The following is a 43,731-nucleotide window of genomic DNA, read 5'->3' as shown; positions in this document are numbered from 1 at the left end:
CTTATTGGTATATCCTGCTTATTTGGATGGTGGCAATTTTCAGTTAGCCCAGGAATTAAAGGTTTCATCGGAGACACCACCTACAATGATTGTCCAGGCTGAAGATGACAAGTCTTATATTAATAGTAGTCTTTTTTATTATTATGCATTGAAGGAAGCTGGGGTTCCTGCACGGATGCATTTATATAGTAATGGTGGTCATGGGTTTGGGTTACGTGATACAGGAGCCTCTGTTAATGAGTGGCCTGACAGAGCAGAAGATTGGTTTCACGAAATTAATATAATAGAATAGGGTTTATAGATGATATAATATGGAGATTTTTTGTATCTTTGTATTTGCAAACTAAGGGGCTGACCGGTTTTGACAGCGGGCAGAAGTGGTTTGTAAGCATGTAGTGCGTGGTTGGCTTGCACTTAAATCTCAGACAACGAACAATTAACTGGCGAAAACAATTACGCTCTCGCTGCTTAATCGAAGTATAGTAGATTAAAGCTTAATCCCTGCAATAGTTGCGGGGACGTGACATCACCCGGATGCTGTTGCTCCGAAGCGTTCCGATAAGGTGGTGCAGCAATATCGGAGATAGCGAGAAATAAGTCTCGGGTTTCTTGTGAAAGTTTAGAGAATAAGAATTAAGTGGGTGGCTTCGGTCTTGCTTAGTTCCGACAATGAAGGCGAAGATAAACATGTAGAAAGCAAATTAGTTCCTCGTTTGGACGAGAGTTCGAATCTCTCCAGCTCCACAAAGACTACTGATTATCAGTAGTCTTTGTTGTTTAGGGACTATTTCGGGGATTAAGCGTTTGTTTTAGCTGATTTTTTGTTGAATAATTTCATGGCTTCTCGCTTTGCCGAATCTGCAATGTCAATGTATGGCTTCATTGATTTGTAGTCGCTATGCCCAGTCCATTTCATAACAACCTCAGGTGAGATGCCAAGCATTAGTGCATTACATATGAACGTACGTCTCCCTGAATGTGTTCCGAGTAATTTGTATTTTGGATAAACTTCGTCTATTCGTTTTTTCCATATATAATAGGGATGGCACTATTGCTCAAGAAATAGGAAACGGAAGAATTGTCTTTGGTAATTTATATACCATAGATCCTCATGTTAAAGGGGAACTGTGGGTAGATGGAGATGTAGTAAAGAGATCAAATGGTTAAACAATAAATAATTAAAATCATGGCAAAGTAGTAAAAATCTGATTACGTCCAACCGACAAAGAGGAATCACCGATTAAGGTTTACCGGTTAGTTATTAATGCTTTGATGTATCAACCATCGATGCCTATTATAATCTGGTAAAATTTGTAATTATATGAAATGTCATTAAAATGTCATTATTTTTTTTGCTTTAAAAATCACTTAATCAGTTAATTTTGTTTAAAATTAAAAGTTTAAAAGCTTAAAACCCAATAATTGCAAAATAATATATTTCCTAACAATCATATTAATAAAATAGTAATTATGAAGAAAAAAATCGTAGGTTTAGTTTCCGTAAGTGCGATAACAATCGCGGGCTGGTATTTCAGCCAAAATAGTGAAGTTAAACTATCTGATTTGACATTGGATAATATTGAAGCATTAGCAGGTGGAGAAAGCGGGAGTGAATACCATTCGGCTTTTAAATATAATCCCATTTTAGATAGGAATATATGTAACGGACCAGGTAATGCTTGTTAAAGAAAAAAGAAATATTTCAGTTTAAACGTGAAGTTTATTTATATAAACGATAAAAAACATAAAGAGAGAGGTAAAATATCACCTCTCTTTTTTGTATTTCACGTATTATTGAAACATTATATTACAAAAAGATTAACTCATTTTCCCTTTTTACGAAGAATTATAAAAATAAGATACGAAATTAGCAATGACTTTTACAATTTAAAATGAATGTATATGAGTGAAATAAAAATGAATATGTGTAAATTACTAATTGTAATAGGATTAGTAATAGTTATAAATTCATGCCAAAAAGATACAGATAAAAAAAATATGGCAAATATTGATAATATAACTATATCAAATAATGATCCTCATATTTGCCTAGACAGTATAATAAAAGACATATCTTTTATTCCACTTCAAACTATTGATGATAATCTAATCGGATTTATATCCAATCTGGTATTTGCTGAAAACAGAATTATTGTAGGAGACAACATATCTTCAAAAGGCATATATTTGTTTGATTGTAAAGGGAACTTTCTCAATAAAGTTGGTAATATTGGGAATGGACCAGGTGAATATAATAATTTTACCTATATAACATTAACTCCTGACAAAAAATCAATTATTGTAATAGATGGAAATAATGGGAAAGCCTTATACTATGATCTTAATGGAAAGTATATTAAAGATCGTAATCTTCCTTTTAGAAGTGAAATTGTAGAACAATTTGGAGGGGATAAATGGATATTTACTAATACAGCTGGAGTTTACGATGGTAGTAAATCATTAGACAATACATTAGTTATAACTGATTCAAAAGGAGAAATTCTTAGTAGCAATTTTCCTAGTACATATAGAAAAGATTTTAATTTGGTAACTCATCCAAATCATTTAATGATAAATAATAAAGTCGTTTACTATAATCCAAATCTTTCAGATACTATTTACCAATTAGATAAGCACATTGTACCTCGTTATGCGATATCAGTAAAAGGTACAAACAGGCCATCACTTGAAGGAAACAATGCCATGCGAAATTATATTGATTATATTCAAAATTCAAAATGTTTCAATGGTGATTTTGTTGAACTAGACAAATATATATTTATCGGTCTTTTCCCAAATGGTACATATCCCTCTGTTTATACTAAATCAATGAAAAATTGTTATCAGATAAACGATGAATATGATCATACACAATATGCTTTCTTTAAAAATTATGATATTCTTAAAAGTATAGATTCAAAACATTTGGCAATTGGGACAAGTTCCGCCAATTATATTAGTCTATTGGAACAAATCGGCGTTTCTTCCATTGATTTTCCCGAAATCAATAAAGAAGACAATCCAATAATAATTGTGTATTCATTTTTCTAATATAATTATCAAAAAACTTATATTTTCATTCACATTGAATTAATATATAAGTTTTTTGATTTTACAACCATAAGCAAAAATGATTTGTCGGCTAAGAAATGTTGTTGACGAACTGGCCGATCTATTTTGGAAAAAAGTAGTCAGGTTATTGTTAACAAGTAGAAGTTTGACGTTTAAGTACCATTTAATGACTACTTAAACGTCAAACTATTTTTTTACTTTTCGTTCTGAAAAACTGTACTGGTGGTTTTGCCAATTATAGTCTAGGTGATTTTTATAAGATGATTCTGAATTTAGTTCTTATATATTTAATGTATGAGATAGATTGGTCCCCACGTTATAAAAATAAGGACTAAAAACGGTTCTTCCTTGTTCTTTTTATAGTATTTATTTTCATGCTTGCTCGCTGTATTTTTTGTATAATCAATGCGTTACTCTACTCCTTTCTGTTCCTTTCTTATTTTGTGGTTTTTTTATAGGCTTTTGCCAGTTGATGTGGCAAAACATCTGAGGTTTTAACATTGACAGTATTCCCTCTTTTCATGCAAATAATATTTTTTCGTTTTAGGGTTCTTTGCTCCATATCAAAAATAATGTTCGGATTAAAATGCTCTCCGTTGATACGGGTTTCAAAATGCAGATGTTCTGTTGTGGCTCTGCCTGTACGACCGGTTAATCCGATGGGATCACCTGCTTTTACATAGTCTCCGGACTGAACAAGATTTTTTGAGTTGTGACTATAAACTGTTTCCAACCCGTTAAAGTGTCGGATGACAATTACATTTCCATAAGCTGCAAATGGTTTTGCCATACGTACGACTCCGTCGAATGCTGCAACAATAGTGTCATTAGGGCAGGTTTTTATATCTGTACCCGAATGGCCTTTCCGCCGACCTCCATATGGCGATATCACTTTTCCATTTGGAAGAGGAAATGCGTATGCACCTTCAGGAATGATACTAAGATCGATGATTTCAGTATTGCTGTTTTTGAATAATTGAGGATCTTTTATGGCTATATAGCTTTTCTCCCGGAGAGAAAATGTTTCTGAAACTTTTCTTTGAGGTGGATGTATTTTAAGTATTTCAGGAGCCGGAGGCAGAACAATACTGAAATCTTTTATAGGTAAAGGGATGTTCTGTTCGGGAAAGTTAACCGATACGGGTATTTCTTTTTTTTGTTTTTTTTTGTTTGGTGTTGCACCATAAGTTGCTGTTGCAATCAGTAATGCTAATGCGAGTTTATATAGTATTTTTGCCATTTACAACTTTGTTAATAAAACAAAAGTAATAAAAAGCCGGCAGAGAATAGGCCTCTGCTAACTATTTTATAACTTATTTGGAATAATTATGGCCTTAAAAGTATGGAGAGAAAAAGAATCCGGATTTCTTCCGAGAGGAATTTTAAATTCTTTCGGAAGAAATCCGGATAGTATTATTTGGAAGAGAAAAGCGAACATGCAATCCCCATTTCTAGTCCACGTAACTCGGCCAGTCCGCGTAAGCGTCCAATGCAAGAGTAGCCAGGATTTGTTTTCTTTTTTAAGTCATCAATCATTTGATGACCATGATCCGGCCTCATTGCTATACTGCATTGGCGGCGTTGCTGGATGGTAAGTAGCGCTTTCATCACCTTATACATATCTACATCTCCTTCCAGATGATTCGCTTCATAGAAATTACCTTCCGGGTCACGTTTAGTACTACGGAAATGAACGAAATTGATCCGTTCGGCATATCGTTCTATCATGCCTGCCAAATCATTGTCACTTCGTACGCCAAATGACCCGGTGCATAAACATAGCCCATTGCTTGGATTAGGGACGGCTTCAATGAGTTTTTGAAAATCATCTTCAGTGCTTAAAATTCTAGGTAACCCTAAAATAGAAAAAGGAGGATCGTCTGGATGGATTACCAGACTTACGTTTGCTTCATCGGCTACCGGTGCAATTTCTTTTAGGAAATAGATTAAATTGGAACGGAGTTTTTCTGCAGTCACATTTTTATAACGGGATAATTCTTCGCGGAATTGCTCGATAGTGAAACTCTCTTCTGATCCGGGTAACCCGGCAATCATGTTACGGGTAAGAAGATGACGTTCGTCCTCACTCATGGACTCATATCGTATCCTGGCTATTTCTATTTCTTCGGAGGTATATTCTTGTTCTGCTTCGGGACGTTTAAGAATAAACAAGTCAAAAGCCATGAATGCTGCCCGTTCAAAACGAAGAGCTTTTGATCCATCTGGCATTGTATAAGCCAAGTCTGTACGTGTCCAGTCAAGGACGGGCATAAAGTTGTATGTAACTACTTTAATACCACATGCACCTAAATTTTTGACGCTTTGTTTGTAATTTTCTATGTAATGCTGAAAGTTCCCTGTTTGCGTTTTGATATGTTCGTGTACAGGAACACTTTCCACAACATCCCATTTTAACCCTGCTTCTTCAATGATCGCTTTCCGTTTTTTTATTTCTTCAATTGTCCATATTTCTCCGTTTGGGATATGATGGAGTGCGTTGACAATTCCGGAGGCACCCGCCTGACGAATGTCCCAGAGGCTGACCGGATCCTGAGGTCCGTACCAGCGCCAAGTTTGATTGCATAAATACATGAATTTCTTTTTTAGTGGTTTGAATTTACTCTTTTTTATTCTTTTCGTGGTTTATGATCGTATTTGTGGTTTATATGGAGAAGGCATCAAAACCTCCATCGACAATAGCAACAGTTCCGGTTACAAATTTAGAAGCTTCGCTGATAAGATACTGAATTGTTCCATAAAGTTCTTCAGGTTTACCCAAGCGACGGAAAGGCGTATGAGCAACTACCGACTCGGCACGCGAAGTGTAAGAACCATCCGGATTTGTCATCAACGTTCTGTTTTGTTCTGTTAGAAAAAAACCTGGAGCTATGGCGTTTACACGTATTCCTTCACCAAATTTTGAAGCTAATTCACCTGCCATGTATTTAGTCAGGTTCGTGATTGCAGCTTTAGCAGCTCCGTATCCAACTACACGAGTTAATGGGCGTAAAGCAGATTCGGAAGAGAAATTTACAATAGCTCCTTCTTTCTGTTTTGCCATAACTTCTGCAAAAACCATTGTCGGAAGTACGGTACCGAACAGGTTTAAATCAATAACTTTTCTGAAAGCTTCTATATCCAGATCGAAAATGGTTTTGTCTGGTGCAATAGTAGCTCCTGCCATATTACCTCCTGCTGCATTGAGCAAAACATCGATGCGTCCGTATTTGGATAGGATGTCTTTTTTGTTTTGTTCCAATACTTCTTTTTTCAGTACATCTGTCAGGAGGAAAGATGCTTCTCCTCCTTTTGCTTTGATTTCTGCAACAATTTGTTCGCCTACTTCTGCAGCACGATCCAAAATAATAATTTTAGCACCTTCTTCTGCTAAATGTCCGGCTATACCTCGTCCCAGGATACCGGCTCCTCCTGTAATAATAATGACTTTGTCTTTAATACAAAATAAATTTGCCATGTCCTTTTAATTTAAAGTGTGATAATCTCATATGTTTGTAATTTTAGTGGTTTCTATGTTTTTATGACTCCGTAGTGGTTCCTGTTAGTGTATTTAATTTGCGGAACGTATAACAATACATCATATATATCAATGGCATTGCGAAAAGAATCCCGATACCAAACAACAATATTCCAACGATCATAATACCGAGCATTGCCAACATTAACATAAATAATTGTCCTACTTGTCCCTGGGTTATTTCCCAACTTCGTTTTATCGAATCCATAAAACTTGCATCTTCTTCAACGATGAATGCTGCAAAAAATTGCAGACGCAAAGCTAAATAAATACCAGGAATAAGAAATACGAGACATCCGATAAATACAGCAATACCAACAATAATGCTGGCTGTGAAGTAAGTGAATATTTTACGGGCCTGTTGTCCGTATGCAGAAAACTGCGGTTCGATACCATCCAAAGTCTGGAATAAGTTTTTAATATATCCCATTGAAAAAATCAGAGAAATAATAATGCTGATGAAATTTACAATAATTTGTCCTGTTATTGATCCGCTGCTTGGCAATGCAAATATGCCTAACGTAAATGATAATATAAACATGCCAATAAGTAATCCAACTAATACCCAAATCTGGGATTTGGTGTATTTCCATGAAGTACTGAATACTTCGGAAATCATAAATTTTGCTTCCATAGATTATCTAGTTTTTATCTGTTTAAATGCAAATTTAAAATATATTATTGAATAAAGCAATTTTATATTTTATTTCGTAGATCAATTTGAACGAATAGATTTTCGATTTGTCAAAATGTGATATATGACTGATATCTAAATATAAAATAAAGCTATTTTTAAGAATAAAAGAATGTATAAACAATAAAAGATTCTACATTTGTACGTTTTTCTGAAAAATAGATGTCTAGTATATAACCAGAACCGATAAATTATGAAGTAATATGATTAAGGCAAGTTGATCAATTGAAATCTTATTTCATAGGTGTTTATTTAGGAATGAGCTTACATAGATAATCATAAAAAAGAGGGTAACTTCAATTTGAAGTTACCCTCTTTGGCTATATAATCAACGAGTTTGTTAATCGATTATAATGCACCAACTTCTTTTAAAGCTGCGTTTGTTGCGCGAACAGCAGCAGCGCTCTTTTCGAACAATGCTTTTTCGTCTGCAGTCAGGTCAAGTTCAACGATCTTTTCAACACCGTTGCGACCAATGATTGCCGGAACACCGATGCAAATATCGCTTTGTCCATATTCGCCATCCAAAGCAACGCAAGAAGGAATCATTTTCTTTTGGTTGTGAAGGATTGATTCTACTACAAAAGCTCCTGCAGCACCTGGTGCATACCATGCAGAAGTACCTAATAATTTAGTTAATGTAGCACCACCTACCATAGTAGAAGAAACTACTTCCTGTAATTTTTCAGCGCTCAATAATTTGCTAACAGGAATACCTTTGTATGTAGCCAGACGAGCTAATGGAATCATAGTTGTATCGCCATGACCACCGATTACCATACCTTCTACTTCGTTGGCATTGCAACCTAGAGCCTGAGACAGGAAATATTTGAAACGTGAGCTATCCAGAGCACCACCCATACCAATGATGCGGTTTTTAGCAACACCTAAAGATTTCAGTGACAAATAAGTCATTGTATCCATCGGGTTAGAGATAACAACCAAGATAGCATTTGGAGAATATTTCAGAATGTTCTGTGCAACGCTCTTAACGATACCAGCGTTAACACCGATCAGTTCTTCACGAGTCATACCCGGTTTACGAGGAATACCTGAAGTGATAACAACAACGTCAGAGTTTGCTGTTTTTTCGTAATCGTTTGTGCAACCTACAACTGTAGAATCGAAACCTAGTAGTTGAGCTGTCTGCATCATATCCATAGCTTTGCCTTCGGATACGCCTTCCTTAACATCAAGCATTACAACTTCGTCTGCCACTTCATTAAAGGCGAGAACATTTGCACAAGTAGCACCTACATTACCGGCGCCAACAACTGTTACTTTAGACATAATAATAAGTTTTATATGTTTTACTTATATAATAATACTTCCATCTCTCTTAAAAGCGAGACAAAGGTACAACCTATTACGAAATGAAGAAATATTTCCGTATATATTTTGCGGGGGCAGATTATTAATTATCGCTAAATGGGAAGGCGGATGGGCGGACTAAGCTATTTGCCCGATCCTCACCATCCGCCTATTGGTTTCTATACCGTCTTTAAGACGATCCCCGTCCGATCTATTGGATTTCGAGAACCGGGAAGTCTTTGCCGTAGACATACACCCACCTGATGCCTGTGTCTGCGCCTGCATTGGCGTTCAGGGCTTCGAGCAGGGTTGTTTCAGCCTCGCTTATCTGTGTGCTGAATTTTCCACTCTTATCAAATTGTGTTGATTTGTCAAAAGAAGAAAAAGAAACCTCTTTCCAATAATATCCGATAACCGCATTCGCTTCCGTTGTTTCTGTCGTTTTGATTACGGAATAACTGTTCTTGATCGTACCGCTGCCAGTGCCGCTTCCTGCGATGTTGACCGGGGTAGTTGCATCTCCCGTTTCCGAAACAAAGCAGTTGCTGATTGCGGCTCCTGCAAAACTTCCTGCAATACCGCCGATCGTGTTACCGGAAATTGTTCCGGTGAAGGAACATTGCGATATGGTTGTACCTGCGCCTGCTACGCCGACCAGGCCGCCGATTGTGCTGCCGGTGGATGTGACGGAACTTGTCCCTGCCACATGGCAGTTGGTCACGACCGCATTCGTGACGGTGTCGGCAAGAAGGGCGATGCCGTCTGCCGTCCCGTTTATCGAGCCGGAGAGGCGGAGGTTGCGGATGGTGTCGGAAGGGGTAGTTTCGTTTCCTACCGTCCCGAACAAACCGGCCGTTCCACTGATCCCGCTGATCGTATAACCCTGGCCGTCGAAAGTGCCGGTGAAGGGATAGCCGGCATTGCCGATGGAACCGAAGTCGGCAGGTACGGATATATTGTTGTATAACCGGATCGCCCTGACACCATCTACTGTTGTGCAGAGAGAGTCAGGTATCTCTCCGCCGTTGTTTATGGCATCCCTGAATATCTCTAATCCTTTTAGCGTATAGATACCTGCATGCGGCTGTCCGTAAACTGTTGTTTCGCCGTCCGGCCCGCTCCAGTTAGCAATCCAAGGGCCTACGCCTACACCGAAGTTTTCGGACAGGTCCATGGTGATGCGCATGTGTTCACCGGCTTGGAGTTCACCGTTGGTAAGATCGATATCCTTCAAAGTCCCATAATATTTATTGCCACTGTAGGTAATACAAAAATCACCGGCTGTAGCAAAGTCTGTACCCAAAGCCGATGTCAGCGGGGGCAGATAGATGAGCGAATAGGTTGCGCCACTGACTGTTTGCTTATCCAGATTACCGAATGAAACTGTCAGGGCATCTGTCACACCTTCAGCCTTCTTTGTTATACGCAAGGCGTTATCCCTGTCTTGCTCAGCCGTCCATTTCTGTGGGATAGCATAGAAAGTGATGGATATGGATTCCTGTGTGATGTCCTCATTGTTCCAATTACGTACGCGTATGCTTAATTTGCTTACTATATGCTTGAAAGGCAGGGTGACGGATGGGCTTTCCTCATATTTGGCCGTAGCTCTTGCGCTGATAAAAACTTCCAGCGGGGTAACGGATTTATCGTTCAGTTTGTCTTTCGCGGGATTAGTGTCACTCTTCTTATTACCCTCAACGAAATCGACCGTTCCCGAAGCAGGATTGTCGTCGTTGCCGCTACCCTCCATCGTTACCCCTGTCGGAGTCGTGTAGGCAATAAAGGGTATCTCGTTTTCTTTGTCCCCCCATTTCAGCTCTTCTGTGCCTTCAGCCGGAGTTCCGCTTTCTCCTATTTCCAATGTCCCTTTGTTACCGTTTTTGACGTGGTAAACAAGTGTTTTTACCTCTCCCTTATCATGTTTACGTACATAGATCCCGTTGATATAGGGGAGCGGGACGATTTCGCCTTTCTCGGCTCCTAACGCTTTGGAGGAAAGAACGGCGGATTCTTGCAGGGTGGAGGAGAACCGTATTTCGTTTTCCTCTCCTGTCACTGTTTGCTTACTCCACTCTTCCTGGCTGCACGCAGTGAGGAAGGTGATTGTACTGAATAAGCCGATTTTTGTTATGATGTTCATTTCTGTCTTTCTGTTTATAGTTTAACGAATATGATAAGGGAAACCATCTCCGTAGATGGCGGGGGTGGCGGTCCATTTGAGCCAGTCATTTTCTTCGTTACAATTGCTGTTTAATCCTTCAGCGGTAACCTTTCCTGTCTCTCCGATTTTGCCTCCGTTATTATGGCAGTTGGTTACTGTAACACTTGTCGTCGGCGCGAAGCTGCTATCTGTATTCTTGCAAAAACTGTTATTTACAGCATGTGAAGTACCACTTTCCACATAGCCGACAAAACCTCCGGTGAGGGTAGCCGATGTTTCTGCCTGGCTAAGCGTAAAGCTGTTCGTGATCGTAACGCCTTTGCCTGCATTCTCGAGGATGCCGACAAATCCTCCTGCCGTACCTGTCGCCGTTATTTTTCCTGTGGAAGAGCAGATGTCCAGTTTGCAATTTTTCGCCTTCCCGGCAAAACCGCCGGCAGTGCAGGAACCGGCATCTATAGCGCCGGTAGCCGTCGAATAAGAGATATTCTTTTCCACAAAGCCGATAAAACCGCCAATGGAAGATTCTGTCGCCGTGCTGCCGGACACTTCCACTGCTGTGTTGCACGAGCAGTGTTCGATTGTGCCATTGTCGCCGTTGGCTCCGGTAAACCCGCCGACATTGGCGGTTGCTGCCTCATTGACGGTTGCTTTAGCCGTGATGCCGCCTATTTCGCAGTGGGATGTCGCTCCTGCTATTTCTCCTGCAAATCCGCCGACAAAGGCTTTTGGTGTGCTTGTTGTAGCCGTGCTTGTCCCGGAGATCGTAGTAGCAGTTCCGGATACCCGGCAGTTTCTGATGGTGCCGGTGCTATAGCCGACCAGCGCACCAATATACAGTTTTTCGCTTTCGGTAGTAACTGCTATATTGTTATCGCTCCCGGCAAACATGATTTTGACATTGTCTATTGTCCCGTTGATGTTTTTGCCGACTAAAGCACCTGCATAGCTGAGCTTTTCATTAGTAGAAGTACAGCTTGCTTTTACTCCGTCCAGGACAATGTTCTTGATCGTCCCCTGGTTCTTGCCGAAGATGGCGAGGCAGATATCGCCATCGGAAGGAGCAGTGTTTTTATCTGTCACGTTATCATTGATCGTATTTGTGATATTTACATTCTTGATACGATGGTTGTTCCCCTGGAAGATAATGTTATCACTGATGTTGACCGGGGTAAACGCTTCGTTATCGAAATCTACATCTCTGATCTGGGCGACGACCCGGTTATTCCCTTCTTGGATTTGGATGAGTATTTGAGTTCCGTCGTTTAAAGTATAAGCTTTTCCGTCGCGAATGGCCGTCAGGTAGGCATTAATACCATCCGTACCTAATGTGACAGCCCCTTCACCCGTATTCCAGTCTTCCTCTTTCAGGCTTTCGTCTATGTAGTTGTCGGCAAGTTTTTTGATGTCCAGGTAGTAATGTTTTCCGGCCTCCAATGCTTGCGGGAGCGTGAAGGAGTGGTAAAGGGAGTTGTCCTGATGCAGCATGCGTAACTCGGTCTCTGTAGCCAGAGGGGGCAACAGGAATGTGAGTGTCTTGTTACCATCATTGCTTTCTACGATACCTTCGACAGGAGATGCCGTGTTGGAAAAAGCGGCTGTCAGCGTACTGTCTTCATTCAACGTGAATGTCAGATCTTTCGTTACTTTTCCTCCGGATATCTGGATTTTCTGCCCCTTCATGACATCCGTTTCGATACTCGTAAAGGTCAGCTTGCTGCAGATATGGTTGAACTGCAAGTGTATGGCACTGCCTACGGCTATATCGGTGTAGGTGGCTTTCAGCGGGTCTTTGCCATCCGTGATTACGCTTTTGCTCAATGTGGAAAGATCGAGCGGGCTATCACCTGTTTTCAGGGCGCTTGTCGTGCCCGGAATGTAGTAAGCCGTAAAAGTACCGGTCTTCGCGTTCCAAGGCCAGACAAGCGAGGTGTTGTCTGTCGCTTTCCAATCATTGCCGTCAAACTTCATGCAGGCATATTGGTTGGGAATGGAGACACTGGATTGGCTTGCTATCGGGGTGAAGGCAGCCGTGACATGGATGATATCCCCGTTATTGAAGTTCTCTTTTGTTTTGTCCGGCGCTTTGGTGGACGGACTGTCATCGGGTTTGTAGGCAAACAGTTGGATTTCTGTTCCGGTTGTTGCCGGTTGCCATTCTTCCTGGTCCGTACAGCTCTGGACGGACAACATGGCTGCTAACGTGAGCAGCCAAAAGCAATAGGAGTGGATTGTATGTTTCATTGTTGTTTTCTTAATTTTAGTTTGTTATTACCTGGCCGGTGGAAATGCCATCGTTTGTGGATGCTGTTCCGCTTCCGACTAAGATGCCGGCATTCGATCCCCCTTTCACCATTGCTGATGAGGAGCATTTCTCGACAGTCCCGCTGTTGCTCCCGGCAATGCCTCCGGCATTGGATGTGCCAACCACATAGGAAGCGCCTTCCACGTGGCAGTTGCTTATCTTTCCTCCGCTTTCAACGGTTCCGGCTATGGCACCGGTGTTCTTACTACCGTTTACACTGATGTTTTCAAGGCGAAGGTTCTCGACTGTGCCGCTTAGCGTACCGAAGAAGCCGGAATTATTGGCAGCACTGTTAATCCCTAACTTTATCCCTGTGATCGTATGTCCCTGTCCATCGAGTGTGTCTCCTGCTGCAAAGGCCGTGATGACAACGTCTTTTTCCCCCCACGTATTTTGGTCGATTGTTATATCTTTTAAAAGGCGGAAAGTCCAGTTGTTCTTGTCCTCGACTTGTGTGCCGTATTTGGATAATGTCTGTCCGTTTTTATCAGTTTCAGTGCCATTTCTGTAATCATTATATGCAGCCAGCCATGCTTCAAGATCGTCTAAGTTACTGATCCCTGCCGGTATTTCGATGTTGATTTCATCCTTGTCCCAAACCCGTATCTCTTCGGTTTCTATCACGGCCTTGTCGTCGCGCATCTTGGCGGTGACAAGATATTTGGTATTGCCTTTGTTGGGGCAGGTGTAAGGGATGGTGACCGTTACGCCTGCATTATTCGTTAATGTGATGGATTGGGTGGTACAACTGGTGTCTTCTTCTTTGTATTTCCCAACGGGGATTATGACATACCAGCAGGCTGCCTCTTTATACGTTCTATTTATTACATCCATGCTTTACCTGCCTCCGGCATACAGCCAACAAGCTGCAGTCAAAACGAATCTGCTTTACGATGCCACCTCCACAATCAGCTTGGGCGTGGAAGTCGGACTGGCCGAAAAATGGACGTTAGACATACTGGGGAATTACAATCCCTGGGAGTTTTCCAACGACCGCCAGTTAAAACATTATCTCATCCAGCCTGAAGCCCGCTACTGGCTGTGTGAAAAGTTCAACAAGCACTTTTTCGGCGTGCACGGCCATTTTGCACAATACAATGCCGGAGGGATCAAACTGCCTTTCGACATCGGCGAAAACGGATTCCAGAAATACCGCTACAAAGGCTGGTTGGCAGGCGCAGGCATATCCTACGGCTACCATTGGATACTGGACAAGCGGTGGAGCCTGGAAGCGTCCATCGGAGTGGGCTATGCTTATCTCGACTACGACAAGTACGAGATGTGCGAAACCTGCAAAAAAAAGAAACGCGACGAAGTGAAGCATTACTTCGGCCCCACACGTGCGGCAATCTCTGTAATATACATTATTAAATAGGAAAGGGAAAGACTATGACAACGATAAAATACTTACATATGGCAGCCCTGCTCCTGGGAAGTACATGTATTTGCGCCCAGCAAAAGCAGGTATACAACAACGGCATACTTGTCACGCAGCATGCCTTCCGGCAGCAGGGCGACTCCCTGCTGATAGACATCGAACTGGATCTGAACAACCTCGAACTCTCTTCAGGGCGTGCATTGACGCTCACGCCTGTCCTGAACGGAAAGGAAACCGGACAGCCGTTGCCGGGCATCCTCCTGAACGGGCGCAACCGCCACAAGGTATTCGTCCGCAACGTTTCGCTTGGAAAAGCGGATCCCGGCTCCTACTATACCGTTGTCAGGATGACCGGCAAGCAAGACAAGACAGTCCGCTACCGCCAGAGCCTCCCGTACGCCCCCTGGATGGCTGAAAGTCGCCTGACACTGAACGAAGACCTGTGCGGATGTGGCGGACATACGGCAGAGGCCGCACAAGACGAACTGTTTGCGATAGTCCCGCCCGTACAGGAGAAGGAGTACAGCGTACAGCCTATGTACTGCTACGTTGTTCCCGCACCCGAAAACATAAAGAAAAGAACTGAGCTGCGGGATGTTTTTCTGCATTTCCCGGTAAACAAGGTCGTGATCTATCCGGACTATTTCGACAACAAGGCCGAACTGGACCGGACCGAAGAAATGATCGGTAAAATCAATTCCGACGGCAACCTCCATATCCAAAAGGTCGTCATACGCGGTTATGCCTCTCCGGAAGGCAGCGTGCCGTCTAACTGCCGCCTGTCCGAAGGACGCGCCGCCGCACTGAAAAACTACCTCGCCCCCCGTATCAAAGGCGACAAACTGCCGATGAGTTCCGAAAGCGGATGCGAAGACTGGGAAGGCACCATCAAGCTGCTTGCCGCATCCGACTTGCCGGGGCGCGACGCCTTGCTGGAAGCGATTCGCCGGGGTGACCGCTCGGACCGGGCCGAACAAGCGCTCCGCACCATCGACGGCGGCGTTCCTTATGCCCGGATGCTGAAAGAGATATATCCGAAAGTACGCCGGGTGGTCTGCTCGGTCGACTATACCGTACGCGAATTTACCGTAGAAGAAGGACGCAAGCTGATCAAAAGCCGGCCGGAACTGCTGAGTCTGAACGAAATGTACCAGGTAGCCGACTCGTATCCAGAAAACAGCCCGGAATTTGCCGAAGCCATACAGACAGCCGTCCGGGTCTACCCGCGGGAAGAAGCAGCCCTGATCAACGCCGCCACCGTTGCTTTGCAACAGGGAGAGCACGACCGTGCAGAGGGATACCTCAGACAAGCCGGGACTACCGGCCAGGCTTACCTGAACACATACGGTGTATGGCTCATGCTGAACGGAGACTGCACGGAAGCGGAAACCTGTTTCCGGAAAGCCGCCGAAGCCGGTTCGGAAGCTGCCGCCCACAACCTGGAAGAATTAGCAAAGAAATGCGCGAAAACCAACAATAGCAACAAATAAGCAAAATATGAATAAAATACGCATCTATACGGCGACCCTCCTCCTTGCCCTCACCGGGTTTATGAGTTCATGCATCATGCACGACGAACTGGAGGATTGCCCGCAGAACAAACAACTGAGAGTGAAAGCGACCATCGAAGCGGATGGAAGCGGTGGAAGCAACATCGCCTGGCCGGCAGGAAGCATAATCGGCGTTACGGTATTCAATGCCGGGACAAACGATTGCTTCGGAGACAATTTCGACAAGAGATACGACGTCTCCGACACGAATACCGGCGATTGCGATCCGGGCAAGGCAGACGACCCGATCTACCTGCCCGACGATGGCAGCATGAGCGACGCCATCGCCTATTATCCTTACTCCACGCCGTTCGACCGCACCCTCATGACCTCCCTGTCGATTGCCGACCAGTCCGTCCCCGACTCGCTGGATCTGATCACTTCCGACCGGGAATGCAGCATCCGGCCGGATGCCGAGCTGGTCCACCTGAAGTTTTACCGCCGCCTGACAAAGGTGATATTCAACATCACCCTGATAGCGGTTGCAGCCGACGGCACGGAAACAATCATCAATGAAAGGCTTCCGGGAACACGCCTCGACATCAACGGCCTGCCCGTCGATGCCAGCTATTTCCTGCCCGACAACCAGTTGACGACCGGCAACGCGACGCAACTCATCCACACCGCCATTAACAAAGAGGGGACCAAAGCAGCCGCTATCGTCTTTCCCCGCACACCGGACGAAGGCGTCAGCTTCATCGTCACCCTCCCCGACGGCACCCAAAAGACCTTCTACATGGATCCCGAACTGGAATTGACTGCAGGCATGGAGAACGTGTTCGACCTGGTGATCAAGATAAAGGGAGGAGAAAACCCCGATCCGGCACCCGATCCCAAACCGGAAATACACAAAGTGACATACGAACTGCAAGGCATACCAAGCAGGGACATACATGTAGGACGCGGCGAACCTGAACAAAAATGGCTTTCAAGCTCTGCCATCGACGCGGAAGAAGGTTCGGACTTCGTCTTCCGTATCTCGGACATAGATCCCGGCAAGTACGACCTGACCACCCTCCGCGTGACGGTCAACAACGTAAACGTCAAGCTGACAAATGGCTCCTACACCATCCGAAACATCACGGAAAACAAGCATATCGTGATCCGGATAGAAGAAATAGATATCCCCGTCCCGCCCGCCCCTGTCTATACCGTGACATACGAACTGATAGGGACTTTCAATGAAGGCGATATCCTGCTGACCAACACGGCGGATGCGGACGATCAGGCAGCGTGGTTACCGACCGAAGCGGTCCGCGTAAGAAGCGGCAACAGCAACACATTCGGAATGACACTGAGAGAAGGCATCACCGCCGAATGGACATCCAACGTAACCACCGGAAACCAGGCGGACACGGAACATACATTCGCAAACATCCGGCAGAACATACATATCAAGATATACCGTGTCTTCAAAGTCACGCTGGAATACAGCGACGGCCTGAGTGTCAACAAAGACGATGTAACCACTGTCGAAGAGGGCAAGGATTACACCGGCCTGAAGCCGATGTTCGACAAGACGGTCTATGACGAAACGACTCTTACCGTTACGGTAGACGGAACACCGGTTGCGGCCGAAACTGACGAGACTTACCAAATCCCGAGCATCACATCCGACAAGCACATCGTGGTCAGCATCAAGCCATTGACACCGACAGACGCAGATCAACCTGATGAAATAATCTCTGCCAGCGTACATGTCTGGGACGACTATTACACGATCGACGGCGGAACAATCACCCCGAATAAAAAATAACGACACATGAAAAGAAAATATCTGTATATAAGCCTGACAGTAGCGAGCCTGATGACGGCTTGCTCTGCCGAGAGTTTCACCGATCCGGGAATCCAGCCGGGCGAAGACGCTCTCCTGCAAATGAACCTCAAGTCGGAAACGGCAGCCGACGGGTATGTCCCATTCGCAACGGGGGACAAAATCCGCCTCCACTTCGCATACAGCAACCTGCACGAAACTCCCTGGTGGCATCAGGGCGTGTACACGTTCCTGGAAAGCGGCACTGTCGATACCAAATGGACACCGACAGCGCCCCAAAAGGACGCTGACGAAACAAAACTAAAAGACGCGTCCATCTACCTGAAGCATATCAAAAAGGGGAACGACGGGAAACAATATTATTTCACAGCCACCTCGTGTCCCGAACCTTATGTCGGTACGGACTCAACCCGCTACCAAGTATCGGCAGACCAGACAAAAACTGACAGCATTAAAAAAAGCGATTTCCTTATCGCCCGTGCTGTACGCATTGGCGATGCCTGGAAAACAGAGGGCCTGCACCTTCACTTCCGGCATGTCCTGAGCCAGCTGGTGGTCAAAATCATCCTGCCGAAGGGTAATACGAATGATGGTTTCTTTCCGGATCCTAAAAATATAGCGTGCACAGCAACTATCAATGACAGGCAGATCGGCTATAAAGTCACCTATAATAAGGAAAAAGGAGAGCAAGCGATTTTGGATATCAGCCAAGAAACTGGTGATAAGACTACCGGATCCATTCAAATGTATAAATGGAGCGAGGTAAAAGACACCACCACCGCGAGCGGGGGCACAGCCGCCTGCCATACCTTCCAGGCAATCCTTCCGAGCCAGTCCATGCAACAGAGCGGTACAGCACCTTTGTTATCGTTTAATATAGGTGGCAAGGATTATTCATACAACCCGGCAGAACTCAACACGATCACGCTTGCCCAGGAAAAGATCACGACGGTTATCCTAACCGTATTATCAGGAGCCGGCGCATCCAAAGTCGAGCTAAGCGCAGTGAATATAGAAGATTGGAAAACGGACAAGGCCCACATCGGCGAACTGATAGAGCAATAATAAAAAGAAGATCGATATGAAAATAAAGAATTACATAACAGGAGGAATCGTTTCGATGCTGCTGCTTCCGGGATGCACGAACGAAATAGCCGTCACCCCGGATACAAGCAACGGCGAAGTGCTGTTCACGGCTACGCTGGACGACGGTGCATTCGCAACAAAGGCAACCCCCACTGCCGCACCTGCCGGCACCTACTACTTAGGATATACAACAAGCAAGGACACCGTTAGCGCGGTAACGGTAACCGGAAGTGAAGGTGCGGTTTCCGGCACCGGCATCTACTGGATGAATGTAGCCCTCACGAATAATAATAAATCTGCATTCTCATTATCCAATGTGAAAAGGGAAAATGACCAGGATATCATTCCGGAAGACAGGGATATCCTTTGGGCTAAAAGCGAAAAGAAAAAAGGCGAGAAACTCGATTTCACCCTGAAACACCTGATGGCACAAACCAAGGTTACGATCAAGGTTCCGGATAATTGGGAAGATAACATCACCGAGGTTTCGTTGGTAAACATGCAGAACGACATCAAATTCGACCGCAAGGCAGGTAAAGCCGACGCCGCAGGCGATAAGACAACCATAACACTTTCTCCTCTTGCTGACGGAAAATACGGTTCGATACTTCCACCGCAAGACCGCCAGGACAAAATGGTACTGAAAGTGGAAACTGAACAAGGGAAAATTTACCAACGTCCACTGCCAGGGTCTATGGATGAATTGACAGAAGGTGGCACATGGGCCGGAATCACCTTGAGATTCCGTGCAGGCTACATACTGGAAATTACCGCCGAGATCAAAGAAAGTCTGGACTTCACCATCTTCTTCACCGGCGCAACATTGCAGGACTGGAACTACATCGGCACTTCCACCATCCCGGCACGCCCCGTAGGCATCTATACGCCAGGCGACCTGAAACAGTGGATCGAGGACTATAATGCGGTGAAAAAAGGCACAAAGGAATCGTATGTATTAAACAAGTACGGAGCACTTTCAGAAGGGAAGTGGACATTTTACCTGAGAAGAAATATCGATGCAAGCAGCATTGACGGGACTGTTAAAATCGCTGATTTTACAGATACGTTGACGCAACAGAGTTCCGGTACTTACAAAATCAGCGGTAAATCACAAAGTGACCTGTTAACAATTGGAACAAACGGCACAGTCGCTGATAATATATTTGCTACAAATAATAATCCATAATATTTATGTACACATTCATTAAAAACAACATATTTCCCGCCCTGCTGCTGCTCGCAATAAGCACGGCATGCACCCAGGACGAAAACTATCCGGTTAACAGCGGTGCTCCGGCGGAAATTGTCGGCACGATAGGAGATGTACCGGCAGAAACAAAAGCGACACTACGGACGGATGATAACATCTCTTATTCAGGATTCGAGAGTGACGATGCAGTCGGCTTCTTTGCTAAAGGCGGATTGAAGGCTAAAAACGAGAAGCTAATATATAAGAGTGGCTCTTTCCTCTCTGACAAAGGAAAGGATCTGCAATGGTTTGACGGCGATGCGACAGGTATCGTTTCTTATTATCCTTATTCTACAGATTCGAATGCGGTAGACATCTGGCGAGATGCTGAAACCGGCAAGACATGGAAAGAAGGTTTCAACGACTTCCTTATTGCGACAAACAACCGGGTTGCCAACGGCACACTCGTAAGTTTAGGTTATAAACATACATTTGCCATACTGATGATTAAACGGGGATATGGTTTCAACACCCAGACCAGTGATGAAGATATAAAAGTAACCCTCAACGCAAAAGTCGGTAAAACAGGAAAGTTCAGTAATGGGACATTGACATTGGTAAAAGACGAGAGTGACGGCGTTCAGGAATTGACTGCAAATAAAGGAACTAAAAATCGCTTCATATATATTAGAATAAATATTTGTTATCGGCAAGTGAATTGTAAATTTCCGGGATGCAAAGTTAATTGTGGAGGACTTGTGCCAACATTTGTGTTTTAGGCGAATTGCAAGGGTGTATTAAGCAAATTGCAATTTTTGATATTTTGATAATCCTTGAAATTCAAAATTTGTCGTAAGTTTGTGAATATTGGTTTGAATGTATGGACAGGATATTTGTTGAATAATTGTAAGGATAATGAAAAACCGAAATAAAGTGCTGGTCATTGATGACAGTGAAGAGGATCGATTTTATTTGAAAGTTTTATTAGCTGATAATTATCAGCTAATCCTCGCCGTTAACGGCGAGGAAGGAATCGATATTGCCCTGAAAGAACATCCGGATTTGATACTTTGTGATGTGATGATGCCTGGAGTTGATGGCTTGGTTTGTTGCCGGAAACTGAAAAGCCAGTTAGAGACATCGCATATCCCTGTGTTGATGCTTACGGCAAAAGCGGAAGAAGAGGATATTGTAAAAGGTTTGGAGGCTGGTGTTGATGACTATCTGAGTAAACCGTTCAATCCTGAAATCCTGAAAAATAAAATCGCCGGTTACATCCAGAATCGTGTTCTCTTGAAGAAAAGTTACACAAAGCAACTGCTGATTCATAATGAAGAAGAGGATTATCCGGATAGAGGGGTGGAGGAGAAAAAAAGGTTTATCTCTCACCTTGTTAAACTTATAGAAGAAAATTTGTCAGATAAGAACTTTAAAGTGAAGGATTTGGCTGATTGTGTGAACATGAGCCAAACTACGTTATACCGGAAAGTAAAACTGATCACGGCATTAAGCGTTATCGAACTGATCCGTAATGTCCGTTTAAAAAGAGCTGCTGTATTGCTTAAATGCCATAGATACTCTATACAAGAAGTTTCCGAAATGGTAGGCTATAATGATATCCCAACATTCCGGAAACATTTTACTGAATTTTTCGGGAAAGTCCCCTCTGCTTATGCTAAATAAATAATTTATTCTACATACAAAACCAATCCTTTCAGATATTCGCCTTCCGGGTGATATATATTAACCGGATGGTCGGCTGGTTGGGTAAGCTGGTGTAAAATGCGTACGCTTCGTCCTGATTGAGCAGCAGCACTGAATACTGCTAGCCGGAAGTTCTCTTTGCTTACTACCTGTGAGCATGAGAAGGTAAACAGGATACCTCCGGGCTTGATCTTCTCGAATGCGATGGCATTTAGCTTGCGGTAGCCTTGCAAAGCATTTCGTAATACATTTTTGTGTTTGGCAAAGGCGGGAGGGTCAAGGATAATCAAGTCATAGTTGCTTCCCATCTTTTCAAGGTATTTGAAAGCATCTTCCGCATATGCATCATGCCTTGTATCTCCGGGGAAATTCAGCTCTACATTTTTCTTTGTCAGACTAATAGCTTTTGCCGAACTGTCTACCGAGTGAACTACTTTTGCTCCTCCGCGCATGGCATAGAAAGAAAAGCCTCCTGTATAGCAGAACATATTTAATACGGAACGGTCTTTGGAATAATGTTCCAGCAAAGAACGGTTTTCGCGCTGGTCTACAAAAAATCCTGTTTTCTGTCCTTTTTGCCAGTCAACACAGAACTTTAATCCGTTCTCCAGTGCAATATCTTCTACTTCTCCACCATATAAATACCCGTCTTCGCTATCCAGGTTCGCTTTAAATGGCAGGGTGGCTTCCGATTTATAATAGATATTTTGTAGAGTGTCTCCAAGCACAGTTTTTAATGCTTCTGCAATTTGATGGCGTGCATAGTGCATACCAACCGAATGGGCTTGCATAACAGCCGTATGTGCATACATATCTATTACCAATCCAGGCAGATTATCTCCTTCGCCATGAATCAAACGGTATGTGTTGTTGTTTTCCGTACCGGCTAATCTTAACGACTTACGGAGAGTATATGCAATGCGGATGCGTTCTGTCCAGAAATCTGTATTGACTGTAGCAGGCTTAAATGATAAAATACGCACGGCTATACTTCCTATCTGGTAATGACCGACTGCCAAAAAGCGCTGGTTTTGTCCGTAAACTTCTACCAGATCACCTTCTTCGGGCTTTCCTTCTATAGACTGGATTGCACCTGAAAATACCCATGGGTGGAAGCGCAATAGCGATTCTTCTTTCTTTGGTTTCAGAAAAACTTTACAATAATTCATCTATGCTTGATTCAATAAGTTATATATTTGGAGACATGCCCATGCATCTAATGATGCATATTTTTTTTGCGATTCAGTAAGAACATCTGCTTCCCAATTAGTCAGCCGTTGCCCTTTAGATATCTTTTTCTTGAATAAAATGGCATATATTTTTTGCAGGCTGGCATCTTCTATGCCGAATTTCACTACGTATTTCTGCAAATCCAGAAAGTTTACCGGCTCTGCATTTGTACGTTTATGCAGGGCGGCAAAATCATCCCTGAGGGAAAGGCCTATTTTCATCACATTGTTGTTCTGTATAAAATCGACCAGCGATTTAGGTATATCAATCCGGTTTAGCCGGAATAGAAAACATGTGTCTTCGGTTGATATCTGCATCAGTGATATTTTATAATGTTGCCCTTTCTTAAAGCTGGGACGTGTCTCGGTATCGAATCCGACTTTCGGGCATTTTGACAAATATTCAACGGCTTTATCGGTGTCCTTTTCCGTATCTATTATAAAAATCCGGCCTTTAAATTCTTCTATAGGAAGGATGGCTATATCTTCTTTTTTTATTGTATGTGTGTATTGTTGTATCATTCGTTGTTGTTCTTTTCCAGATTTTCTTCGTCATCATAGCGTACAGCATGGAGTGCTTTCAAGGCATTCAATAGCTGTTGCCCCCAATATTCACGAAAATTTGTACGGCATAAGGCAATTGCGTTTTGCATGACTTCTTCGTTCCCCTGGCGGAAAAGCGAGATGAAATTTCCGGTGTCCTGGTATACATCGGCTAGATTTTCGGAAATGAAAGCTGCTATCGGAGCATCGCTATATTGCATATCCGGATGGAAAGTTTCCAGATAAGTATCTTTGTCTCCAAGCAAGTTGGCTATTTGGTTGCGTACGGATTCGTACATATCTTCGGTAACAGAAAATTCCAGTTCTGCCTCGTCGTCTGCTTCGACATCCGGTAAAAGGGATGCTTTCAGGTATAATAAGGGCAACATCTTTACCGATTTGTCTACAAATTCATACAAATCACGTTGTCCGGCGGTTTCAACGAAGGAACAAAATTCTAGTGCTACAGTGACAAATTCCAGCGTATTCCGTTCGTATATAGGATTATTTTCTTTCTCTTTTTCCATTTTTGTTTCTATAGTTTCCTACGATAACAGTTTGCAAAAATAGCAAATATTGTGATACTTTTAGGCAAACCGTTCGTATATTTGTACTTGAATGAAAGTACGGTTGATAACTGTCGGCCAAGCGGCCGACAATTGTCAACCGTATGGCTGATAATTATTAACCGTATGGTTGACAATTATCAACTTATATTTTCTATGCTACCATTTGAGGTAGAGCAATATTATAAATAACAAAAAGTAAACGTATAAATATAAAAAATAATGGCAATAAAATTTACCGCCCATCGCACTCCGAAACCAAATGGTCGTAAAGGAGAAACATTAACGCATGCACGTGCCTTGTGTCATGGTACATATAAACTGGATGAAATCTGCCGGTTGATATCCGAACGTTCGTCGGTAACGTCGGCCGATGTAAAGGCTGTTCTCGATTCTCTTTCCTGGGTATTGGATTATGCCTTGAGCGGAGGCTATCATGTGGAGCTTGAAGAACTGGGATATTTCTCGCCTTCTTTACGGAGTAAGCAGAAAGAGAACGGGAAGGTCAGCGTATGTGTAGACGGTATAAACTTCCGTTGTTCTACAAAGTTGAAAGAGAAAATGAAAGAGATAAAACTGGAACATATCAAACCCCGGGTAAAAGATAACGTTTCTGTCGATGCAAAAAGCAGGTTGCAGGATTATCTGGAACGAAATAAATGTGTTACACCCCGTATATATGCCGGCTTGATGAACTGTTCGCGTTATCGGGCACAAGCGGATCTGACATCTTTTGTAGAAGAAGGACTCCTGCAAAAAGTAGGACATCATAATAAGGTTTTGTACCTGCTTGCGTGAGTTTTTCGGAGTGATAAGTGAAAAAATACTCGATAATTCTATGTACATTTGCAAATTGTTAAAACGGGAAAGGGCATACCGCTATTGTCCGTATTTATAAAAGGGAAGCAATATATATGGCAAAAAAAACGACTTCGGCGAAACAAAGTAGTAACGAAGAAAGCAAACTCGGTTCTGTAAGATCCTTTTTTAAGAATGAACGTACGCGTTTTATATCCGGGTTGATTATTTCTATAGTTACTATATATATAGGACTGGCTCTTATTTCTTTTTTCTTTACGGGAGGGGCAGATCAAAGCAAAATAGAAAATATACCTTTATCCGACCTGGTAACCAATCATGGTTCGGTAGAGAACTGGACAGGAGCCAGAGGTGCTTATCTTTCCGATTTGCTGATGAATCGCTGGTTCGGCATATCATCTTTTATGATATTATTCTTTTTGGGCTCTGTGGGTGCGAAGCTGATGAATCTGAACCGTATCTCTCTTTTGAAACGGTTTCTGTTCTGTTCGGCCTGGTTGCTTTGGGGATCGCTGTTTTTTGCCTTTATCTTTATAAAAGGATACGAAGATACCTTCATCTATTTGGGAGGGCAACATGGGTATTATCTTTCCGAAATGATGATTAATAATATCGGTATTCCGGGAACTATCCTGTTTCTGGTCGGCTTTTTTCTGATAATCGCCATTTTTACCAGCAAACGTACGATACCTCTTTTACAGAGGTTCCTGTCATTCCATTGGCTGAAGAAGCGTTTTAATAAAGAGGAACAGGCAGAAAGCGATGAAGAAGATGAAGGAAAGGATATTCCTTCTTTTTCCGAACAACCCGATGAAAAACCGGAAATGGAAGATGAGGTATTTGATACCGCGAAAGAATTGGCAGAAGCCGATGCAGCCCGTATGTCTGTAAAAAGTACGTATGCTCCGACTACTACGACTGTGAGTGATGCCTTCGAAGTGACTGTTCCGCGTGATGAAGAAGAATATATTCCTGTTTCAAAAAATAATAACACAGAAATAGACGATACGGATTCGGATGATAGCGGAGATGGGACATTTACCGTAGAAATACCTTCAGGAGATGATGAGGTATACGATGGCTCAGCTTTAGGTGAATATGATCCGAAACTGGATTTATCCCATTACCGCTATCCTACGATCGATCTGTTGAAAAAATACGATCAGGGAGACCAACAGGTGGATATGGAAGAGCAAACGGCTAATCAAAAGCGCATCAAGCAAACACTGGAAAGTTTTGGTATCAGCATTGCCTCTATTAAAGCAACGGTTGGACCGACAATTACGTTATATGAAGTAATACCCGATACCGGTGTACGTATTTCCAAGATTCGTAACCTGGAAGATGATATTGCACTTAGTCTTTCTGCTTTGGGCATTCGTATTATAGCTCCGATGCCGGGTAAAGGCACGATTGGTATTGAAGTGCCAAATAAAGATCCCCAGATGGTTGCCATGCAATCGGTTATTGCTTCCCGTAAGTTTCAGGAATCAAGGTACGACCTGCCGGTTGCATTAGGTAAGACTATTACGAATGAGATATTTATGTTTGACCTATGTAAAATGCCTCATTTACTTGTTGCCGGTGCGACAGGACAAGGTAAGTCTGTCGGATTGAATGCTATTATTACCTCATTGTTGTATAAGAAACACCCGTCGGAATTAAAGTTCGTACTGGTAGACCCGAAGATGGTAGAGTTTAGTATTTATTCGGAGATAGAACGTCATTATCTGGCCAAGTTGCCGGATGCCGATAAGGCTATTATTACGGATTTTACGAAGGTGATCCAGACGTTGAACTCGCTTTGTAAGGAAATGGATGACCGCTATGATCTGTTGATGAAGGCGCATACACGTAATATCAAGGAGTACAACGCTAAGTTTATAAGCCGTCATTTGAATCCGGAAAAAGGCCATAAATTCATGCCTTATATCGTAGTTATTATAGATGAGTTCGGCGATTTGATTATGACGGCCGGAAAAGAAATAGAATTGCCTATCGCCCGTATTGCCCAGAAGGCGCGTGCGGTTGGTATTCACATGATTATTGCAACGCAGCGTCCGTCAACCAATATTATTACGGGTACGATCAAAGCAAACTTCCCGGCTCGTATGGCTTTCCGTGTTTCGTCGATGATCGATTCGCGCACCATACTTGATTCTCCGGGTGCAAATCAGTTGATTGGCCGGGGCGACTTGTTATTCTCGCAAGGTAATGATATGACACGTGTGCAATGTGCCTTTGTTGATACACCTGAGGTAGAACAAATAGCCTCTTTTATCGGAGGACAGCCGGGCTACCCTACAGCCTTCCAGCTGCCTGAATATGTGGGCGAAAATGATGGAGAGAAGGTTCCGGGAGCAGTCGATTTGTCGGATCGTGATCCGCTTTTTGATGAAGCTGCCCGTTTGATTGTTATTCAGCAACAAGGTTCTACATCACTTATCCAGCGTAAGTTTGCCATTGGTTATAACCGTGCCGGACGTTTGATGGACCAGCTTGAAGCAGCCGGTATAGTAGGGCCTTTTGAAGGTAGCAAGGCGCGTCAGGTGTTGATTCAGGATGAATATAACCTGGAACAATTGTTGAATTCGTTAAAGTAACAGGATGGAAATAGAAAAGAAACAAAGAATGGTGCGTATATTTATCCGCGCTTATCTGATATTACAGCTATTGTTGCTAGCCGCATTAATAGGGTTTACTTGTAATGCCCAGAATGCAGACGATATTTTGGGTAAGGCGGCTATGGCTTATGATAAATCGAATGGGATAGAGGCTGCTTTTACAACTCATACCCGTTCTGACCAGCAGAATGTACCGGAAAGTTTTTCCGGTGTTATTAATATGAAAGGGGAGAAATTTATGTTGAAAACCCCGGATATGATAATCTGGTTTGACGGTAAAACACAATGGGTATATATGGAGCGGAATGATGAAGTGAATGTAACAACACCTTCGGGGGAAGAACTTCAAATGACGAATCCGGTATTACTGTTGGGTTCTTATAAAAAAGGTTTTACTCCCTTGTATAAAGGTGAGAGCACGGCAGCTAATGGAAAATCGGCTTATGATATAGAATTGACTCCCCGAAAAAAAGGGGATATACAGCGCGTATTTCTTCAGATAGAAAAGAATACGTATCTGCCTGTGGGCATTAGTGTGGATTCTAAAAATGGCGTTACCATGACAATCCGGATCAGTAAATTGAGGACGGAAGTAAACCAACCGGATTCTTACTTTGTTTTTAAAGATGCAGATTTTCCTGACGCAGAAGTGATAGATCTCCGCTGATGTAGATTATAAAAGTAAATTATCAAAATAAGAAAGACTATGGACAACTCAACAAATGAAAAAGTTCGCTGCCTGATTATCGGTTCGGGCCCTGCCGGATATACGGCCGCAATCTATGCCTCTCGTGCAAACCTGAACCCAGTGCTTTATGAGGGTATTCAGCCGGGTGGACAGCTTACAACGACAACCGAAGTTGAAAATTTCCCGGGTTATCCTAATGGTATAACAGGGCCGGAATTGATGGAAGACCTGAAAAAACAGGCTGTTCGTTTCGGTGCGGATATTCGTATGGGCATTGCAACTGCATCGGATTTATCATCTGCTCCATATAAGATCACAATTGATGGAGAGAAAGTGATTGAATCCGAAGCGGTTATTATATCGACAGGTGCGACGGCCAAATATCTGGGTATTCCCGATGAACAGAAATATGCAGGTATGGGAGTATCGGCTTGTGCTACTTGCGACGGCTTTTTCTATCGTAAAAAGATTGTTGCTGTTGTAGGGGGGGGGGATACGGCATGCGAAGAAGCTATCTACCTGTCGGGTTTGGCAAAACAAGTTTATCTGATAGTGCGTAAACCTTATCTGCGTGCATCAAAAGTAATGCAAGAACGTGTGTTTAACACTCCCAATATTATCGTATTGTTTGAGCATAATACAATTGGACTGTTTGGCGAAAGTGGTGTGGAGGGAGCTCATCTGATAAAGAAAATGGGACAACCCGACGAAGAAAAGGTTGATATTGCTATTGATGGTTTCTTTTTGGCTATTGGTCATAAACCAAACTCTGATATTTTTAAAGAATGGTTGGAAACAGACGAAATTGGTTATATAAAGACAATACCGGGAACACCCCGTACTACTGTGCCGGGTGTTTTTGCCGCAGGAGATGTGGCAGACCCGATTTATCGCCAGGCTATTACAGCTGCAGGAAGCGGATGCAAAGCTGCTATAGAAGCCGAACGGTATCTGTCTGAAATAGGAAAATAGTTATCAGGGCAGGCTTTAGTGCCTGCCTTTTTGTTTAATTTTATATATTATATTTTTACCATGAAATTAAAAACTACTATTGTTGTCCTTCTCTGTGCTTTGATGGCACTGCCTGCTGTTGCGAAGGATAAGACGAAAGTGATTGCACATCGGGGGTATTGGAAAACAGAAGGTTCTGCTCAGAATTCTATCCGTTCTTTAGAATTGGCAGACCAGATTAAAGCGTATGGTTCCGAGTTTGATGTTCATTTGACCTCTGATAATGTCCCCGTTGTTTACCATGATATGGATATTCAGGGGTTGAACATTCAAAAGACTCCTTATGCTCAACTGAAAGATTTGAAGTTGGGTAATGGTGAAACTTTACCTACATTGGAACAGTACCTGGACAAAGCTAAGGCATTGAAAAATACAAAGCTGATTTTTGAATTGAAAGTACATGACACACCGGAACGTAATCGTGAAGCTGCACGTATTGTTGTTGACATGATTAATAAAAAAGGACTGGCCAAGAAGACCGAATATATTACTTTTAGCCTGGATGCCGGTAAAGAACTGATCCGTTTGGCACCGAAGGCAAAAGTTGCCTATTTGAACGGAGAATTATCTCCCCGTGAATTGAAAGATTTGGGTTTTGCGGGATTGGACTATCAGTTTAATGTATTAAGACAACATCCTGATTGGATTCCTGAAGCAAAGAAGCTTGGTTTGACAATTAACGTATGGACTGTGAATGAAGAAGCTGTAATGAAAGAGATGATTGCAAATGGAGTTGATTTTATTACAACAGATGAGCCGGTTGTTTTGCAGAAATTATTAAATTCGCGCGCTAAATAGAACGTGTGTAAATGAAAAGATATTGTTGGTTATTGCTGTGGGCTTTGTGGATACAAAGTGCATTTGCGATGAATTTACCTAAGCATGAAGTACGTGCGGTGTGGCTTACAACTGTTTATGGCTTGGACTGGCCACATCGACCGGCTACAACGCAGGCAGGCATAAAAGCCCAGCAACAAGAACTTTGCAATATCCTGGATCGTTTGCAAAATGCTAATTTCAATACTGTTTTTTTGCAGGTTCGTTTACGTGGTAACGTTATTTACCGCTCTGCCATAGAACCGGCAAGTAAAGTCTTTTCCGGAAAAGAAGGAGTAATGCCCGGATATGATCCGTTGGCATTTGCAATAAAAGAATGTCACAAACGGGGGATGGAATGCCATGCCTGGTTTGTGACATTTCCTTTGGGTACGGCCAAGAATGTGAAAGAGCAAGGACGTTTGTCGGTGGTGAAACGCCAGCCTAAATTATGTAAATTGCATAATGGTGAATGGTATCTTGATCCGGGTGTTCCGGGTACGGCCAATTATATCTTGTCGTTGGTAAAAGAAATTGTGAATAATTATGATGTTGACGGCATTCATTTCGATTACATCCGTTATCCGGAGCAGGCGAATCGTTTCCCGGATAAAAGCGTATATAAGATGTATGGAAAAAAGGAGTCATTAGATAATTGGCGGCGTAATAATATCAACCGGATGGTGGTTGAGATTTATGATTGGGTGAAACAGGCAAAGCCTTGGGTACAGGTAAGTAGTTCCCCTCTAGGTAAATATAACCGTATTCCCCGTGTTCCTGATGCGGGATGGACAGCTTATGAAAGTGTTTTTCAGGACCCTAAAATGTGGATGTTGCGGGGTAAACAGGATATGATTGTTCCTATGATGTATTATTTGCATGATAACTTTTTCCCTTTTATGGATAATTGGGTAGAGAATTGTAATGGGCGTCTGGTGGTGCCGGGACTTGGTGCTTATCGCATGGATAAGAAAGATGCGGACTGGACGGTGAACGATATTACCGATCAGATTGATTATAGCCGATATTATGGCGGGGCAGGTTGTGCTTTCTTCCGCTGTGAAAATGTACTGGATAACAGTAAGGGGCTGTATGATGAATTAGTCAATGTATATTATAAATACCCGGCGCAATTACCTCCGCTTACCTGGTTGAATAATACTGTACCGTCTTCTCCCGAAGAAGTTTACGTACAACGGACTGGTAATGAGCTTAAACTTTCATGGCAAAAGCCTGCTTCCGAAAAGCAAGACCTGACTTATACGGTATATTATTCTTTGTCGGATTCTATTGATTCCGATGCTTCTAAATGTATATTGATGACGAATGTGCATGCAAATGAAATTTATCTGCCTGTGGATTCTTTAGTAGAAAGAGGTTATACATTTAGTGTTTCGGCTTCTACCCGTTATCACATAGAAGGAGCTCCTTCCAAAGAGACTTATTACTATCTCTCAGATTTCCCTAAATAATATTAACTGTTAGTGTTTGTTAAGAGATTCTTGTATCTTTGTGCGATATGAAACAGAAGGTTACAATTTTATTGATACTTATGCTTGCCGGGCTTGTGTTCTATGGTGGAGCCGGCGTGAATATTATATCGTATTGTTGTAACCATTGCCGTGTTGCTGGCATAGAGGCCATAATAGAGAACCAATGCTGTGAACTTCATGATCATGATCACTCTGTGCAAAAAGCGAATCAAATGCTTTATGTTGATGGGTGCACAACTGAATGCGGAATGGAAAGATTGTATTTTGACTGGACTTCTGTACAATCTTTATTCCCTAATTTGCAACCGGCTGTTTTTGATTTGTGGTTTGCTAAGGCACTGAATATTTCTTTACTTCCTGAACTTCAAATAAAAGATTTATTATCTGTTACTTCTATTGGACCTCCAGTTAATTGTCCACGGTTGTATTTGTCTATCCTCACAATTCTTTTGATTTAATTTCTGTAAGTTCAACTTTATTTGGATGAATAATCATATTACGATCGTTTGACGATTGTAGTAATTGTACTTATATGAATTAAATTGAAAGAATTTTATGTTGAAACATATTTATTTTATAATATTGTTTTTCCTGGTTTCTTTTTGCGCCATTGCCGCGGAAAATGATGTGAAAGGACGTGTCTTGGATGAAAATAACCAACCCATTATAGGGGCTAATGTGTATTGGGAAGGGACGCAACAAGGTACCACTTCAGACATGAATGGCCATTTTGTATTACCGAAGAAAGGGAAAGTAGAAAATCTGGTGGTAAGTTATATAGGATATACTACTGCTGTTGTCCCGGTGAAAGGTTCGAAAGAAGAGCTTCATGTTGTACTGAAAGGAGAGGTTGCCTTGGATGAGGTGGTTGTAAGTGAACGTAAAATGGGAACTATTGCTTCCCGGGTAAGTGTTTTACAAACTCAGAAAATTACTTATGATGAACTTTGCCGTGCAGCTTGCTGTAATTTGGCGGAAAGTTTTGAAACAAACCCTTCTGTAGATGTTTCTTATGCTGATGCTGCAACCGGTGCGCGACAGATTAAATTGTTGGGACTGTCTGGTACGTATGTGCAGATGCTGACAGAAAATTATCCGAATTTTCGTGGAGCTGCGTCTCCCTATGGTTTGGATTATGTTCCGGGCCCCTGGATGGAGAGTATTCAGGTATCGAAAGGTACTTCGTCTGTAAAGAATGGCTATGAAGCATTGGCCGGGCAGATCAATGTGGAATTTAAAAAGCCTCCTACAGCAGATATTTTTTCCGGAAACCTTTTTGTCAGTGATGCCGGACGCTATGAAGGAAATGCAGATGCTTCCTGGCATGTTAATGATAAGTTGTCTACCGGATTATTCGTGCATTATTCAAATGATAAAATGCAGCATGACGGCAACGACGACGGATTTTTAGATACGCCGTTAAAGGAACAAGTTAATGTGATGAACCGGTGGTTTCATAAATTGGATAACTATGTTGCTCAGTATGGTGTTCGTTATCTGCATGAAGACCGGACAGGCGGACAGGTTACCAAACACCATGATTTCGTTGATCCATATCAGGTTAAACTGAATACGAACCGTGCGGAATTGTTTACTAAACAGGCCTATATTATTGATAAAGAGAAGGTGGAAAGCGTTGCTCTGATACTTTCCGGTTCGTATCATGAGCAAAAATCCAGATATGACCGTACGCCTTACAATGTATATCAGAAAAATGTGTATGCTTCCTTATTGTATGAAAAGGAATTTACACCTAAGCATAGTTTAAGTGCAGGGTTGAGCCTTAATTATGACGGATTTGATGAAAATCTTGGACAGCCAGTCAATAATGTAATGGAGCATTCTTTTTATGATCGTTCGGAAACAGTGGCCGGGGCATACGCTCAATACACATACAATCTAAATGATAAACTGATTCTTTTAGCCGGGCTGCGGGCTGATTATAGTACATCGTATGATTTTTTTGTTACTCCCCGAATACATATTAAATATAATCCTTTTACCTGGTTCCATATTCGTGCCTCTGCAGGGAAAGGTTTTCGTACGGCAAATGTGCTAGCCGAAAATAATTTCCTGCTTGCTAGTAGTCGTAAAATAGATATTGCAGATCATTTGGATCAGGAAGAAGCTTGGAATACGGGTTTAAATCTTTCTTTTTATATACCTTTGTTTGGCAAGGAACTGACATTGAACGGAGAATGGTATTATACCGATTTTCTGAAACAGGTTGTTGTTGATATGGATAGTGATCCGCATGCTGTGAGTTTCTATAATCTGGACGGCCGGTCATATTCCAATAGTTTTCAGGTTGAGGCGACTTATCCTTTTTTCAGGGGATTTACTTTAACTGCCGCATATCGCTATACGGATGCTAAAACCGATTATAAAGATGTTGAAGGTAAAATAACTCGTCTAAAGAAGCCTTTGGTAAGTGATTTTAAAGGACTACTTACAGCTTCATACCAGACTCCTTTGAAAAAGTGGCAGTTTGACGTAACCGGACAGTTTAATGGGGGCGGACGTATGCCAATGCCAGATAAAGTAAATCCATTATGGAAACCTGATTTTAATGCATATACAGTTGTGAATGCACAGGTTACGAAGTATTTTCGTCGGTGGTCAATTTATATAGGTGCCGAAAATTTGTTTAATTACAAACAAAAGAATCCTATTATAGATGCAGAAAATCCCCGGGGAGAAAACTTTGACGGTTCTATGGTCTGGGGGCCTGTACATGGAAGGAAGCTATATGCTGGTGTCCGTTTTAATATTAGTCGTGATTAATGATAAATTATTTACTTTAAATTATAGTGATATGAAACAATTACTTTTGACACTGTTGTGTGTGTTATTTGCTTTTTCACCGGCGTTTTCTCAAGATTCAAAAAACAAAAAAGAAACATCTACTTTTTATATAGCAGCGATGGATTGTGATCATTGCATTAAAAAAATAGAGAAGAATATCGCTTTCGAAAAGGGTGTAACTGATTTAAAATGTGATCTTGCCACCCGTACGGCCATTATTACGTACAAAGCTGGTAAAACGTCGGAAGTGAAATTAATTTCAGCTTTTAAGAAGATTGGTATGGAGGCTGTCGCTGTGGATAAAGGAGCGGGTTGTCCGGTTCCTCCTTCAAAAAAAAGTAATTAAGAAAATGCTCATTAATAAAGATTTTCATCGGAACATTGTATATTTGCATGGTATTCCGTAGTAATATAAAAGGCGGGCTATTTTGTCCGCCTTTTTTTGAATTTTTTTTCTATGCAATGCAGCGTTTATTAAATTAATAACATCATTATATTGTATCACCGCCGTAAACGGAAGGTATCCAAGCACTGCTGAATGAAGGAACAACAACTGATAGAAGGTTGTCGGAAGGGAAATAGATTGGCTCAAAAGGAGCTGTATGATATTTATTCCCGTAAAATGATGGGAGTTTGTCTGCGTTATGTGAGCGACAGGGAGACTGCCCGTGATTTGTTGCAAGATGGTTTCGTGAAAGTATTTACCAGTGTGGATTCATATACGGGAATAGGTTCCTTTGAAGGGTGGATGCGGAAGATCTTTGTCAATTGTGCGTTGGAATATTTACGTAAATCGGATGTACTGCGTGAGGCTACGGATTTGGATAATACGGCAGAGTTGATTAATCCGGACAGCTCCGTTGTTTCAGATTTGTCTGCAGCAGAGTTGATGGCATTAGTGCAGGAATTACCTGCCGGTTTTCGTGCTGTGTTTAACATGTTTGCAATAGAAGGCTATTCGCATAAAGAAATTAGTGAAATGTTGAATATCACAGAAAGCACATCGCGATCGCAATTTACACGGGCTAAGCAGTTGTTGCAACGTAAGATTAATGAGTTGTATTGAAATGAAAGGTAAGGAAAGAGATAAATTTGATGATTTGTTCCGTTCGAAATTGGAGGATTTCGAAATGGATACAATGCCAGGCGATTGGGAGGCTATAGCCGATCGTTTGCCCAAGGAAGTATCTGTTCCTTTTCGTAAAACTTTATATTATTGGGCTGCAGCAGCAGTTGTTTCTTTGTTGATGATTACGGGTAGTGTTTATTTATTTAACCACGAACAGTCCGATCTTCCGATAGCAAAGGAAATAATAGAACATACAAAGGAGATAGAGAACCATATAATTGAAGATAAAAAGGTGATTGCCGAAGTGTCGGAAACTTCTGTAAAACAGGATGAAAATAAGACAAAGAAGATGAATGTGGCAGTTGTACGGTCTCCTGCAAAAAGCCAAGGTAAAAGGACTATGATTAGTTCTCACGCAAATGTTGTTCCGGAAGTAAATATGTTATCTGCTAAAAAAATGCAGACCGATAGTATAGTTACTGCAGATTTTGCACAACAGCTGTTGACAGAAGATGCAAAAACAGAAGATATTCAGGTTTTAGCAGAGAAAGAATCGCAGAATAAAGCATTGATTGCAGATGCAACACCTGTGATAAAAAAGAAAAAATCAACGGCTTCCCGTAAATGGGGATTCGGTATGGGGGGAGGAGGCCTTTCGATTGGAGCGGATAATTCTGTCCCCCAGTATATGATGAAAAGTGCGTTGTTGACAAGTGATCAATTGCTTTCGATGAATGCTCCTTTTTTTAATGAAGAATTGCCGAAAACAGATGTACACCATAAAACACCGGTCTCTTTCGGATTATCGGTGAGTCGTTATTTGAATAACCGTTTTTCGTTGCAGACAGGGCTTAATTATTCTTTTTTATCTTCTGAATGGACAACGAATGGTTCTTATCATGGTGAGGTAAAACAGAAATTGCATTTTATCGGAATACCTCTTTCGGTTGCTTATAAAATTGTAGAATGGAATCGTTTTCAGGTTTATGCAGCAGCCGGAGCTATGGCAGAAGTTAATGTTGCAGGAAAGCAACGGTCAAAATTCTTTTTTGATGATAAAGAAATATCCAGTGTATCGGAACGCGTGCGGATGAAAGAATGGCTTTGGTCTGTTAATGCCCGCGCTGGTGTAAGTTACCCGTTGATTCGTTTTGTAAGTGCATTTGCCGAAGTTGGTGCCGGATATTATTTTGATAATGGAAGTAGCATTGAAACGATTCATTCAGAAAAGCCGTTTAATGTGAATTTTCAGTTAGGTTTCCGGTTAGGTTTCTAAAATGGAATAGAATAATAATTCATAAATATACAAATACTTAAAAACAGAAATTAAAATGAAGAAACGTGGATTTTTAGGAATGGTAGTGGCGTCTGCCTTACTTTTGTTGACCTCTTGTCTTGGTGATTCAAATAACCAACAGACATTGTCGTCTATACCTGGTGTTATCTCTACTTCAAAGGATTATAAGACTATAATCAAAACAGCAGCAGGTGCTGCTATTTATTCTCCTAGTTTGGAAACTGCCGGTTATTTGCCCGGTCAGTGTGTATTGGCTTCTTTCACGATTGATTTTGATGCTGCAGAAAATGCAAATGCTGCTTCCAACGGGTATTATTATGCAACAATGAATGCTGTACCGACTAATGTTGACAGATGGTATGCTAACCCTATAATGGGAGATACAACTAAACTTCTGGATAAGGAACAAGCTGTTACGAGCCCTATTGATACTCGTTATGGTGCTGCATATTTAGAAGGAATGCTATTCTTGTTCTCGGATTTTACACATTTAACAAAGCAAGAGTCAAACTGGTACTTGTCGTATGATGGAAATCAGACAGCTGTTGAAGAAAACGGAAAGAGAATCTATTCTGTTTTCTTGAGAGCTGCAATTAAGACAGAAGGTCAGACTCCGTCTTTGAACTCAGTTGTGGTTAACGCATTTGATGCTAAAACAATGATTGATGGTTTCAACACAAAGGAAAAGGATTTGGGTAATAAAGAGTATTATATTAAAATCAATTATATCAAAGAAATTGATGCAAAAGATCCTACTAAGTTTACCTGGACATCAACAGATCCTACGTGGATGAAACTCTCTGTTCCTGCAGATAATACGACTGGAAAATAATTCGTATAAAAGATAAAGTAAGTCCTGACCCGGTAAAATAAATTCCGGGTCAGGACTTTTTTGTTTTAAGTGGTTTGTATATACCTGATTATAGGGAATATTATCTATTTCTCCTTATTATTTACTACCTTTGCAGAGAAAATAGTAGTGTAAGATGAAGATGTGTAAGTGGTATAGTGTGATTACGTTGCTGGTTTTACTGGTTTCATGCATGGGCCAGGATGGAGATAAACAGACGTTTGGAGGCCAATTAGGTGTTATTCAGGAAGAGCCGGAATTAGGCGTTTGTTTATGGGAAGGTGATGTTATTTATTCGCCAGCCCTGGATACAATGGCTTTGAAAGCCGGAGATTGCTGTTTGTTGAATTATACAATAGATCATGCTTCAAAAGAATCTTTGCCAGGGTATTCAAAATACAGGGCAGAAATATTAAAGTATGAACCGGTTCCGGTATTTGGTTTATCTCCGAACCTGACAGATACAACCCGTATATTGGATAATGAATGTTTTATAAGTTTTTCATTGCAGAGAAGTATGTATTTGAAAAATCGTTTTTTTCTTTTTACGGAACATGGTAATTATGTGGATGGACAAACTACTCTTTTTGAATTGACCTATAATCCGAAACAGGAAGCGACTATTGACCGTAATAATAATCGTGTCTATAACTTGTATCTTCGTACGGCAACGGCTGAAGATATGACAGGTATGACAGGTTCCCGCTATACATTGCCAATTGCTTTAGATTTAGAGAAATTTGTGAAGGAATCGGGTGAAATAGAAAAGAATGCGGGGTTGGATAGTTTAAAATTCAAGTTTAATTATCCACGTAGTTTTAATTCCGATACGACGGCTTGTATATGGACTTCGTCGGATATGGTTGCCTTGCCAATCAATGAATAAAAAGGCAATAGTGAAGACGAATCCTTTATATTTTTTATATTTTTGCTTTTTTAAATAGAAAAGAAGATGTACAAAGAGATATTTCAGTGGGTAATAGCTATTATAACACAACCGGCAAAGGCCTGGGATTTATTGGCAAAGAAAGATGAAAAAGATGATGAATTTTTATCCCGTTTTGTTTATCCTTTGATCGGGCTTGTTACAGTTGCCGCTTTTTTAGGAGTGTTGTTTACAAGAAAAGAATTTGATATTGAATTAGCTCTAAAATCTTCAATAAAGACATTAGTTTCATCTTTTGGTGGTTTTTATTTGGCATCTTATTTTTTGAATGAGCTTTGGCAGGGTTTATTTAAACGTGAAAAGGATATGAAATTGTGCCAGCGTTTTGTAGGATATTCTTCATCTCTGATGTTCGCATTGAATATTATATTGATGCTTTTGCCGGAATTCTTTTTTCTTCGTATATTTATTCTTTATACCCTATATATTGTATGGGAAGGTGCTGGTCCATATATGCAGATAGAAGAGAATATCCGTTTGAAATTTGTTTCAATAACAACAGCTATCATATTAATTACGCCACTTCTTATAGAGTTTATCCTGGTACTTTTGATGCCGGGATTGAGTTATTGATAAAAGAATACAGGAATGAAAGAAAAGATTAGTAACAACATACAGATAAAGAATAAACGGGCAACATTCGATTATGAGTTGCTTGATACGTTTACGGCCGGTATTGTGCTGACTGGTACAGAAATAAAATCGATCCGGTTAGGTAAAGCAAGTTTGGTTGATACATTCTGTATTGTTGATAAAGGAGAGTTGTGGGTAAAGAATATGTATATTGCCGAATACTTTTATGGTACATATAATAACCACGTCTCACGTAGGGATCGTAAGCTTTTGCTTACCAAAAAAGAATTGCGTAAAGTTGATAACGCCGTACGTACCAGTGGTTTTACTATTATTCCTACCAAACTGTTTATAAATGAAAAAGGATTGGCAAAGATTATTATAGCTATTGCTAAAGGTAAGAAAGAATATGATAAGCGTGATTCGATAAAGGAGCGTGATGACCGACGCGAAATGGATCGTGCTTTTAAGAGATAATATCTGAAGAATGCGAAATAACACAATGAACCGCATTTGGCAATGTGTTAAGAAGGCGTTGCCTAAAGCAGCCAAAACTTGTATATGGCTACTTAAAATAATATTGCCTATTTCTTTGTTGGTTCGTTTGTTACAATATTCCGGCCTGTTAGCTAAAATATCTGCTTTATTAGCTCCTGCATTCTCCTTTGTTGGATTACCGGGTGAAACAGCGATTGTATTTATTACCAGTATCTTTAGCCCTTTGTATGCTCCGATTGCATTAATCAGTTCAATGTCTTTAGGTGTAAGAGAAGCAACAATTCTGGCTTTGATGTGCCTTACATCACATAATTTAATGGTAGAATCATCGGTACAGGCTAAAACAGGTTCTTCTTTTTGGGGAATGACAGGTTTACGGCTCGTTATGAGTTTTATCATCGCTTTTTTTCTCAATCAAGTAATGCCGCACGATGGTTGGGGACATGTTGGAACAACAGAGAGCGCGGCTGTGTGTGACAGTTTATTGGAAGTACTTGTCCTTTGGTTTACTAGTTCGATGAAGGTGCTTGTTTCTATTTTGTTGATTGTAACGGTTTTGATGATTCTGCACTATGTTTTAGATGAATTTAGATTGATGAAAGGACTTTCAACGGCTTTATCTCCAATGATGAAAGTTTTTGGGTTGTCGGAAAATTCGGCTTTTCTTTGGCTGGTTGGTAACGTTATCGGGCTTGCGTATGGTGGTGCTATTATGGTTGAACAAATGGATAATAAACAGTTAACTTATAGTGAGGGAAATTTGTTAAATTATCATCTGGCAGTTTGTCACTCTTTATTAGAAGACACAATTATATTTGCTGCAATAGGCATACCGGCTTTGTGGATTTTGGGAACGCGTTTGTTTTTTGCAATTACGGTTGTTTGGGTTCGCAAAGGATATAGTTATATTTATACAAGAAGAATAGAGCGTATATGAATAAAGAAACATTTTTAAAGCTTCTTAGAGAGCGTATATTGATATTGGACGGTGGTATGGGTACTATGGTTCAAGGTTTTAAATTGAAGGAGGAAGATTACAGAGGCGAGCGTTTTGCTGATTTTCCCAAACAACTGAAGGGCAATAATGATTTACTTTGTATTACCCGCCCGGATGTGATACAATCGATTCATCGCCAGTATCTGAGTGCAGGTGCGGATATTTTTGCAACTAATACATTTAATGCCAATGCCATTTCTATGGAAGATTATGGCATGCAGGGGTATGTACGTGATATTAATCTTGCTGCCGGAATACTGGCTAGAGAAGTGGCTGATACTTTTATGGCAGAAAATACGGATCGTAAAGTTTTTGTAGCAGGCTCTGTTGGTCCTACAAATAAAACGGCATCAATGAGTCCCGATGTAAGCGATCCTGCCTATCGTGCTGTTACCTATATGGACTTATATATAGCATATAAAGAACAGGTAGAGGCTCTGGTTGATGGAGGTGTGGATATAATTCTTTTTGAAACCACATTCGATACGTTGAATGTAAAAGCTGGTTTAGAGGCAGCTGGGACCGTATTAAAAGAAAAGGGTAAAGATTTGCCGATCATGCTATCTCTTACCTTGTCGGCGCAGGGAGGACGTACATTCTCCGGTCAAACATTAATGGCGTTTCTTGCATCTGTACAACATACAAATATTGTAAGCGTAGGGTTGAACTGTTCGTTTGGCGCGGCTGATATGAAACCCTATCTGGCAGAGTTGGCAAAAAATGCTCCCTATTATATCAGTGCATATCCAAATGCCGGACTACCGAACAGCTTTGGTTTGTATGATGAGACTCCTGAAAAAATGGCTATGCATGTTAAGCCTTTTATAGAAGATGGTTTAGTGAATATACTGGGTGGATGTTGCGGAACAACGCCAGCCCATATTGCGAAATATCCAGATTTGATTAAAGGTGCCAAACCTCATATTCCGGTAGCAAAACCGGATTGTTTGTGGTTGTCTGGACTGGAGTTGCTTGAAGTGAAGCCGGAAAACAACTTTGTGAATGTTGGTGAACGTTGTAATGTTGCAGGGTCGCGTAAGTTTCTTCGCCTGATTAAGGAAGGTAACTACGAGGAAGCCCTGACGATTGCTCGTAAACAGGTGGAGGACGGTGCACAAGTGATAGACATCAATATGGATGATGGAATGTTGGATACTGTTAAAGAGATGGTTACATTTCTGAATCTGATAGCCTCCGAACCGGATATTGCCCGTGTACCTGTCATGATAGACTCTTCTAAATGGGAGGTCATAGAAAAAGGTTTGATGTGTGTACAAGGTAAAAGTATTGTAAATTCTATTTCATTGAAAGAAGGTGAGGAAGTTTTTCTTAAACATGCTGCCCGTATTAAGCAGTTAGGAGCCGCTGTTGTTGTGATGGCTTTTGATGAAAAAGGACAGGCCGATACGTTTGAACGTAAAATAGAAGTCTGTGGACGTGCTTACCATTTGTTGCGGGAGAAAATTGATTTTGATCCGAATGGAATTATTTTTGATCCGAACGTATTGGCTATTGCTACCGGAATGGAAGAACATAACGGATATGGTCTTGATTTTATCCGCGCCGTTGAATGGATAAAGACAAACCTGCCGGGAGCAAAAGTCAGCGGAGGGGTTAGTAATTTATCTTTTTCTTTTCGCGGAAATAATTATGTGCGCGAAGCAATGCATGCGGTTTTCTTATATCATGCTATCCGTAAGGGAATGGATATGGGTATTGTTAATCCTTCCTCAAGTGTTTTGTATGAAGATATTGAACCTGCTTTTCGTGATTTATTGGAAGATGTGATTTTGGCTCGCCGTCCGGAGGCTGCTGAAGAACTGATTACTTTTGCTCAAAATTTGCATGAGGAAAAAGATAGCGTGGAAGTTGAAAAATATGAAGCTTGGCGTGATAAACCATTACATGAGCGTTTGGAATATGCTTTGATAAAAGGTATTGGTGACCATTTGGAAGAAGATTTGCAAGAGGCTTTAAAACAATATCCCCGTGCTGTAGATATAATCGACGGTCCGTTAATGGGAGGGATGAATAAAGTCGGAGATTTGTTTGGTGCCGGTAAAATGTTTTTGCCACAGGTGGTTAAAACAGCTCGTACGATGAAAAAAGCGGTTGCTATTTTGCAGCCTTCTATTGAAGCGGAAAAAACGGCTGCCGGTTCGGCTAAAGCAGGCAAAGTCGTATTTGCTACAGTAAAAGGGGATGTGCATGATATAGGCAAGAATATTGTTTCTATAGTTCTGGCTTGTAACAATTATGAGGTTATTGATTTAGGAGTTATGGTACCGGCAGAAGTGATTGTGAAAAAAGCCATAGAAGAACAACCAGACTTGGTGTGTTTGTCCGGACTTATTACTCCTTCTTTGGAGGAAATGGTGCATGTGACTGATGAAATGCAAAAAGCCGGATTAAGAATTCCTATTATGGTTGGCGGTGCAACTACATCCAAATTGCATACAGCAGTTAAAATTGCCCCACATTATGATTATCCGGTTATTCATGTGCTGGATGCTTCTCAAAATCCTCTGATTGCTGCCAAATTATTAAATCCGAATACACACGATGCCTATATTGCAGAGTTGAATGAAGAATATGAGCGTCTGCGGGCATCGATGGGAAATAAAAAAGAGACGTTAGTGTTTTTAACAGAGGCACGTGCAAATGGCCAGAAGATTAATTGGAAAGATTATTCTCCGGTCGTTCCTGAAAATCCGGGAGTTCATGTAATCCCCTATATCCCGGTTGAAGAGATTATACCGTATATTCATTGGACTTTTTTCTTTAGCGCCTGGAAATTAAACGGACGCTTTGCTGAAATTACGCAAATTCACGGTTGTGATGCTTGCCGTGCTTCTTGGTTGGCTTCCTTTCCGGAAGAAGATAGGGAAAAGGCTGCCGAAGCGATGCAGCTGTATCAAGATGCAGTTCGTTTGCTAGACCGTTTGGTTGAAATGAAAGCAGAATATTGTAAAGCTATATATGGATTTTTCCCGGCTAATAGCGATGGCGATAATTTAGTTATGGGCGATACAGTCATTCCTGTATTGCGCCAGCAAGCGAAAAAAGGGGATGATGTATATAAGTCTTTGGCCGATTATATACTTCCGAAGTCGGAGGGACGTACAGATTATCTGGGCGCATTTGTGGT

General features: G+C 41.7%; 38 protein-coding genes, 1 other RNA gene and 1 pseudogene (2 of these 40 running past the window's edge). 28 read left to right on the top strand and 12 right to left on the bottom strand.

The genetic code is table 11. The features are described 5' to 3' along the window. Window positions 1-292, top strand: the final stretch of a protein-coding gene (locus ACYIB7_RS11435) for an alpha/beta hydrolase (protein ID WP_103984131.1). 590 nt of this gene lie to the left of the window's left edge; the window shows 292 of its 882 coding nt (coding positions 591-882); the start codon falls outside the window, past its left edge; the stop codon is at window positions 290-292. Between the two features lie 55 nt (window positions 293-347). Continuing rightward, window positions 348-747: a transfer-messenger RNA gene (ssrA, locus tag ACYIB7_RS11430) on the top strand. Between the two features lie 49 nt (window positions 748-796). Here ssrA and ACYIB7_RS11425 read toward each other — a convergent pair. Next, window positions 797-1,039 (bottom strand): annotated as a pseudogene (locus ACYIB7_RS11425) (site-specific integrase); the annotation flags it as partial. 431 nt (window positions 1,040-1,470) lie between these two features. On the opposite strand from ACYIB7_RS11425, the gene ACYIB7_RS11420 reads away from it, so the two are divergent. Further along, window positions 1,471-1,686, top strand: a complete 216-nt coding sequence (locus tag ACYIB7_RS11420; protein WP_103984132.1) for an NVEALA domain-containing protein — start codon at window positions 1,471-1,473, stop codon at window positions 1,684-1,686. Window positions 1,687-1,902: 216 nt separating this feature from the next. Continuing rightward, window positions 1,903-3,051: a 6-bladed beta-propeller gene (locus tag ACYIB7_RS11415; protein WP_158228538.1), complete on the top strand. Its 1,149-nt coding sequence runs from the start codon at window positions 1,903-1,905 to the stop codon at window positions 3,049-3,051. 457 nt (window positions 3,052-3,508) lie between these two features. On the opposite strand, the gene ACYIB7_RS11410 is transcribed toward ACYIB7_RS11415, so the two are convergent. The 8 genes from ACYIB7_RS11410 to ACYIB7_RS11375 all read right to left on the bottom strand — a co-directional run bounded on the left by ACYIB7_RS11410 (window position 3,509) and on the right by ACYIB7_RS11375 (window position 13,912). Beyond that, on the bottom strand, window positions 3,509-4,303 hold the full coding sequence (locus ACYIB7_RS11410) for a M23 family metallopeptidase (protein WP_480338475.1): 795 nt from the start codon (window positions 4,301-4,303) through the stop codon (window positions 3,509-3,511). Between the two features lie 182 nt (window positions 4,304-4,485). Beyond that, window positions 4,486-5,664 carry a mannonate dehydratase gene (gene uxuA / locus ACYIB7_RS11405; protein ID WP_480337122.1) on the bottom strand — a complete coding sequence of 393 codons (1,179 nt, stop codon included), beginning with the start codon at window positions 5,662-5,664 and terminating at the stop codon, window positions 4,486-4,488. Window positions 5,665-5,734: 70 nt separating this feature from the next. Continuing rightward, window positions 5,735-6,547, bottom strand: coding sequence for an SDR family oxidoreductase (locus ACYIB7_RS11400; RefSeq protein ID WP_099465807.1), 813 nt, complete (start codon window positions 6,545-6,547; stop codon window positions 5,735-5,737). A 61-nt stretch (window positions 6,548-6,608) separates the two neighbouring features. After that, window positions 6,609-7,241, bottom strand: a complete 633-nt coding sequence (locus ACYIB7_RS11395) for a DUF7847 domain-containing protein (protein WP_480337120.1) — start codon at window positions 7,239-7,241, stop codon at window positions 6,609-6,611. Window positions 7,242-7,649: 408 nt separating this feature from the next. Then, on the bottom strand, window positions 7,650-8,591 hold the full coding sequence (mdh, locus tag ACYIB7_RS11390; RefSeq protein WP_099465814.1) for a malate dehydrogenase: 942 nt from the start codon (window positions 8,589-8,591) through the stop codon (window positions 7,650-7,652). Window positions 8,592-8,823: 232 nt separating this feature from the next. Further along, window positions 8,824-10,752, bottom strand: a complete 1,929-nt coding sequence (locus tag ACYIB7_RS11385) for a fimbrillin family protein (RefSeq protein WP_480337118.1) — start codon at window positions 10,750-10,752, stop codon at window positions 8,824-8,826. 21 nt (window positions 10,753-10,773) lie between these two features. Continuing rightward, a complete protein-coding gene (locus ACYIB7_RS11380) occupies window positions 10,774-13,017 on the bottom strand; it encodes a fimbrillin family protein (protein WP_480337117.1) in 2,244 nt (747 codons plus the stop codon). Window positions 13,018-13,033: 16 nt separating this feature from the next. Then, window positions 13,034-13,912, bottom strand: a complete 879-nt coding sequence (locus ACYIB7_RS11375) for a hypothetical protein (protein ID WP_480337116.1) — start codon at window positions 13,910-13,912, stop codon at window positions 13,034-13,036. Between ACYIB7_RS11375 and ACYIB7_RS11370 the strand changes: the two genes are divergently transcribed. The 7 genes from ACYIB7_RS11370 (at window position 13,863) to ACYIB7_RS11340 (ending at window position 21,738) form a co-directional block, all read left to right on the top strand. Next, window positions 13,863-14,453, top strand: a complete 591-nt coding sequence (locus ACYIB7_RS11370; RefSeq protein WP_480337114.1) for a DUF3575 domain-containing protein — start codon at window positions 13,863-13,865, stop codon at window positions 14,451-14,453. The genes ACYIB7_RS11375 and ACYIB7_RS11370 overlap by 50 nt on opposite strands. A 14-nt stretch (window positions 14,454-14,467) precedes the next feature. Further along, window positions 14,468-15,946, top strand: coding sequence for a DUF3868 domain-containing protein (locus tag ACYIB7_RS11365; protein WP_480337113.1), 1,479 nt, complete (start codon window positions 14,468-14,470; stop codon window positions 15,944-15,946). Window positions 15,947-15,953: 7 nt separating this feature from the next. Beyond that, window positions 15,954-17,762 (top strand): fimbrillin family protein, encoded by a 1,809-nt coding sequence (locus tag ACYIB7_RS11360; protein WP_480337111.1) that lies wholly within the window; start codon window positions 15,954-15,956, stop codon window positions 17,760-17,762. 6 nt (window positions 17,763-17,768) lie between these two features. After that, window positions 17,769-18,845, top strand: a complete 1,077-nt coding sequence (locus ACYIB7_RS11355; protein ID WP_480337109.1) for a fimbrillin family protein — start codon at window positions 17,769-17,771, stop codon at window positions 18,843-18,845. Between the two features lie 16 nt (window positions 18,846-18,861). After that, a complete protein-coding gene (locus tag ACYIB7_RS11350; RefSeq protein ID WP_480337107.1) occupies window positions 18,862-20,052 on the top strand; it encodes a fimbrillin family protein in 1,191 nt (396 codons plus the stop codon). Between the two features lie 5 nt (window positions 20,053-20,057). Further along, complete coding sequence (locus tag ACYIB7_RS11345) at window positions 20,058-20,834, top strand: fimbrillin family protein (RefSeq protein WP_480337105.1); 777 nt, start codon at window positions 20,058-20,060, stop codon at window positions 20,832-20,834. A 136-nt stretch (window positions 20,835-20,970) separates the two neighbouring features. Continuing rightward, on the top strand, window positions 20,971-21,738 hold the full coding sequence (locus ACYIB7_RS11340) for a response regulator (RefSeq protein ID WP_480337103.1): 768 nt from the start codon (window positions 20,971-20,973) through the stop codon (window positions 21,736-21,738). A 5-nt stretch (window positions 21,739-21,743) separates the two neighbouring features. Here ACYIB7_RS11340 and ACYIB7_RS11335 read toward each other — a convergent pair whose 3' ends face one another. From ACYIB7_RS11335 to ACYIB7_RS11325, 3 genes are read right to left on the bottom strand one after another with little or no spacing between them, the layout of a single operon-like run. Further along, complete coding sequence (locus tag ACYIB7_RS11335) at window positions 21,744-22,928, bottom strand: class I SAM-dependent rRNA methyltransferase (RefSeq protein WP_099465817.1); 1,185 nt, start codon at window positions 22,926-22,928, stop codon at window positions 21,744-21,746. Continuing rightward, the gene (locus tag ACYIB7_RS11330; RefSeq protein ID WP_480337101.1) at window positions 22,929-23,510 is read right to left on the bottom strand and encodes a 3'-5' exonuclease; all 582 of its coding nucleotides are present in this window, start codon (window positions 23,508-23,510) and stop codon (window positions 22,929-22,931) included. It lies immediately after the preceding gene. Beyond that, window positions 23,507-24,058 (bottom strand): DUF5063 domain-containing protein, encoded by a 552-nt coding sequence (locus ACYIB7_RS11325; protein WP_099465819.1) that lies wholly within the window; start codon window positions 24,056-24,058, stop codon window positions 23,507-23,509. The genes ACYIB7_RS11330 and ACYIB7_RS11325 overlap by 4 nt, the downstream gene beginning before the upstream one ends. A gap of 261 nt (window positions 24,059-24,319) precedes the next feature. Here ACYIB7_RS11325 and ACYIB7_RS11320 point away from each other — a divergent pair, with 261 nt between their 5' ends. The 17 genes from ACYIB7_RS11320 to metH all read left to right on the top strand — a co-directional run. After that, complete coding sequence (locus ACYIB7_RS11320; protein ID WP_103984141.1) at window positions 24,320-24,895, top strand: HU family DNA-binding protein; 576 nt, start codon at window positions 24,320-24,322, stop codon at window positions 24,893-24,895. 116 nt (window positions 24,896-25,011) lie between these two features. Then, on the top strand, window positions 25,012-27,519 hold the full coding sequence (locus ACYIB7_RS11315; RefSeq protein ID WP_480337098.1) for an FtsK/SpoIIIE family DNA translocase: 2,508 nt from the start codon (window positions 25,012-25,014) through the stop codon (window positions 27,517-27,519). A 4-nt stretch (window positions 27,520-27,523) separates the two neighbouring features. Further along, window positions 27,524-28,207, top strand: coding sequence for an outer membrane lipoprotein periplasmic chaperone LolA1 (gene lolA1, locus ACYIB7_RS11310; protein WP_480337097.1), 684 nt, complete (start codon window positions 27,524-27,526; stop codon window positions 28,205-28,207). 39 nt (window positions 28,208-28,246) lie between these two features. Continuing rightward, window positions 28,247-29,200 carry a thioredoxin-disulfide reductase gene (trxB, locus tag ACYIB7_RS11305; RefSeq protein ID WP_099465823.1) on the top strand — a complete coding sequence of 318 codons (954 nt, stop codon included), beginning with the start codon at window positions 28,247-28,249 and terminating at the stop codon, window positions 29,198-29,200. 60 nt (window positions 29,201-29,260) lie between these two features. Further along, window positions 29,261-30,037, top strand: coding sequence for a glycerophosphodiester phosphodiesterase family protein (locus ACYIB7_RS11300; RefSeq protein WP_103984171.1), 777 nt, complete (start codon window positions 29,261-29,263; stop codon window positions 30,035-30,037). An 11-nt stretch (window positions 30,038-30,048) separates the two neighbouring features. Continuing rightward, window positions 30,049-31,527, top strand: coding sequence for a glycoside hydrolase family 10-like protein (locus tag ACYIB7_RS11295; protein WP_103984144.1), 1,479 nt, complete (start codon window positions 30,049-30,051; stop codon window positions 31,525-31,527). Between the two features lie 47 nt (window positions 31,528-31,574). Continuing rightward, complete coding sequence (locus ACYIB7_RS11290; protein WP_480337096.1) at window positions 31,575-32,006, top strand: hypothetical protein; 432 nt, start codon at window positions 31,575-31,577, stop codon at window positions 32,004-32,006. A gap of 97 nt (window positions 32,007-32,103) precedes the next feature. After that, on the top strand, window positions 32,104-34,332 hold the full coding sequence (locus tag ACYIB7_RS11285) for a TonB-dependent receptor (RefSeq protein WP_103984146.1): 2,229 nt from the start codon (window positions 32,104-32,106) through the stop codon (window positions 34,330-34,332). Window positions 34,333-34,363: 31 nt separating this feature from the next. Then, a complete protein-coding gene (locus ACYIB7_RS11280; RefSeq protein ID WP_099465842.1) occupies window positions 34,364-34,699 on the top strand; it encodes a cation transporter in 336 nt (111 codons plus the stop codon). 192 nt (window positions 34,700-34,891) lie between these two features. Further along, window positions 34,892-35,419 (top strand): RNA polymerase sigma factor, encoded by a 528-nt coding sequence (locus tag ACYIB7_RS11275; RefSeq protein WP_103984147.1) that lies wholly within the window; start codon window positions 34,892-34,894, stop codon window positions 35,417-35,419. A gap of 1 nt (window position 35,420) precedes the next feature. Next, complete coding sequence (locus ACYIB7_RS11270; protein ID WP_103984148.1) at window positions 35,421-36,698, top strand: porin family protein; 1,278 nt, start codon at window positions 35,421-35,423, stop codon at window positions 36,696-36,698. Window positions 36,699-36,753: 55 nt separating this feature from the next. Continuing rightward, the gene (locus ACYIB7_RS11265) at window positions 36,754-37,551 is read left to right on the top strand and encodes a BFO_2992 family lipoprotein (protein ID WP_103984149.1); all 798 of its coding nucleotides are present in this window, start codon (window positions 36,754-36,756) and stop codon (window positions 37,549-37,551) included. 154 nt (window positions 37,552-37,705) lie between these two features. After that, window positions 37,706-38,455, top strand: a complete 750-nt coding sequence (locus ACYIB7_RS11260; RefSeq protein ID WP_480337092.1) for a BFO_2992 family lipoprotein — start codon at window positions 37,706-37,708, stop codon at window positions 38,453-38,455. Between the two features lie 66 nt (window positions 38,456-38,521). Next, window positions 38,522-39,088: a YIP1 family protein gene (locus ACYIB7_RS11255; protein ID WP_103984151.1), complete on the top strand. Its 567-nt coding sequence runs from the start codon at window positions 38,522-38,524 to the stop codon at window positions 39,086-39,088. 15 nt (window positions 39,089-39,103) lie between these two features. Then, window positions 39,104-39,565 (top strand): SsrA-binding protein SmpB, encoded by a 462-nt coding sequence (smpB, locus tag ACYIB7_RS11250; protein WP_103984152.1) that lies wholly within the window; start codon window positions 39,104-39,106, stop codon window positions 39,563-39,565. 25 nt (window positions 39,566-39,590) lie between these two features. Continuing rightward, window positions 39,591-40,523, top strand: coding sequence for a nucleoside recognition domain-containing protein (locus tag ACYIB7_RS11245; RefSeq protein WP_480337090.1), 933 nt, complete (start codon window positions 39,591-39,593; stop codon window positions 40,521-40,523). Continuing rightward, window positions 40,520-43,731 carry the 5' portion of a methionine synthase gene (metH, locus tag ACYIB7_RS11240; protein WP_480337088.1) on the top strand. The gene runs 481 nt beyond the window's last position, so only the first 3,212 of its 3,693 coding nucleotides appear in the window; the start codon lies at window positions 40,520-40,522; its stop codon lies off the right edge, out of view. Before ACYIB7_RS11245 ends, metH begins: the two co-directional genes overlap by 4 nt.

This window comes from Parabacteroides sp. KHUB-03 (genome assembly GCF_056640975.1).
Note: the sequence above shows the minus strand (reverse complement) of the source record. Positions and strands in the feature narration are given on the sequence as shown.

What these genes read in the sequence shown, in the direction of transcription:
- ACYIB7_RS11420 (WP_103984132.1), top strand. Translation starts at nt 1,471, where the DNA reads ATGAAGAAAAAAATCGTAGGTTTAGTTTCCGTAAGTGCGATAACAATC.
- ACYIB7_RS11415 (WP_158228538.1), top strand. Translation starts at nt 1,903, where the DNA reads ATGAGTGAAATAAAAATGAATATGTGTAAATTACTAATTGTAATAGGA.
- uxuA (WP_480337122.1), bottom strand. Translation starts at nt 5,664, where the DNA reads ATGTATTTATGCAATCAAACTTGGCGCTGGTACGGACCTCAGGATCCG.
- ACYIB7_RS11400 (WP_099465807.1), bottom strand. Translation starts at nt 6,547, where the DNA reads ATGGCAAATTTATTTTGTATTAAAGACAAAGTCATTATTATTACAGGA.
- ACYIB7_RS11395 (WP_480337120.1), bottom strand. Translation starts at nt 7,241, where the DNA reads ATGGAAGCAAAATTTATGATTTCCGAAGTATTCAGTACTTCATGGAAA.
- mdh (WP_099465814.1), bottom strand. Translation starts at nt 8,591, where the DNA reads ATGTCTAAAGTAACAGTTGTTGGCGCCGGTAATGTAGGTGCTACTTGT.
- ACYIB7_RS11385 (WP_480337118.1), bottom strand. Translation starts at nt 10,752, where the DNA reads ATGAACATCATAACAAAAATCGGCTTATTCAGTACAATCACCTTCCTC.
- ACYIB7_RS11380 (WP_480337117.1), bottom strand. Translation starts at nt 13,017, where the DNA reads ATGAAACATACAATCCACTCCTATTGCTTTTGGCTGCTCACGTTAGCA.
- ACYIB7_RS11370 (WP_480337114.1), top strand. Translation starts at nt 13,863, where the DNA reads ATGACATACCAGCAGGCTGCCTCTTTATACGTTCTATTTATTACATCC.
- ACYIB7_RS11375 (WP_480337116.1), bottom strand. Translation starts at nt 13,912, where the DNA reads ATGGATGTAATAAATAGAACGTATAAAGAGGCAGCCTGCTGGTATGTC.
- ACYIB7_RS11365 (WP_480337113.1), top strand. Translation starts at nt 14,468, where the DNA reads ATGACAACGATAAAATACTTACATATGGCAGCCCTGCTCCTGGGAAGT.
- ACYIB7_RS11360 (WP_480337111.1), top strand. Translation starts at nt 15,954, where the DNA reads ATGAATAAAATACGCATCTATACGGCGACCCTCCTCCTTGCCCTCACC.
- ACYIB7_RS11355 (WP_480337109.1), top strand. Translation starts at nt 17,769, where the DNA reads ATGAAAAGAAAATATCTGTATATAAGCCTGACAGTAGCGAGCCTGATG.
- ACYIB7_RS11350 (WP_480337107.1), top strand. Translation starts at nt 18,862, where the DNA reads ATGAAAATAAAGAATTACATAACAGGAGGAATCGTTTCGATGCTGCTG.
- ACYIB7_RS11345 (WP_480337105.1), top strand. Translation starts at nt 20,058, where the DNA reads ATGTACACATTCATTAAAAACAACATATTTCCCGCCCTGCTGCTGCTC.
- ACYIB7_RS11340 (WP_480337103.1), top strand. Translation starts at nt 20,971, where the DNA reads ATGAAAAACCGAAATAAAGTGCTGGTCATTGATGACAGTGAAGAGGAT.
- ACYIB7_RS11335 (WP_099465817.1), bottom strand. Translation starts at nt 22,928, where the DNA reads ATGAATTATTGTAAAGTTTTTCTGAAACCAAAGAAAGAAGAATCGCTA.
- ACYIB7_RS11330 (WP_480337101.1), bottom strand. Translation starts at nt 23,510, where the DNA reads ATGATACAACAATACACACATACAATAAAAAAAGAAGATATAGCCATC.
- ACYIB7_RS11325 (WP_099465819.1), bottom strand. Translation starts at nt 24,058, where the DNA reads ATGGAAAAAGAGAAAGAAAATAATCCTATATACGAACGGAATACGCTG.
- ACYIB7_RS11320 (WP_103984141.1), top strand. Translation starts at nt 24,320, where the DNA reads ATGGCAATAAAATTTACCGCCCATCGCACTCCGAAACCAAATGGTCGT.
- ACYIB7_RS11315 (WP_480337098.1), top strand. Translation starts at nt 25,012, where the DNA reads ATGGCAAAAAAAACGACTTCGGCGAAACAAAGTAGTAACGAAGAAAGC.
- lolA1 (WP_480337097.1), top strand. Translation starts at nt 27,524, where the DNA reads ATGGAAATAGAAAAGAAACAAAGAATGGTGCGTATATTTATCCGCGCT.
- trxB (WP_099465823.1), top strand. Translation starts at nt 28,247, where the DNA reads ATGGACAACTCAACAAATGAAAAAGTTCGCTGCCTGATTATCGGTTCG.
- ACYIB7_RS11300 (WP_103984171.1), top strand. Translation starts at nt 29,261, where the DNA reads ATGAAATTAAAAACTACTATTGTTGTCCTTCTCTGTGCTTTGATGGCA.
- ACYIB7_RS11295 (WP_103984144.1), top strand. Translation starts at nt 30,049, where the DNA reads ATGAAAAGATATTGTTGGTTATTGCTGTGGGCTTTGTGGATACAAAGT.
- ACYIB7_RS11290 (WP_480337096.1), top strand. Translation starts at nt 31,575, where the DNA reads ATGAAACAGAAGGTTACAATTTTATTGATACTTATGCTTGCCGGGCTT.
- ACYIB7_RS11285 (WP_103984146.1), top strand. Translation starts at nt 32,104, where the DNA reads ATGTTGAAACATATTTATTTTATAATATTGTTTTTCCTGGTTTCTTTT.
- ACYIB7_RS11280 (WP_099465842.1), top strand. Translation starts at nt 34,364, where the DNA reads ATGAAACAATTACTTTTGACACTGTTGTGTGTGTTATTTGCTTTTTCA.
- ACYIB7_RS11275 (WP_103984147.1), top strand. Translation starts at nt 34,892, where the DNA reads ATGAAGGAACAACAACTGATAGAAGGTTGTCGGAAGGGAAATAGATTG.
- ACYIB7_RS11270 (WP_103984148.1), top strand. Translation starts at nt 35,421, where the DNA reads ATGAAAGGTAAGGAAAGAGATAAATTTGATGATTTGTTCCGTTCGAAA.
- ACYIB7_RS11265 (WP_103984149.1), top strand. Translation starts at nt 36,754, where the DNA reads ATGAAGAAACGTGGATTTTTAGGAATGGTAGTGGCGTCTGCCTTACTT.
- ACYIB7_RS11260 (WP_480337092.1), top strand. Translation starts at nt 37,706, where the DNA reads ATGAAGATGTGTAAGTGGTATAGTGTGATTACGTTGCTGGTTTTACTG.
- ACYIB7_RS11255 (WP_103984151.1), top strand. Translation starts at nt 38,522, where the DNA reads ATGTACAAAGAGATATTTCAGTGGGTAATAGCTATTATAACACAACCG.
- smpB (WP_103984152.1), top strand. Translation starts at nt 39,104, where the DNA reads ATGAAAGAAAAGATTAGTAACAACATACAGATAAAGAATAAACGGGCA.
- ACYIB7_RS11245 (WP_480337090.1), top strand. Translation starts at nt 39,591, where the DNA reads ATGAACCGCATTTGGCAATGTGTTAAGAAGGCGTTGCCTAAAGCAGCC.